Raw genomic sequence first — 56,442 nt, 5'->3', positions numbered from 1 at the left:
ACCCACAGCCCGTGATCGACGGTGTCGCCGCCGATGATCGACGCGCCCACCACGCTGATCGGGGTTTCGGGGTCGCGTTCCCCGTGCGGGTTGCCGATGGCGTGCATCAGCGCGCCGACCTTGGACGGGATGTTGGCCAGTGACTTGCCCAACAGCACCGACAGGTCCCCGCTGAAGGCGAAGGTGGCCGGCACCGCGGTGAGCGGGTTGTACTGGGTCGGGCCGAATTGGGCGGCGCCCACCCCGATCGCGCCGACGGTGCTGGGCACGGCCTCGCGGCCGGGGCCGTCGGCGATCCAGCGCTGGGTGGGTGTCACGTCGACGTACTTGGTGAGCGTGGTGCCCTCGCGTTCGACGACGATGGGTGTCGTGCCGTGCTGCTTGCGCACGGCCGTGGCCATCTCCTCGAAGGTCGACACCGGGGTGTCGCCGACCTTGACGACGACGTCGCCGGACTCGATGCCGGCCAGTGCCGCCGGGCCGGGCCCCGAGCAGGTACCCAGCTCACCCTTGACGACTTCGGGTGCCACACAGGCTGTTTCGCCGATGACGGCAGTGGTGGGAGCGTGCAGGTTCGGCAGGCCCCAGATCACCGCGATGGCGTAGACCAGCACCAGGCCGATGACGAAGTTCATGGCGGGGCCGGCGAACAACACGGCCACTCGCTTCCACGTCTTCTGCTTGTACATGGCGCGGTCGACCTCGTCGGGCGCCAATTCCTCCACCGCGGTCATACCCGCGATGTCGCAGAAGCCGCCGGCCGGGACGGCTTTGAGGCCGTATTCGGTCTCGCCGCGGCGCGTCGACCACAACGTGGTTCCGAAGCCGACGAAGTAGCGGCGCACCTTCATGCCGGTGGCCCGCGCCACCCACATGTGGCCGCATTCATGCAGCGCCACCGAAACCAGGATGGCCAGCGCGAACAACGCGATGCCGACCGCAAACATCATCGAGTGCTTCCGACCTTTCTTGTAGCTATCGCCTCGACGGCGCGAGCCGCTCGTTCTTTGGCCCAGCGCTGCGCATCGAGTACCTCATCCACGGTAGCGGGTTGCGCGGCCCACTGGTCGGCAGCGCTCAGGACCTCGGCGATCGTGGCCACGATATCGGGGAAACCGATCCGGCCGGAAAGGAAGGCTTCCGCGGACTCCTCATTGGCGGCGTTGTAGACCGCGGTCATGCAGCCGCCGATCTGACCGGCGTGGCGGGCCAGCTGCACCGCCGGGAAGACGGCGTCGTCGAGGGGTTCGAATTCCCAGGTGGAGGCCGTGGAGAAGTCGCAGGCCGCGGCCGCCCCGGGCACCCGCGCCGGCCAGCCCAGGGCCAGCGCGATCGGTAGCCGCATGTCCGGCGGGCTGGCCTGGGCGATGGTCGAGCCGTCGGTGAAGGTGACCATGGAGTGCACGATGGACTGCGGGTGCACGACGACGTCGATGCGGTCGTAGGGGACGCCGAACAGCAGGTGGGTTTCGATGAGTTCGAGTCCCTTGTTCACCAGGGAGGCCGAATTCAGCGTGTTCATCGGGCCCATCGACCAGGTGGGATGCGCTCCGGCCTGCTCGGGTGTGACGTGCTGAAGATCCGCTGCGCTCCAGCCGCGGAACGGCCCCCCGGACGCGGTGAGCACCAATCTGGCGACCTCGTCGGGAGTGCCGCCCCGAAGGCACTGCGCCAGCGCGGAGTGCTCGGAGTCCACCGGCACGATCTGCCCCGGCTCGGCAGCCGCCAAGACCAGCGGGCCGCCGGCGATCAGTGATTCCTTGTTGGCCAGGGCCAGCCTCGCCCCGGTTTCCAGCGCGGCCAGCGTGGGCCGCAGCCCGAGCGCGCCGACCAGTGCGTTGAGAACCACATCTGCCTCGGTCTCGTACACCAGGCGGGTGACGGCGTCGGGCCCCCGGTAGGGGGCCTCCAGCGACTCGCCCACCTGCGCGTCGGCGACGGCGATGTTGGCGACCCCGGTCTCGGCGCGCTGGGCGGCCAGCAGTTGCGGGTTACCGCCTCCGGCGGCCAGCCCGACGATCTCGAAGCGGTCCGGGTTCGCCGCGACGACCTGCAACGCCTGGGTTCCGATGGAGCCGGTGGAGCCCAACAGCAGAACTTTGATCCGGCGGCCCGTGCTCACCCACCTATTGTGCTCCCGCGTAGTTGCCGAAGCTCCACAGGTTGCCTTCCGGGTCGCGCACGGCGAACTCCCGGGCGCCGTAGTCGGTGTCGGCGAGCGGTCGGATCACTTCTGCCTGGCGATCCAGCACCCGCTGGTAGAGGCCGTCCGGGTCGCTGGTGACGACGTAGCCGCCGGCGGTGCCGGGTGCTCGGCACCAGTCATTACCCGGCTTGTGGCTGCCGAGCATGATGCCGCCGACGCCCTCGGGCCAGCGCAGTTCGGCATGGGCGACGGTGTCGCCGTCATCCCCGTGGCGGGCTGTGACGACAAAACCGAAGGTGTCCACGTAGTAGTCGATGAGGCTGCGCGCGTCATGCGCCTGCAGGGTCAACCAGACGGTCGGATTCGTTGCTGTCATGTCCCCACTGTGAGCGTTGGGCGTGGCCGCCGTCTTGAATGTTTTGGAACTCCTCGGCCAGCCAGGCGGCCGGCGAAACTCCGGCGTACCGAACGAATTCACGGGTCAGGTGGGCCTGATCGGCGTATCCGGCGGCGGCCGCAATGCTTGCCAAGTCGGCCTGTCCGCGCCGGCGAACGTCGTCGGCGATCCGGGCTGTCGCGTATTCGAATCGCATCAGCATGGCCACCGCTTTCGGCGTGTGGCCCACCTCGCGGCGAAACAGCGTGGTCAGATGACGCTGGCTCACCCCGACCTGCTCGGCGATGCCTGCGATCGGCGCCCTCCCCCGGCTGGCCGCCAACAGCTCCCAGGCGTAGGCCACCTCAGGCCGCACGGCGGTGTCTCGTCGACGTTGCTCGGCCACCAGGTAGGCCGACATCACCGCGAACACCTCCGGCCAGGATCGTGCGGTGGCCAACCGTTCGTGCAGACGCACCGCACGGCGGCCCAACACCGGTGCGGCGTCGTACTCGGTGACGCTCAGCTCGGCAGCGGGCACACCGAAGAGTGCTCGTGAAGCCAGTGGATGCACCGCCAGCTGAACCCCGGCCTGATCGCGGCGCTGTCGCACATGGCTGGCCTGCACGTGCAGTCCACCCAGGATGACCGGGGTCGGCCGGGCCGTCGTCAGCGCCTCGGCCCGATCAGCCGCCTCCACCCCCTCGTCGAGGCTGACGATGAATGTCAGGCTCGACGACGGCATACCCCGGTGGACGCGCTCAGGCACGTCGAGCGCGCGGTAGCCCACCATGGAGCTCACGCCCGGTGCGATGCGGGCCGGCGCCACCGCGAATTCCCAGATCGGCGGCGCTTCTGTGGCGTGCTGGGCCATGGCCTCCACGGTAGGTGGCCAGGTGGCGATATGTCAGAATGTCGCGCAGGAGTAGTTGCGCGAACGTAAGGAGTCGAAGTGGCCGGTACCGAGGTGGAGCGCCACAACGGGGTTGACCCTGTCGAGGTGCCGTCTGCGGCGTGGGGTTGGAGCAAGATCAACTACCGCACCTGGCACATCGTCGGCTTCGGCATCGTCGGCTTCCTGCTGCTCATGCTGCGCGGCAACCACATCGGCCACGTCGAGGACTACTTCCTGCTGGGCTTCGCCGCGCTGGTGCTGATCGTCGTGGTGCGCGACATCATCGGCCGCAACCGCGGCTGGCTGCGCTAGTTCCGACTGGGTTTCTCCGCGAGATCGGACTGACGCAGGGGTCTACTCGGCCTTTTCCTGCGTGGTTGCGATCTCGCGATCAGCTCACTGGTTTTCGGCCGCCAACTGCCCACATGCGGCGGCGATTTCGCGGCCGCGGGTGTCGCGGACGGTGCATTCCACGCCTTGGGCCCGCACGCGCCGCACGAACTCCCGCTCCACCGGCTTGGGACTGGCGTCCCATTCGCTGCCCGGCGTGGGGTTGAGCGGAATCAGGTTGACGTGCACCAGCGGCCCCAGCGCCTTGTGCAGCTTGCGGCCCAGCAGGTCCGCCCGCCACGGCTGGTCGTTGACGTCGCGGATCAACGCGTATTCCACCGACACCCGCCGGCCGGTGACGTCCGCGTAGTAGCGGGCGGCATCGAGGGCCTCGGAGACCTTCCACCGATTGTTGACCGGCACCAGGGTGTCGCGGAGCTCGTCGTCAGGGGTGTGCAGCGACAGGGCGAGCGTCACGCCGAGGCGCTCGTCGGCAAGCTTGCGGATGGCCGGGGCCAGTCCCACCGTGGACACCGTCACCGACCGCGCCGAGATGCCGAAGCCGTTCGGAGCCGGCGCGATGATGCGCCGCACCGCGGCCACCACCCGGGCGTAGTTGGCCAGCGGCTCCCCCATCCCCATGAACACGATGTTGGAGAGCCGGCCGTGGTCTCTGTCGCGGAGTTGCACCGAGGCCGCCCGCACCTGCTCGAGAATCTCCGCGGTGGACAGATTTCGGGTGAGGCCCGCCTGCCCGGTGGCACAGAACGGGCACGCCATGCCGCAGCCGGCCTGCGAGGAGATGCACACGGTGTTGCGGCGCGGATAGCGCATCAGCACCGATTCGAATTTGGTGTTGTCGTGGGCACGCCACAGCGTCTTGCGGGTCTCCCCGGCGTCGCATTCGATCTCGCTGGCCGCGGTCAACAGCGTGGGGAACAACGCCTCGCCCACCGAGGAGCGCACCGCGGCGGGCAGGTCGGTCATCTGCTGCGGGTCGGCGATCAGCCGGCCGTAGTACTGGTTCGCCAGTTGTTTGGCCCGAAAAGCCGGCAGCCCCAGCTCGGCGACCGCGGAGACCACACCCTCGGCGTCGAGGTCTGCCAAGTGCCGCGGCGGCAGTGCCCGCCGCGGTGCGGTGAACACCAGCTGTTGCGTCATGATCGGCTTCCAGTATGCCGCTGACTCAGCGCAGCACGGTCAGCACGACCCAGGTCACCACGGCCGACGGCAGCAGCGCGTCGAGCCGGTCCATGATCCCGCCGTGGCCGGGCAGCAGCCGGCCCATGTCCTTGATACCCAGATCGCGTTTCACCTGCGATTCGATGAGGTCGCCGAAGACCCCGGTGACCACCAGCAGCAGCCCCAGCGGCAGGCCCACCCACCACGGCCGGCCGAGGAACACCGTCACCGCGAACACCGCCGCGGCAACCCCGAACACCAGCGATCCGGCGAGGCCCTCCCAGGACTTCTTCGGGCTGATCGCCGGCGCCATCGGATGCTTGCCGAACAGCACCCCGACGGCATAGCCGCCGATGTCGGAGAACACCACCGGGAACAGCAGGCACAGCACCCGGCCGGGGCCGTCATCGCGATAGACCAGCAGCGCCGCGAAACTCATGCACAGCGGCACCCAGACCGCGATGAGGATCATCGCCGACATGTCCCGCAGATAGTTGACCGGGGTATGGTCCAGCCCCTGGCCCACCAGCCGCCAGATCATGGCGATCACCACCGTGGCACCGAACGCACCGAGCACTCCCCGGGCACCGAACGGCAGCGAGAGCCACAGCATCGCCTGGCCACCGAGGGCCAGCGGGATGAACGGCAGGTCGTAGCCGACTTCACGCAGCCGCCTGGTGATCTCATGGGTGGCAACCGGAGCGGCCACCGCCAGGATCAGCACCCAGAATCGCGGGGCGAACAACAGTGTGTAGACCAGCAGCCCGGCCAGCACTACGCCCACGGCGATGGCCGCGGGAAGGTTGCGTCCGGCTCGCGACTGCTTCGGCTGCGATTCCGCGGCGTCTACGCCGGCGTCTTGGTCTGCCACGGGTATGCCTGCTGAACGGCCGCTAGACCTCCAGCAACTCGCCTTCTTTGTGCTTCACCAACTCGTCGATCTGAGTCACGTACTGCTGGGTGGACTTGTCCAGGTCCTTCTCGGCCCGGCCGACCTCGTCCTCGCCCGCTTCGCCGTCTTTGCGGATGCGGTGCAGCTCTTCCATCGCCTTGCGGCGGATGTTGCGCACCGAGACCTTGGCGTCCTCTCCCTTGGCCTTGGCCTGCTTCACCAGCTCTCTGCGCCGCTCCTCGGTGAGCTGCGGCACCGACACCCGGATCAGCGAACCGTCGTTGCTGGGGTTCAGTCCGAGGTCGGAGTTGCGGATCGCGTTCTCGATGGCGCCCAACTGCGACGCCTCGTAGGGCTTGATCACGACCAGCCGTGCCTCCGGCACGTTGATGCTGGCCAGCTGGGTGATCGGGGTGATCGACCCGTAGTAGTCGATGACGATCCGCGAGAACATCCCCGGGTTGGCTCGGCCGGTGCGGATGGTCGAAAGATCGTCACGGGCCACCGACACGGCCTTTTCCATTTTCTCTTCGGCATCGAAGAGAGCCTCGTCGATCATCTGCCCCGCTCCTCGCTATCGCTTCGCTGTAACGCCGTCGCCGCCCGGCGCACTTCAGCTGGTGGTGACCAGTGTCCCGATCTTCTCACCCGCGACCGCCCGGGCGATATTTCCATCGGTCAGCAGGTTGAACACCAGGATCGGCATGCCATTGTCCATGCACAGACTGAACGCCGTGGCATCGGCCACCTTCAGCCCTCGGTCGATGACCTCGCGATGGGTGATCGAGGCCAGCAGTTGGGCATCGGGGTCGGTGCGGGGGTCGGCGGTGTAGACCCCGTCGACGGCTTTGGCCATCAGCACCACCTGGGCGCCGATCTCCAGCGCCCGCTGGGCCGCCGTGGTGTCGGTGGAGAAATACGGCAGCCCCATGCCGGCGCCGAAGATCACCACCCGCCCCTTCTCCAGGTGCCGCTGCGCCCGCAGCGGGATGTAGGGCTCGGCGACCTGGCCCATGGTGATCGCGGTCTGCACCCGCGTGTCGATGCCTTCCTTTTCCAGGAAATCTTGCAGTGCAAGGCTGTTCATCACGGTGCCGAGCATGCCCATGTAGTCCGAGCGCATCCGCTCCATGCCGCGCTGCTGCAACTGCGCGCCGCGGAAGAAGTTGCCGCCGCCGATCACCACTGCCACCTGCACGCCGTCGCGTACCACTTCGGCGATCTGGCGGGCCACCTGGGCGACCACATCAGGATCAAGCCCGACCTGCCCGCCGCCGAACATCTCGCCACCGAGCTTGAGCAACACCCGGGAGTAAGGGGGGCGACCGGCCGGCCGGTCTCCGTCGGTACTCGTCGGCTCCGTCATCAGGCTCCTCCGGGCTGTGCGCATATGACAGCGCCATCGCGGGAATCCTCCGCGACGGCATTCTCATCCTGCCCTACCGGAACGGTCAAACAGAGTCCGGGGTCGTGGCATTGCACTCAACTATCACAACATATGAAGAATTTTTCAATTGATAAGTTCGTTGCTATAGTCTGCGCTGTGCCGAACTCGCTGCATCAGGTGAAAGCGGAGTTCTTCAAGACCCTCGCGCATCCCGCCCGGATCCGGATCCTGGAGTTACTCGCCGAACGCGACCACACCGTCAGTGAGCTGCTCCCCGAGATCGGGCTGGAGGCATCGAATCTGTCCCAGCAGTTGGGCGTACTGCGCCGAGCCGGAATGGTGACAGCGACCAAGGACGGTAATGCGGTGATCTACTCCACCGCCTCGCCGGTGATCACCGAACTGCTCGCGGTGGCGCGCAAGGCGCTGACCGGAATGCTCAACGAGCAGGTCGCCATCCTCGATGACCTGCGGACCGGGCAATGAGCTGGCTCGGCAGAATCCGTGCACTGGGCCGGGTCACCGAGCCGGCCGGCGCCCGCCCACCGGCCGCAACCGACCCGCCGGGCGGCGTGGCCGGATCGTTGCAGATCCGCCACGTCGACGCCGGCTCGTGCAACGGCTGCGAGATCGAGATCGCCGGCGCCTTCAGCCCGGTGTACGACGCCGAGCGATTCGGCGCACGGCTCGTCGCCTCGCCCCGTCATGCCGACGCCCTGCTGGTCACCGGGGTGGTCACCCGCAATATGGCCGAGCCCCTGCGCAACACCCTGGAGGCCACCCCGCAACCACGCAAGGTCATCGCGTGCGGGGACTGCGCCCTCAACCGCGGGGTGTTCGCGCAGTCCTACGCGACCGTGGGGTCGGTCGGCGAAGTGGTTCCGGTCGACGTCGAAATCCCCGGATGTCCGCCGACGCCCGAGCAGATCCTCGCCGCACTGCGGTCGGTGACCGGCCGGTGAGCACGCCGACGGCTTCATCCGCCGACACACAAGCGCTGCCCGCGGTCCTCAGCGGCACCGCCACGGCCGGCATCGGTGCGGCCGGAATCGGCATCGGCCTGACCGGCATGTTCGGCAGTCTGCCCCCGATTCGCCTGGACTGGCTGGTCCCGCTGCTGGGTGTGCAGCTGCGCGTCGATGCGCTCGGCGGCTTCTTCATGGCGCTGACCGGTGCGGTGGCCGTGGCCGCCGGCCTGTACTGGATCGGCTATGCACGCCACGAGCGCTACGGCGCTGTGCCGCTGCTGACGTTGCCCCTGTTCGTCGCCAGTCTGCTGACCGTTCCGGCGGCCGGCTCGGTGACGACGTTCCTGCTCGCCTGGGAACTGATGGCGCTGACGTCGCTGGTGTTGGTGCTCACCGATCAGCAGCGCAGCGAAGTGCGTTCGGCCGCGCTGATCTACGCCGTGATGACCCAGTTGGGCTTCGTCTCACTGCTGTTGGGAATGGTCGTGCTGGCGGCCCACGCCGGCGACGACTTCGGCGGGATGGGCACGCTGCCCGATCGCGTGCGCCACACCGTATTCGTGTTGACCCTGATCGGGTTCGGCTCCAAAGCCGGACTGCTCCCCCTGCACGCGTGGCTGCCCCGGGCGCACCCGGAGGCGCCCAGCCCGGTGTCGGCGCTGCTCAGTGCCGCCATGGTCAACCTCGGCGTCTACGGGATCATCCGCGTCGACCTGCAACTGCTCGGGCCCGGACCGCGGTGGTGGGGCCTGACGCTGCTGATCGCCGGTGGCGCATCGGCGCTCTACGGCGTGCTGCAGGCGTCGGTGGCAACCGACCTCAAACGGCTGCTTGCGTATTCGACGACGGAGAACATCGGGCTGATCACCCTGGCCCTGGGTGCGGCGGCCCTAATGTCCGGTGCGGGATCGCGCGGTGCCGCGGCCGTTGCCGCGGCCGCGGCGCTGCTGCACCTGCTCGCCCACAGTGCGTTCAAGAGCCTCGGCTTCTTGTCCGCCGGCTCGGTGCTGGCCGCCACCGGCTTGCGCGACCTGGACCGGCTCGGCGGACTGGCGCGCCGAATGCCGGGCACCACAGCACTGTTCGGGGTGGCCGCGCTCGGCGCCGCCGGCCTGCCGTTGGGAGCGGGTTTCGTCAGCGAGTGGCTGCTGATCCAGTCGCTGATGCATGCCGGGGCCGACCACGACGTCACGATCACCCTGGTGACTCCACTGGCGGTGGGTGCTGTCGCACTGACCGCCGGCCTGGGAGTGGCCGCCATGGTCAAGGCGTTCGGAATCGGGTTTTTGGCCCGCCCCCGTTCGGGGGCCGCTGCGGCAGCCCGGGAAGCCCCCACCACGATGCTCGCCGGGATGACGCTGGCCGCCCTCGCCTGCCTGGTGCTGGCCGTCGCGCCGGGCACCGTCGGCCCGCTGTTGCACCGGGTGCTCGACACCCTGCCGGTGTCGGGACCGGCCCCGGAGCTCGGAACCTACCTGCGCCTTCCCGGGCTGGACGCGTCCATGTCCCCCGCCCTGCTGGCCGCGAGTCTGGCCGCCGCCGTGGTGGTGGTGCTGGTCGGTTCCCGCTGGCGGGCACGGCAGCGCCCGAGCACCGCCACCGTGCCGCTGTGGGCCTGCGGCGCCGACGAACTGAGCCCCCGCATGCAATACACCGCAACGTCGTTCGCCCAGCCGCTACAACAGGTCTTCGACGATGTGCTGCACACCGACACCGCGGTAGAAGTGACCCGCCAGGCCCCGTCGAGCTACTACGTGGAACGCATCGCCTACCGGGCGCGGGTGGCCGACGTGGTCGAAGACCGCTGGTATGCCCCGCTGCTGACGGGCGTCGCCGCGGCAGCGCAACTGGTGCGCCGCGCCCACACCGGCAGCGTGCACCTCTACCTGGCCTACGGCGCGGTGGGAGTGCTGATCGCCATGTTGGTGGCGCGATGAACGCACTGACCTACCTGGCCGGCTTCGTGCAGGTCGCCGGCGTCATCATCGGCGCCCCACTGGTGATCGGCCTGATGCGCCAGGTCCGGGCCCGCGCCGAGGGCCGCACCGGAGCCGGGATCTGGCAACCGTGGCGTGACATCCGCAAGCTGCTGGGCAAGCAGAACCTCAAGCCGCTCGGCACCACCTGGGTGTTCGCCGCGGCGCCGGCTGCGCTGGCCGCCACCACGCTGGTGATCGCCGCCACCGCGCCCCTGGTGGCGACCGGCTCGCCGCTGGACCCGATCGCCGACCTGATTACCGTTGTGGGCCTGCTGTTTTTGGGAACCGTGGCGTTGACCTTGGCCGGCATCGACACCGCAACGGCCTTTGGCGGAATGGGCGCCAGCCGCGAGATCACCATTGCGGCGCTGGTGGAACCCACCATTCTGGTCGCGGTGTTCGCATGCTCGATCCCGGCGAATTCAGCCAACCTGGGCGCCATCGTCGACTACACCAATGCGCATCCGGGCCAGGTGATCTCCTTGGCCAGCGCGTTGGCGTTCGTCGCGCTGGTGATCGTGATCGTCGCCGAGACCGGCCGGCTGCCGGTGGACAACCCGTCCACCCACCTCGAATTGACCATGGTGCACGAGGCCATGGTGCTCGAATACGCCGGCCCCAAACTGGCCTTGGTCGAATGGGCCAGTGGCATGCGGCTGACCGTGCTGCTGGCGCTGCTGGCAAACCTGTTCTTCCCGTGGGGCATTGCGGGCACGAACCCCGGTGCGCTCGATGTGGTCGTCGGTGCCGGCGCGATCGCGCTCAAAGTGGCCGTGCTGGCCGCGGTGATGGCCGCCGTGGAGGTTTTCCTCGCCAAACTCCGACTGTTCCGGGTGCCTGAACTGCTCGCCGGGTCCTTCGTCTTGGCGTTGCTGGCCGTCACGGCGGCGAACTTCTTCACGGGAGCGGCCGGATGAACGAGGCGTTGATCGACTTCGTCAACATGCTGGACTTGGCCGCCGGCGGTGTACTGCTGGCGGCGGTGCTGGCGGTCTGGCACCGGGACCTGTCGGTGGTGGTACGCCGACTGCTCGTCGCCCAAGGCGTGGCGCTGGCCGCCATCCCACTGATTCGCGGTGTGCACGAACATGATCGAGCACTGCTCTTGGTGGGCCTCGGCGTGCTGGCGGTACGGGCGGTGTTGCTGCCGTGGCTGCTGCACCGGGCGTTGGGCGCCGAACGCCAAGAACGGCGTGAGTCCGCTCCCCTGGTCAGCACGACCGCTTCCCTGCTGATGGCCACCGCGCTGGTGGTCGCGGCATTCACCATCACCCAACCGGTGATCGCGCTGGCGCCCAGTACCTCGACGAACGCCGCCCCGGCCGCCGTCGCGACCGTGTTGATCGCGCTGTTCATCATGGCGACCCGACGCCACGCCATCTCGCAGACCGTCGGGCTGCTGATGCTGGACAACGGAATCGCCGCGACCGCGTTCCTGCTGACCGCCGGTGTCCCCCTGATCGTCGAGCTCGGCGCATCGCTCGATGTCCTGTTCGTGCTGATCGTTCTCGGTGTGCTGACCGGACAGCTGCGCAAGGCCTTTGGCGGGGTGGACCTGGACCTGCTGCGGGAGTTGCGCGACTGATGACCTGGATGATTGGGCTTCCGCTGCTGGCACCGGTGTTGGCCGCGCTGTGCTCGGTGGCGCTGGGCTGGCGCCGGTTGAGCGCCGCGCTCACGGTGATGTCGGCGTTGACGATCCTCGGATGCGGTGTGGCCCTGGCCGTCAGGGTCGACGACGGGGCGCACCTGGTGCTGAACGGCCTGCTGCGGGCCGATGCGCTGTCGGCGACGATGCTGATCGTCATCGGGGTGGTCGGCAGCCTGGCCACCTGGGCGAGCATCGGCTACATCGACGCCGAATTGGCCGGTAGGCACACCGATGAACGCGGCGCGCGGTTGTACGCCGTCCTGACACCGGCGTTCTTGGCGGCGATGGCTCTGGCGGTGTCGGCCAACAACATCGGCGTGGTGTGGATCGCCGTCGAGGCCACCACGGTGGTCACCGCCTTTCTGGTCGGGCATCGCCGCAGCCGGGCCGCCCTGGAGGCCACCTGGAAGTACGTCATGGTGTGTTCGGTGGGGATCACCATCGCGTTTTTGGGCACTGTGCTGCTGCATTTCGCCGCGCTGCATGCCGGGGCGAGCGCCGAGGACGCGCTGGACCTCGACGTGCTTCTCGCCCATGCCGGTGGGCTCGACCCGGCGGTGACCCGATTGGCGGGCGCACTGCTGCTGATCGGCTACGGCGCCAAGATGGGTCTGGCGCCGTTTCACACCTGGCTCGCCGATGCGCACAGCCAGGCCCCCGCTCCGGTTTCGGCGTTGATGAGCGGGGTGCTGCTGTCCGTGGCGTTCTCGGTGCTGATCCGGATCAAGCCGATCATCGATACCGCGGTGGGCCCGGCGTTCCTGCGCACCGCACTGCTGGCCGCCGGTCTGGTGACGTTGCTGATCGCCGCATTGCTGCTCACCGTCACGAGCGATCTCAAACGGATGCTGGCCTATTCGTCGATGGAGACGATGGGCCTGATCGCGGTCGCCGCCGCAGCGGGCACCCAGCTGGCGATCACCGCGCTGCTGCTGCACGTGCTGGCGCACGGCGTGGGCAAGACGGTGCTGTTCTTAGCCGGCGGGCAGTTACAGGCCGCCCACGGCACCACGGCGATCGGTGATATCACCGCGGTGTTCGGTAGGTCGCGGTTGGTCGGCGGCGCGTTCGCGGCCGGGATGGTGGTCCTGCTCGGTCTGCCGCCGTTCGCGATGTTCGCCAGCGAGGTGTCGATCGCGATCGCACTGGCCGACGCTCGTCTCGCCTGGGCTCTCGGCCTGGCGCTGGTGGCGCTGGTGGTGGCTTTTGCCGCCCTGCTGCGCAATTCCGGCCGGATGCTGCTGGGCACTCCAGAAGCCGGCAGTCCGGTGATCCGGGTGCCGGTGACCGTTGCCGGCGCGTTGGTGGCCGGGGTGCTGCTCTCGCTTGCCCTCGGGGTGACCGCGGGCCCTCTGACCGACTTGTTCGCCGGCGCCGCAAGCCAACTCGGAGTCCGCTGATGAACACGATCACCCGTCGGGTCACCGGCGATGAGCTGATTCCCACAGCCACGGCCCTGTTCGACGAGGGCTTCCGGCTCGCCCTGGTGGCCGCTCACGATGACGACGACACCCTGCGGGTGGTGTATCTGTTTCTCGCCGGTCGCCCGGACCGCCGTACCGAGTTGACTCTGACGATTCCGGCGGACCAGCCGGCGATCCCGTCGTTGGCCCGGTTGTCCTTTCAGGCCGGCCGATTCGAGCGGGAGATGCTCGATCTGTACGGAATCACCCCGGTCGATCATCCGCAGCCGCGCCGCCTGGTGCGGCATGCGCATTGGCCACAGGATTGGCACCCGATGCGCAACGATGCCGGGTCGCCCGGCGACTTCACCGCGGCGGACCACTTTCCCTTCCTGACCGTGGACGGCGCCGGGGTCTACGAGATCCCGGTCGGCCCGGTACACGCCGGGCTGATCGAACCGGGCCACTTCCGGTTCTCGGTCGTCGGTGAATCGGTGTTGCGCCTCAAGGCGCGACTGTGGTTCGTGCACCGTGGGATCGAGCGACTCTTTCAGGGCCGGGACGCCTGTGCGGCAGTGGATCTGGCCGAACGGATCAGTGGCGACACCTCCGCCGGTCACGCGCTCGCACACAGTCTGGCCGTCGAGGACGCTCTCGGTGTCGAACTGTCCGATTCGGCACACCGGCTGCGAGCCTTGCTCGTCGAGCTCGAGCGCCTCTACAACCACGCCGCCGATCTGGGCGCCCTGGCCAACGATGTCGGCTTCGGCCTGGCCAACGCACACGCTCAGCGCGTCCGCGAGCTTGTGTTGCGTATCAACGCGCAGGTGACCGGACACCGGCTGTTGCGTGGGGCGATCAGCCCCGGAGGCGTCGTGCTGCAAGAACTTCCGGACCCGGACCGGCTGCAGGAGCTGGCTGACGACATCGCCGAGATCGCCGAGCTGACGTTGGGCAATTCGGTGATCTATGACCGGTTCGCCGGCACCTCGGTGTTGCACCGCGACGACGCCGTGGCGATGGGCACGCTGGGCTACGTGGCTCGGGCCAGCGGTATCCGTACCGACGCCCGCGTCGACCACCCGACCACCGAGCTTGCGGTGACCGAGGTGGCGGCGAGCGCCGGCGACGTATTGGCCCGCTACACCGTTCGCCGCGACGAGTTCGCCGCATCGGTGGCGTTGTGCCGCAACCTGATCGACAATCACCACGGCCCGATAGCCATTCAGGAGACCGTTCCGGTGGCGACTGGCCGGTGCAGCGGGGTCGGCATAGTCGAGGGGTGGCGCGGCAGCATTGTGCACCGGGTGGAGCTTCGCGCCGACGGCACCATCGGCCGCGCGAAGATCGTGGATCCGTCCTGGTTCAACTGGCCCGCACTGCCGGTGTCGATGGCCGACACCATCGTCCCGGACTTCCCGTTGACGAATAAGAGCTTCAACCTGTCCTACGCGGGAAACGATCTGTAGCGGTTTCAGCAGCAGAGATCTTGTATGTCAGGATATTTGATATGGATGACGTGGACGTTGCTCCGCTGGGCTATCTGCTGTACCGGGTCAGCTCGGCGCTGCGCCCGCAGGTGGCCGCGGTACTCGGGCCGCTGGGGCTGACGTTGCCCGAATTCGTCTGCATGCGGGTGCTTTCGCTGCGTCCCGGGCTGTCCAGTGCCGAACTGGCTCGCCACACCGGCGTCACGCCGCAGGCCATGAACACCGTGCTGCACCGGCTGGAGAATCGCGGCGCGGTCAGCCGTCCGGATTCGGTACCGTCCGGGCGTGCCCTGCCGGCGAACCTGACTGACGCCGGTCGGGATCTGCTGAAGCAGGCCGAAGATGCGGTGCGCATCGCCGACGGTCGGGTGCTGGCTGCGCTGAGCGCGGCCGAGCAGCACCGGCTTCGGCAGATGTTGGAACGGATCGGCGCGGAGTGACCCGCGCGCTCGCCGCTCGCGATCTAGGTTGATGGCGGCGACCCGCTTCGCCCGACTCCGCCGCGCTCGCGATCGCCGCTAGGTTCATGGCGGCGACCCGCTTCGCCCGGCTCCGCCGCGCTCGCGATCGCCGCTAGGCCCGAGCCGCGATCGTGGGCCAGGGCTTGGCGGCCTCCAGTTCGTAGGCCAACTCCAGCAGCCGGGCGTCCTGGCCGATGGGGGCGGTGAACATCATGCCCACCGGCAGCCCGGCGGCCGACTCGGCCAGCGGCAGTGAGATCGCCGGTTCCCCGGTGACATTCTGCAGCGGAGTGAACGTCACCCAGTCCATCAGCCGGTCGATGACCTGCTCGTAGCTGGCCGTGGGGGTCAGGTGACCGACCTTGGGCGTCTCGTGGGCCAGCGTCGGGGTGAGCACGACGTCGTAGTCGCTGTACAGCGGTGCGGTGTGCCGTCGGCGCACGGACGCCAGCCGGGCGATCGCGAGCGGCAGGCGGTAGAGGTGGCGGGTGGCATGACGGTCCAGCCCGATGGTCAGGTTGTCCAGCCGGGAGCGATCGAAGGTGGGGCCGAACATCCGCCGTCCTCCCTTGACCAAAGCCGTCGCCAAAAACGCCCAGTAGAGCAGGAAGTCGTCGGCGAATTGCGCCGGTACCGGTGGCCGGTCGAGATATTCGACGTGATGCCCCAACTCCTCGAGCAGCGCCGCCGTTTTCAGCGTCAGCTCACGCACTTCCGCGGACGTTTCGCGGGAGATCGACTGGGCGGTCACCGCGACCCGCAGGCGCTGGGCGCCCGGTGCCCGGATGTCGCCGATCGGCGGCAGCTTGCTATTGCGCCAGATCCGTTCGGCCTCTGCGTAGAAGGCGGCGGTGTCGCGCACCGAGCGGGTGACCACGCCGTTGTAGACGATCCGTACCGGCATGGCACCCATGTCCCTGTCCAGCGGCAACCGGCCCCGGGACGGCTTGAGCCCGACCAGTCCGTTGCAGGCCGCGGGGATGCGGATGGACCCGCCGCCGTCATTGGCGTGCGCGATCGGTACCGCCCCGGCAGCCACGAATGCCGCCGACCCCGACGACGAGGCGGCCGCGGTGTAGTCGGTGTTCCACGGGTTGCGCACCGCACCGATGCGCGGATGCTCGGCCGAAGCGCTGAATCCGAACTCGCTCAGCTGGCTCTTGCCCAGCGGAATCAGCCCGGTGTTCAGGTACAGCTTGGCGAAGGCTCCGTCGGCCGCGGCCGGATGTGGCTGCCAGGCGTCGGTGCCCTGCATCGTCGGCATCCCGGCGACATCGACGTTGTCCTTGACGAACGTCGGGACACCCTGGAAATACCCCGATTGGCCGGCGCCGGCACCGCGCCGGGCGTTCTCCCGCGCGCGGTCGAACGCCCGGTAGGCCAGGGCGTTCAGCTGTGGGTTGACCGCTTCGGCGCGGGCGATCGCGGCGTCGACCAGCTCGATGGGCGACACCTCGCCCGCTCGAAGCCGCTCCACCAGGCCCACCGCGTCGGAGTCACCGAGGGCATCGTCGCCGAAGGCGTGCACATGTTGCATTCCGGTGACCTTAGCCCACGAACCTGCCGGGGCTGCCGGGCCCAAACGAAAATCACCGCCAGGCCCACGTGCGGGGCGCTGGCGGTGAGTTTCGTGTGAAGGAGATCAGGCCTGTCCGACCTCGAACCGCACGAAGCGGGTCACGGTCACGCCGGCCTCGTCGAGCAGCGCCTTAACGCTCTTCTTCGAGTCGGAGACCGACGCCTGGTCCAGCAGCACCACGTCCTTGAAGAAGCCGGTCACCCGGCCTTCGACGATCTTGGGCAGGGCAGCCTCGGGCTTGCCCTCCTCCTTGGCCGTCTCTTCGGCGATGCGGCGCTCGTTGGCCACCAGGTCGGCGGGTACGTCGTCGCGGCTCAGGTACTTGGCCTTGAGCGCGGCGATCTGCAGCGCCACCGCGTGGGCGGCGTCGGTGTTAGAACCCGTGTACTCGACCAGCACGCCCACGGCCGGCGGCAGGTCGGAGGCCCGCTTGTGCAGGTAGGTCTCCACGGTGCCGTCGAAGTAGGCGACCCGGCGCAGTTCGAGCTTCTCGCCGATCTTGGCCGACAGCGCTTCGATGGCCTCACCGACGGTGCGGTCACCGATCTTGGCGCTCTTGAGCTCCTCGACATCGGAGGTCTTGGCCGCCGCGGCGGCGGTGACGACCTCGTCGGCGAGAGCCTTGAACTCGTCGTTCTTGGCGACGAAGTCGGTCTCGGAGTTCAGCTCGATCAGCGCGCCGTCCTTGGCCGCGACCAGACCTTCGGCGGTCGCACGCTCAGCGCGCTTGCCGACGTCCTTGGCGCCCTTGATACGCAGCACCTCGACGGCCTTGTCGAAGTCGCCGTCGCTCTCGGCCAGCGCGTTCTTGCAGTCCATCATGCCTGAGCCGGTGAGCTCCCGAAGCCGCTTAACGTCGGCAGCGGTGTAGTTCGCCACTGTGTGTGCCTTTCCTACGATGCGTCGGTGGTGGTTTCGGCGCCGGCTTCGGCGTCGGGTGCAGAGGTGGTGGCGCCCGCCAGCAGCTCCTGCTCCCACTCGGCCAGCGGCTCAACCGCTTCGGCCGCAGCCTTGCCCTCGCCGTTGCCCTGACCTGCCCGGGCCTGCAGCCCCTCAGCCACCGCGGAGGCGATGACCTTGGTCAGCAGCGCCGCCGAGCGGATCGCGTCGTCATTGCCCGGGATCGGGTAGTCGACCAGGTCGGGGTCGCAGTTGGTGTCCAGGATCGCGATGACCGGGATGCCCAGCTTGCGGGCCTCGCCGACGGCGATGTGCTCCTTGTTGGTGTCGACGACCCAGACAGCCGACGGCACCTTGGCCATGTCGCGGATACCGCCGAGGCTGCGCTCCAGCTTGTTCTTCTCGCGGGTCAGCATCAAGATTTCCTTCTTGGTGCGCCCCTCGAAACCGCCGGTCTGCTCCATGGCCTCGAGTTCCTTGAGGCGCTGCAGACGCTTGTGCACGGTGGAGAAGTTGGTGAGCATGCCGCCCAGCCAGCGCTGGTTGACATACGGCATACCGACCCGGGTGGCCTCGGCCGCGACCGACTCCTGCGCCTGCTTCTTGGTGCCGACGAACATGATGGATCCGCCGTGGGCGACGGTTTCCTTGACGAATTCGTACGCCTTGTCGATGAAGGTCAGCGTCTGCTGCAGGTCGATGATGTAGATGCCGTTGCGGTCGGTGAAGATGAACCGCTTCATCTTGGGATTCCAACGACGGGTCTGATGCCCGAAGTGAGCGCCGCTGTCCAGCAGCTGCTTCATGGTTACGACAGCCATGAGTGCATGGTTCCTTTTTTGTCGGTTGTCGCCCGGCGACGGGTGAGGCCGGGCCCTGGTGTCTGCTGAGATGTCGGACCCCTGTTGGGGACCACCCGGCATCCGGTTGTATTGCAGACACGCGAAGTCAGCCCGCATGTGCGAACTGCGCAAATGAGTTTACACGGTCCGAGCAGGTGCTTTGTCCACAGCGGTGACTGGCCCGATTCGGGCCCGGCGGGGTGAACTGGGCGTGTGCGATGGGTGGCGTTGGTGCTGGTCGGAGGCGTATTGCTGGCGGCACCGGCGTATGGCGACTCGGTTCGGCTGGATTGGCCGCTGCGGCCGCGCCCGGCGGTGATGCGGCGGTTCGACGCCCCTCGCCCGGATTGGCAGCGCGGTCACCGCGGGGTGGACCTGGCCGGGGACCCGGGCCAGCCGGTGTATGCCGCAGGTGCAGGCACGGTGGTGTTCGCCGGACGTTCCGGCGGGCAACCGGTGGTGTCACTGGCTCATCGCGGCGGGTTGCGCACCAGCTACCAGCCGGTGTCGGCGACGGTGCGGGCCGGTCAGCTGGTGACCGCGGGGGCGGTGATCGGCGTGCTGGAGCCCGGTCATCCGGGCTGTTCGGCCTGCCTGCACTGGGGCGCGATGTGGGGACCGGCCGCGCACGCCGACTATGTCGATCCGTTGGGATTGCTGGCCTCGACGCCCATCCGGCTCAAACCGGTGTTCGCGCGCTACTGGCGTGGCAGTCGCCGCAGGAAATCCAGCATGGCGGCGATGACGACGTCAGGCTGGTCACGCTGGACCCAGTGCCCGGCACCGGCAACGACTTTCAACTCGGCGTGCGGAAACAGCGCGGCAGCCGCACGGGCACGGGCAACGGGCACGCCGGCGTCCCGGTCGCCGTGGATGATCAGCGCCGGCCGTGGGAAGGACGCCAGCCGCGGCGTGTAGTCGGTTCTCAGCCCGTTCCAGAGCAGCTCGTCGCGCTGCCATTGCTCGAAGGCGGCGAACCCGGGATGTTTTGCGGCGGAAAGAATCCCCGCGATCAGCTCGGGGGTGCGTTGCGCCGGATCGCGGATCAACGAGGTGAGGCTCCAGGTCAGCGCGGCGCGGTTCTGGGTCATCCAGCGGGTGGCGAGGTCCAGGACGCCGGTGCGTTGCATCGCCCACGCCGGCAGATGCCTGCCGCCTGCCAGCCGCGGCATCAGCCCGTAGCTGTCCAACAGTATTGCCGCACAGACACGTTCAGGCCGGTCCAGCACGTGCCCGATCGCCAGTGCGCCGCCCAGCGACAGTCCCCCGATGGCGTAGCGATCCAGTCCGAGCGCGTTGACCAACTCCCCCACGTAGGCAACCAGACGCTGTTGGGTGACCCGCCAGGCGGGCATCGGGCTCTGACCGCAGCCGGGATGGTCGGGAGCGACGACCCGAAAGCCGCCGTCTGCCAAGCGTGGTCCGACCTCTCCCCAGGACAACTCGGCATTGTCGATGCCGCCGCCGTGCAGCAGGACCACGGTGCCGACCGCATTGTCGGGACGAAAGTCGAGGTAGGAGACCGGTCCGGACGGCAGCTCGAGAGTCGATCGCACCGTCATGCCCGTGGGTGGGCCTGGTCGTGCACGGCGCGAAGCCGGGCGACGGTGACGTGGGTGTAGAGCTGAGTGGTGGCCAGGCTGGAGTGACCGAGCAACTCCTGCACTATCCGCAGGTCAGCCCCGCCCTCCAACAGGTGCGTGGCCGCGGTGTGACGCAGCCCGTGCGGCCCCATGTCCGGTGCTCCCCCGACCGCGGCGACGGTCTGGTGCACCACGGTGCGGGCCTGACGCGGGTCGAGTCGCCCGCCGCGGGCGCCGAGCAGCAGCGCGGGGCCGGACTCCAGCGTCGCCAGCGACGGCCTGCCCCGGCTGAGCCATGCCTGCAGCGCCTCGGCGGCGGGCTCCCCGAAGGGCACCGTGCGCTGCTTGTTGCCCTTGCCCACCACGCGCAGCACCCGCCGAGAACCGTCGACGTCGTCGATGTCGAGCCCACACAGTTCGCTGACCCGCACCGCAGTGGCATAGAGCAGCTCGGCGATCAGTCTGTCGCGCAAGGCCAGCGGATCATCTTGCTGGGCACCGGATTTCGCCGCATCCATCGCTTCTTGCGCCTGGTCGCGGCGCAGCACCGCCGGCAGCGTCCGGCGCGCCTTGGGCAGCTGCAGGCGCGCCCCGGGATCCGATGCCAACAGGCCCCGCCGCGCCGCCCAGGCGGTGAAGGTCTTGACCGTCGATGTGCGGCGAGCCAGGGTGCTGCGCGCGGCGCCGGCGTTGGCCTGCGCGGCCAGCCAGCTGCGCAGCAGCGGAAGGCTCAGCCCTTCGATACCGGTATGCCCCTGCTCGGCGAGGAAGCCGAACAACGATCGCAGGTCGCCGAGGTAGGCGCGCCGGGTGTGGTCGGAACGGCCCCGCTCCAAAGCGAGGTACTCGTCGAACTCGTCGAGAATCGCTTCCACACCGTCCACGGTCTCAGATGTTGCCCGATATCGCTCAGGTGACCCGCCGCAGCGTTTCCGGGGTGAGATCAAGCCGTGACGGATAGCCGTCGACGGCCATGATCAGGTCGGCTTCGGCCAGCAGCGAGCGCAGCACGTGCACGATTCCGGCGGTGCCGCCCAGGGCCAGGCCGTAGGCATAGGGCCGTCCGATACCCACCGCGGTGGCCCCCAGCGCCAGGGCCTTGATGATGTCGGCGCCGGTGCGGATGCCCGAGTCGAACAGCACCGGCATGCCGTCGGCGGCTGCCACCACGTCCGGCAGGCAGTCCAGCGCCGGCAGTCCGCCGTTGGCCTGACGACCGCCGTGCGTGGAGCAGTAGATGCCGTCGACACCGCCGTCGCGGGCACGCCGCACGTCGTCGGGGTGGCAGATACCTTTCACGATCAACGGCAGGTCGGTCAGCGACCGCAGCCACGGAAGATCGTCCCAGGTCAGCGGGTTACCGAAGGTCTGGATCCAGGCCAGTATGGCGGCCTGCGGATTCTCCTCGGGCGGTTGAGCCAGCCCGGCCCGGAACACCGGGTCGGACCAATAGTTGGACAGGCAGTGCCCGCGCAGTTGCGGGAAGTTCGAGGTGGCCAGGTCGCGGGGACGCCAGCCCGGAACCCAGGTGTCAAGGGTGACCACGATCGCCTTGTAGCCGGCCGCCTCCGCGCGGCTCACCAGGCTCGCGGCCAGCTCCCGGTCTTTGGGGGTGTAGAGCTGGAAAAATCCTGGCGTGTCACCGAATTCGGCAGCGACATCTTCGAGCGGGTCGGCGGTGAGGGTGGAGACCATCATCGGAACTCCGGTGGCCGCCGCCGCCCGCGCACTGGCCAAGTCGCCGTGTCCGTCCTGGGCGCAGATCCCGATGACCCCGATGGGCGCCATGAACACCGGCGACGCCAGCCGCATCCCGAACATCTCGATCGACAGGTCCCGCTCGGCGGCTCCGACGAACATCCGCGGGATCAGGCCCCAGCCGTCGAATGCGGTGACGTTGGCGCGTTGGGTGCGCTCGTCACCGGCGCCGCCGGCCACATAGGACCACACCGACGGGGAAAGCGCCGCGGCGGCTTTGGCCTCCAACTCCGCATACGTCATCGGGAACGCGGGCAGCACCCCGGCCAGGCCCTGCAGGTAGATCTCGAACTGGTAATCCCCGAATGCCATGGCTTCAGCCCGTTTTCTCGTCAGCCGCCGCGGCGTTCTCCGTCGCTTCTCTGGCGGCGAGTTCCTTCTTCCACTGCCGGAAGGTCTCTTCGGTGCGCCCGCGCCGCCAGTATCCCGAGATCGACGCCCACTTGGCGTCGACACCACGTTCCTTGCGGATGTAGGGCCGCAGATTGTGCATGACCGCCTGGGCTTCGCCGTGGATGAAGACCTGAACCTGGCCCGACAGCCACGCGGCGGTGGTGACCGCCTCGATCAGTGGTGCGTTGTCCCCGGCCCGCTCCTGGCCCACCAGGTCCGCACGTCCCCCGCGGTGCAGCCAGTTCAGTTCGATCCCGTCGGGGGCTTGGAGTGGGATCTCGTCGTCGGGCCCGGCGACTTCGATGAACGCCTTGCCCACGGCCCCGGCCGGCAGGGCCTCCAGGGCGGCCGAGATCGCCGGCAGCGCGCTCTCGTCGCCGGCCAGCAGATGCCAGTCGGCGTCGGGATGGGGGGCGTAGGCACCCGAGGGCCCCATCAGGTAAACCGGATCGCCGGGCTTCGCGCCGGCCGCCCACGGGCCGACGACGCCGTGCTCACCGTGTACGGAGACGTCGATGGCGATCTCCCGGGCCTGCGGATCGGCGCGCCGCACCGTCAGGGTGCGGATCACCGGCCGCTGCTCGTCGGGAAGGGATGTGAAGCTGTCCTGGGTCAAGGGCTGCGGCAGCGACGCGACATCGACGTCATAGCGCACAAAGATCACCTTGACGTATGAATCGGTGAAATCGATGGGCTTGAAAGTGTCGAAACCCTTGCCGCCCAATACCACTCGAATCATGTGCGCCGAGGGCTGCTCGGTGCGGACAACCTCGAAGGTGTGAACCGGTCGTCCCGCCACGCTGTCTCCCCTCTTCGCCTTGCCCCAGCCGACTATACGAGCTACCGCTTGAGCCGAACTATTCCCCAGCATCCATCCCGCCGCACCACCAGGCCGGCGACCTCCAGCATGGCCAGTGGCCCGAGCACCTGCGCCGGCGCCAGCCCGGAGGCCACCGCGATCTGATCGACACTGACCACACCGCGCCCAGGCAGCGCTTCGTAGACCTGCCGTTCAGCGACGCTGAGCTCGTCCAGCACAGTGACCGGCCGCGGCGGATCGTCGGCCAGTTCCCCGACTCGACCCACCAGCTCGATCACTTCGTCGACCCGGGTGACCAACTCGGCGCCGCCGCGCAGCAGCACATGGCAGCCCACCGATGCCGAGCTGGTGACCGGACCGGGGACCGCGGCCACCGGCCGGCCCAAAAGCCGGGCCCACGCGGCGGTGTTTGCCGCACCGCTGCGCAGTCCCGCCTCCACCACCACCGTCACCCCTGCCAGCGCCGCCACCAGCCGGTTGCGGGTGAGGAACCGATGGCGGGCGGGCCGTTCCCCGGGCGGGTACTCGGTGACCAGCAGTCCGCTGGAGCTGATGCGATGCAGCAGCACGGAATGGCCTGCCGGGTAGGGGATGTCGATGCCCCCGGCCAATACCGCCAGGGTGATGCCGTCAGCGGCCAGTGCTGCACGGTGCGCCGTGCCGTCGATTCCGTAGGCGCCGCCGGAGACCACCGCCACGTCGCGTTCGGTCAGTCCGGCGGCCAGATCCGCGGCCACCAACTCGCCGTAGGAGGTCGCGGCTCGGGTTCCGACGATGGCGGTGGCCCGCTCGGCGACTTCGTCGAGGCGTGCCGGGCCCACCGCCCAGAGCGCGAGCGGTGGCCGGAAATCCGGTTTGTCCACCGCGCCGGCGCCGGAGAAACCGGCGAAGGCCAGCACCGGCCACTCGTCGTCGTCGGGAGTGACCAGGCGCCCGCCGTGACGGTCGAGGAGCGCCAGATCGTCAGCGGCCACGTCGATCTCACGCCGAGCCTCGGTGTGGCGAGCCAACTGCGGGTCGACCGCACCACACCGAATCCGCTCTGCCGCTTCCACCGGGCCGACCCGGTCGACCAGCGCGGCCAGCGCCGCGCGCGGCGGCTCGGCAACCCGCGACAGGTAGGCCCACGCCTGCTTCGTGGTGGCGTCTGCCGCACTCATCGGCCCGCACCCCCCTGGCGGAAGCTCAGGGCCGCGGAGACCTCGTCTCGTCCCGGTGACGTCCGCCCGGCCAGATCGCTGAGTGTCCAGGCGACCCGCAGTGCGCGGTTGGCACCCCGGATCGACAGCAGGCCGCGGTCGAGGGCAGTGCGCAACGGAGCCATTGCCGTGGCGCTGAGCCGAAACCTGCGGCGCAGCAACGCCCCGCTGACCTCGGCATTGGTGTGGAAACCATGCGGTGACCACCGTTGGGCCGCAGCGGCGCGGGCCTGCGCCACCCGACTGCGCACCGCAGCGGTCGACTCCCCGTCCGCCGCCGAGAACGCACCAGCACGCACCGGATGCATCTGGACCCTCAAGTCCACTCGGTCCAGCAGCGGACCGGACAGCCGGCCGAGGTAGCGGCGCTTCTCCAAGGATCTGCAGGTGCAGTCCCTGGGGTCAGCCGGCGCGCACGGGCAGGGGTTGGCGGCCATGACCAGCTGGAAACGGGCCGGATAGCAGGCCACCCCGTCGCGCCGCGCCAGCCTGATCTCGCCGTCTTCCAGCGGTGTGCGCAGCGCCTCCAGCGCGCTGACCCGGATCTCGGCGCACTCATCGAGGAACAGCACGCCCCGGTGGGCGCGGCTCACCGCACCGGGCCGGGCCATGCCGGAGCCGCCGCCGACCAGCGCCGCGACGCTCGAGCTGTGATGGGGCGCGATGAAGGGCGGCCGGGTGATCAGCGGTGCGCTGCCCGACAGCAGACCCGCCACCGAATGGATTGCGGTGACCTCCAGGGATTCGCTTTCGGTGAGCGCCGGCAGCAGTCCGGGAAGGCGTTGGGCCAGCATGGTTTTGCCGATTCCGGGCGGCCCGGTCAGCATCAGGTGATGGGATCCGGCGGCAGCCACCTCGACGGCGAAGCGGGCCTGGGCCTGACCGACCACCTCGGCCAGATCCGCGATGGGCTCGGCCGTCGGAGCCGCCGTGGTCACCCGGCCCGCAAGCCGTGCCGCCCCCTCCAGCCAACCGTGGAACTGGCCCAGTGTGGCCACGCCGTAGACGTCGATGCCGTCCACCAGGCTGGCTTCGGCAAGGTTGTCCACGGGGACCACCGCGGCGGCCCACCCGCCCTTCTTGGCGGCCAACACCGCGGGCAGCACCCCGTGGACCGGCCGCACCCGCCCGTCGAGTGCGAGCTCCCCGAGCAGCACGGTCTTCTCCAGCCGGAACCACGGTGCCTGCTGGTCCGCACAGAGCACCGCGGCGGCCAGCGCCAGGTCGTAGACCGAACCCATCTTCGGCAGCGTCGCCGGCGACAGCGCCAGGGTCAGCCGGGCCGCGGGCCAACGCTGCCCACTGTTGGTGATCGCCGCGCGCACACGATCCCGCGACTCCTGAAGTGCGGCATCCGGCAACCCCACCAGATGCACCCCGGGCAGGCCCGAGGTGATGTCGGCTTCGATCTCCACGATCAAGCCGTCGAGGCCGCGCACCGCGACCGAGAACGCCCGGCCCAGTGTCATTTCTCAGCCCACCCCCTGCAGATGGGTGATCTCCGGGGTGCTGTGGCGCCCGATCCGCACCCTGATCACGTCGAGACGGACCTCATCCCAGTGCGATCGCTGGCCGACCAGCCACGCACCGGCCAGCCGGCGCAGGCGGCGCACCTTCTGCGGTCCCACCGCGTACTCCAGCCCGCCGAAACCGTCACCGCTGCGGGTCTTCACCTCGACGAACACCACGGCGCCCGTGCCCGGGTCTACGGCGATCACGTCCAGTTCGCCGTGGCGGCAGCGCCAGTTGCGGGCCAGGATGGCCCACCCGTGACCGATCAGATGGTCGACGGCCAGTTGTTCCCCGAGCGCACCCAACTCGGTGCGAGACCTGGTTGTCATACCGGTCAGGGTCGGCCGGGGCCCCGACAGCGTCGAGTCAAGAGAGCGCGAAACCGGCTGCCGGGCAAGCAGTTATCCCCAGTTGGGATTTCATCCACACCGGCTGGTGCGGGAGCGCCTGCGGTTTAGCCGGTGTGCGCGCCCGGTGCGCGGACGACCAGCGGCACACCGGGAAAATAGGCCGCCATCTCGGAGCGGGCACGGCGCAATGCCGCGGTGCCGTAGCCCTTCTTGCGGTGTTCGGGATGGATCCAGATCCGCACGTTGACCTCACCGTGGTAGAGGTCGCCGAAGACCATGCCCACCTTTTGCCCGCCGTCGACCGCGACGAACAGCGCCGCGTCTTCGTCGTCGACACGGGCCAGCGCCGAGCGGATCTCGTCGGCGAGATCGTCGGCCGGCCGGCCGGACCCGTCGGCGCTCGCACCGACATCCGTGGTCCGATCCGCCAGAATGTCTCGGTCCTCTTCACCGGAGAACACCCGAAGTGCCAGGGTCTCGCCGGAGCTGGCGGGCCGGTCGCCGAGGGTGAACGTCAGCTCGTTGTTCAAGTCGTTGAGCTCATCGGCGATCGTGTCGCGCGAGTCCTTGGTGAGCTGATCCAGCGACATTCCGATCACGGCTTCGCAGCCCAGCGGAGAAACGCCCAGCAGGTTCGCGATCGCCTGCACGGCCGACGCGCGGTCGTTGGAGTCGACGATCACGTCAAGTACCTCATGGCGGCGTTCCATGGCCTTGAGCAGGGCATCTGCGATTTCACGGCGGGAGACGGCACGGTCGACAGCAGTCATGGTGTCAGCCTAGACCCAAGCGAGAGCCCGTGCGGGGATGTTCATTCCGGCAGCTGGGCCGCTACTCGGGAAGCCGCAGCTCGGGCTTTTCGACCTCTTCGATGTTGACGTCTTTGAAGGTCACCACCCGCACCTGTTTGACGAACCGGGCCGGGCGGTACATGTCCCACACCCAGGCATCGGCCAGCCGAAGCTCGAAGTACACCTCGCCGTCGGCGTTGCGGGGCACCATCTCCACGCTGTTGGCCAGGTAGAAGCGCCGTTCGGTCTCCACCACGTAACTGAACTGCCCCACGATGTCCTTGTATTCGCGGTACAGCGAGAGTTCCATCTCGGTTTCGTACTTCTCGAGATCTTCGGCACTCATCTGCTCAGCCGTCCTTCTGTTCGGTTCGTCCCCATTGTCCCAGTCGCCGTCGCCGCGGACATCGCCACGTTGCGCACGTTGATGAACGAGAAGCGATGCTGACTGCACGGTCCCAACGCAGACAGTGCCGCGGTGTGCGCCGCGGTGGAGTAGCCCTTGTGTACCGCGAAGCCGTAGCCGGGGTGGTCGGCGTCCAGGGCAACCATGTATCGGTCCCGACTGACTTTGGCCAGCACGCTCGCCGCGGCGATACATGCCGCCGCCCCGTCGCCGCCGATCACCGGAAGCGAGGGCATCGGCAGCCCCGGCACCCGGAATCCGTCGGACAGCACATATCCCGGTCGCGTCGACAGGCCTGCCACGGCACGCCGCATGCCTTCGATGTTGGCCACGTGCACCCCACGGGCGTCCACGTCGGCAGGTTCGATGAACACCACATGGTAGGCCAGCGCATACCGGCAGATCAGCGGATACAGCTGCTCGCGGACCTTCTCGGTGAGCTTCTTGGAGTCGTCGAGCGCGGCCAGCGCCGCCGGCTTGCCCGGCCCGAGCACACAGGCGGCGACCACCAGCGGCCCGGCGCAGGCGCCGCGACCAACCTCGTCGACACCGGCGACCGGACCCAGTCCACTGCGGTACAACGCCGACTCCAGAGTGCGCAGCCCGGGTGAACGACGGATCACCGTGCGCGGTGGCCAGGCCGGAGCCATCGCTACGGGCCCTGCTGCGGGTTTATCGACGGCACCAGTCCCCAGCGCGACGGCGGCCAGGCGATGAACCTGGTCTTGCCGATCACGTTGGCCACCGGCACCGTACCGGCGTCGAGATCCTCTCCGGTGCACAGGATCCGGCGTCGCACATCGGGCTGGGCCTGCACGGAGTCGCAATGCGCCCGCGAGTCCGACGAGTGGGTGCGGTTGTCGCCCATCACCCACAACCGGCCCTCCGGTACCGTCACCGGACCGAACTCGTTACCGAGGCAGGGATAGACCATCGGGTCGACCATCAACGTGGCCGGGTTCAGGTAGCGCTCGTGAAGCAGCTTGCCGTCAACGGTCAGACCGGTGTCGTTACGGCACTGCACCGTCTGACCGCCTACCGCGATGACCCGCTTGACCAGGTCATTCTCGTCAGGCGGGACGAATCCGATGAACGACAGGACGTTCTGCACCCAGCGCACCGGCGTGTTGGTCGAGCGGATCGACTTGTAGCCGACGTTCCACGACGGGGGGCCGCGGAAGACGACCACATCGCCGGGCTGCGGCGTGGTGAACCGGTAGGTGACCTTGTCCACCATGATCCGGTCCCCCACGCAGCCGTGACAGCCGTGCAGGGTCGGTTCCATCGACTCCGACGGAATGAGGTACGGGCGCGCCACGAACGTCAGCATCAGGTAGTACAACACCAGCGCGATCGCGACCAGCACGACCGACTCGCGCAGCGTGCTGTGCTTGCCGTCCTCGGGCGCGTCGGCAACCTCGGCGTCCTCGGGGGAACTTTCGGGTGATGAGCCCGTGGTTTCGGTCACGAGATCAGGGTAATGACCGCGTCAGCGGCACCGATGACCGACCGGAGGCCGTAACCCCACTGGAGAGGGGCGCGGGCAAGATCAGCGCTTTTCCTTGATCTTGGCCTTCTTGCCGCGCAGCTCACGCAGGTAGTACAGCTTGGCGCGCCGAACGTCACCGCGGACCAGGACGTCGATGTGGTCGACGTTGGGCGAGTGCACCGGGAAGGTCCGCTCCACGCCGACGCCGTAGCTCTCCTTGCGGACGGTGAAGGTCTCGCGAACGCCGCCACCCTGCCGGCGGATGACCACACCCTTGAACACCTGGATGCGCTCCTTGGAGCCCTCGATCACCTTCACGTGCACGTTGACCGTGTCGCCGGGGGCGAAGGCCGGGATGTCGTCGCGCAGCGACGCCTTGTCGACGATGTCCAGCGTGTTCATTGCGGAAACACTTCCTCGCAGGTCGCGGCTTCGGACCGGCCGACACGCGTGTGAGCATGCAGACGGTCACCGAGCCGATGGGTTCGGGCATGTTGTCGCGCAGTGCGGTGACCGGGACGCCAGGACTCCGCTGCAGAATCAACCGCAGGCGACAACTGCTCAATTGTGCCAGACGCAGCCCAACCAGTGAAATCGCGCAAATCGCCGCTGGTCGTTCCACACCGAACCACGACATCGTGATAATTCTGACGCGACCGAACTGGGCGATCCCCAGGCCCACGCGGTAATCTATGCGGCGGGCCGATGGCAGCAGCGTGGCGAGCCCGTAAACCCGATGTCGGCGCAGATTACGCGACTGATACCTGTTGAGGAGGCCACCCGCCGTGCGGCCATCGATGCTTCTGCTGACCGTTGTCATGGTGATTTCCACGGTGGTGTTCGGCTGCGACGAGAAGGTCTATGGCGCTGACGCCAAACGGCCGACGCCGTACCGCGCCCCCGAGGTGGCGCCGGTGGCCACGGCGATCGAGGTTCCCCGGGCGCCTGCGATTCAGCCGGCCGCAGTGATCGACGGCCTCGCGGCGCGCATGCAGGAAGCCACCGACGATGCCGCCAAGGTCGGCGCCAACATCTCGGTGGCGGTGCTGGACCGCATCACGCACCAGCTGGTCACCAACGGCAACACCCGGCCGATCGCCACCGCGTCGGTCGCCAAGCTGTTCATCGCTGACGACCTGCTGCTCCGGGAAGAGGGCGGCTTGTCGCCCGACGAGCAGGCTGCTCTGGATTCCATGCTGCGTGCCTCCGACGACGGGGCGGCCGAGACGTTCTGGAACCAGAACGGCGGCAACGCGATCATCACCCGGGTGGCTGGCCGCTACGGCCTGACCGACACCTCCCCGCCGTCGAACGGCGCCTGGTGGAACACCATCAGCAGCGCCCCGGATCTGGCCCGTTACTACGACATGCTGCTCAACGGTTCCGGCGGTCTGCCGCCGGCCAAGGCCAGCATGATCATGAGCGACCTGGCGCTGTCCACCCCGAGCGGCCTCGACGGCTACCCGCAGCGATTCGGGATCCCGGAGGGCCTCTACGCCGAGCCGGTGGCGGTGAAGCAGGGCTGGATGTGCTGCATCGGCAACAACTGGATGCACCTGTCGACCGGTGTGGTCGGGGCGGATCATCGCTACATCGTGGTGATCGAATCACTGCAGCCCAGCGACGACGCCACCGCGCGCACCACCATCACCGAGGCCGTGAAGACCATCTTCCCGGGTGGCCGAATCTAGGCGGTATCTAGGCGGTTTGCCTCGCCCCGCGGCGCCCCACCTCGCCGAGTCGGAATCTGGCGACGCCGCGACGGCGTGTCGTGTCGTGAGATTCCGGCTCGAGCACGGTGAATGGGTCCCAGTGGCGTCGAGTGTCGGAAGACCGGCCGTGGCTACTCGTCCAACAGGTCCGGACGGCGTTCACGGGTTCGCTCAAGGGCGGCCTGGTGACGCCAGGCGTTGATCCGGGCGTGGTCGCCGGAGAGCAGCACATCAGGCACATCCAGGCCGCGCCAGCTCGGTGGGCGGGTGTAGCTGGGCCCCTCCAGCAGCCCATCGCGCTCGGGGGAATGCGAATCGTCCCGCTGCGATGCCGGATTGCCGAGCACACCGGGCATGAGCCGTAGCACCGCCTCCAGCATCACCAGGACCGCGGGCTCCCCGCCGGCCAGCACATAGTCACCGATCGACACCTCTTCGACGCGCATCCGCCGCGCGGCGTCCTCAGCCACCCGCTGATCGATGCCCTCGTAGCGACCGCAGGCGAACACCAAGTGCTCTTCTGTGCTCCAACGCTGCGCGGTGTTCTGGTCGAACAGCCTTCCCGCCGGGGTCGGGACGACGAGAAGGGTCCGCTCCGAACAGATTTCGTCGAGCGCATCACCCCAGACCGGAGCCTTCATCACCATTCCGGGGCCGCCGCCGTAGGGCGAGTCGTCCACCGAGCGGTGCACATCGTGGGTCCAGCGCCGCAGGTCGTGGACCTCGAACTCGACCATCCCGGACTCAATTGCCTTGCCGGGCAATGATTGACGGATCGGGGCCAGGTAGTCGGGGAAGATCGTGACGACATCGATTCTCATGCCGCGTCTTACCCGTCCAGCTCCAGCAGCCCGTCGGGCGGTTCGATCACCACGGCGTTGTCGGCTAGCGACACCGACGGCACGAAGGCGGCGATGAACGGGACCAACAGTTCCCGGCCGTCGGTCCGCTTGATCGCGAGCAGCTCCCCGGCGGCGGTGTGCAGCACCTCGGTCACGGTGCCCATCGCCTCCCCCGCCACCGTGCGCACCTGTAGACCCTCGAGTTGGTGGTCGTAGTAGGTGTCCGGTTCGGTGATCGGCGGAAGGTCGGCGGAGTCGACGACGAAAATGCTGCCGCGTAACCCGTCGGCACTGTTGCGGTCGCCGATCCCGGCCAGCCGCACCAGCAGGCGCGCCCCATGGGGGCGAACCGACTCGACGACGTAGTCGCGTTGGGGCGCACCGGATTTGCGGGCGTGCAGCGTCGCACCGGGCGCGAACCGGAGTTCGGGATCGTCGGTGCGGACCTCGACGACGAGTTCGCCGCCGATGCCATGGGCTTTGACCACCCGCCCGACCGTCAGCTCCATGAGCCGGTCGACTTACCGGTCGGTGTCCACCACGTCCACGCGGATGCCGCGCCCACCGATACCGGCGACGAGGGTGCGCAACGCAGTGGCGGTGCGACCGCCGCGACCGATTACCTTGCCCAGGTCGTCGGGGTGCACATGCACCTCAACGGTGCGGCCACGGCGGTTGGTCACCATGTCGACCCGTACGTCATCGGGGTTGTCGACGATGCCGCGCACCAGGTGCTCGACGGCGTCTGCCACCACGGCACTCATAGCCGCGGTCAGCTCTCGCCGGCCGACTCGGCGGCCTCAGCTGCGGGAGCCTCGGCGGCGGCGTCCTCGGCGGGAGCCTCAGCCTTGTCGGCCGACTTCTTGGCCGGCGCCTTCTTCTTCTTGGCGGTGGTGGCCTCGGTGGTCGGTCCGCCCTCGGCCTCGGCCAGCGCGGCGTTGAACAGCTCCAGCTTGCTCGGCTTGGCCGGCTTGACCTTCAGACGGCCCTCGGCGCCGGGAAGGCCCTTGAACTTCTGCCAGTCACCGGTGATCTTCAGCAGCTTGAGAACCGGCTCGGTGGGCTGGGCACCGACCGACAGCCAGTACTGGGCGCGCTCCGAGTCGATCTCGATCAGGCTCGGCTCTTCCTTCGGGTGGTAGCGACCGATGACCTCGATGGCGCGGCCGTCGCGGCGAGTGCGCGCGTCGGCAACCGCGATGCGGTACTGCGGATTGCGGATCTTGCCGAGACGGGTGAGCTTGATCTTGACAGCCATGAATAACTCCTGCGGTAACACGCTGCAATTCAGCGATGCGGGCGGGTTTGCCCACATCCGGTTTTGCCTCGCGTGGTGGTGTCACGCCCGCGCGGAACCGATGACAGGTCGCGTCGCACGGCGGACAGCGCCCCATTGTGCCAGAAGCAGGCCCGTCAGCAGAAATCGGCTCAGGGCATCTTCTGGAAGCACTTTGTCTCCGACCGCCTGCTCATCCGCCAGCCGTCGGCGGTACGGACAAACTCGTCGTCGTACCACAGCCCCACCAGCATCATCGGGTCGTTCTCTGCGCTGAACACCATCGGGTTGAAGCAGAAGGTGCGCGCGGTGGCACTGTCGCCGTCCACGCGGATCGCCGGCAGGCCGAGCATGTGGGAGTAGGTGGCGAAATTGGGCAGGACCTCGGCCAGCCAAGCCTTCACCTCGGGGAAGCGGCCGTCGATACCACCCAGGGCGCGGTAGTCGATGTAGGCGTCGGGGGTGAAGACCGCGTCCAGCCCGTCGAAGTTGCGGGTGTCGATCGCGGTCGAGTAGTCGACCAGCAGCTGCTGGATCTCCCAACGGTCCGAGATTTCCTGTTGGCTCAGCACTCCTCGATTCAACACCACGGCGGTAAGGTAAGCCGCCATGCGGAAAATCTTGGCCGCAATCGCGGCCCTCGCAACCGTGTTCGCCTCCCCCGCCCTGACTGCGCACGCCGACATCGCGCAGCCCCTGGGCTCGGCGGCGGTGCCCGTCGGCCCGGCACCGAACTGGCTCATCGCCGACATGGATTCCGGGCAGGTGCTCGCCGAGCAGAACGGCTACGCCGCGACGCCCCCGGCCAGCACGATCAAAGTCCTGCTGGCATTGGTGGTGCTCGACGAGCTGAATCTCGACGACACCATGGTCGCCACCCCGGCCGACACCCAGGTGGAGTGCAACTGTGTCGGGGTCAAGGCCGACCACAGCTACACGGCGCGACAGCTGCTGGAAGGTCTGCTGCTGGTGTCGGGCAACGACGCCGCCAACGCCCTGGCCGACATGCTCGGTGGGCCCGAGGCGGCGGTGGCGAAGATGAACGCCAAGGCCGCTGCGGTCGGCGCGACCGACACCCACGCCACCACGCCCTCCGGGCTGGACGGCCCCGGCGGCCCGGGTGCGAGCACCCCGCACGACCTGGCGGTCATCTTCCGGGCTGCGATGGCCCACCCGGTGTTCGCCGAGATCACCGCGCAGCCGGCGGCGACGTTCCCCACCGACTCCGGCGAGCGTCCGATCGTGAACATGAACGAGCTGTTGTCCCGCTATCCCGGAGCGTTCGGCGGCAAGACGGGCTTCACCGACGCTGCCCGCAAGACCTATGTCGGCGGGGCGAGCCGCGACGGCCGACGATTGGTGGTCGCGATGATGTACGGACTCATCCGTGAAGGCGGACCGACCTATTGGGACCAGGCGACTGCCCTCCTGGACTGGGGTTTCGCGCAGAGCCCGATGTCGAGCATCGGCAGCTTGTAGGAACCTGACCGGTGAAGGCGCTCAGCGCACCTGGCCGCGCAGCATCACCAGATCGGGTTGCCGCAGTACCTCGGGGCCGCTGCGCGGATCGTCGGCAAAACACACCAGGTCGGCAGGAGCGCCCTGCTCGAGCCCCGGTGCCCCCAGCCAGCGCCGGGCAGCCCAGCAGGCCGCTCCCAGCGCCTCGGTCGCACTGAGGCCCACCCCGGACAGGGCGTCGACCTCGTCGGCGATCCGGCCGTGGGCCACCATGCCGCCCGCATCGGTGCCGGCGTAGATCGGCACGCCCGCCTCCCGGGCGGCGCCGATCCGGGTTCGACAGGTGGCGTGCAGCGCGCGCATGTGGGCGGCATAGGTGGGGTACTTGGCCGCCGAGTCGGCGATCCCCGGGAAGTTGTCGATATTGATCAGCGTCGGCACCAGGGCCGTGCCGTTGGCCAGCATCAGCTCGATGATGTCGTCGGTGATACCGGTGCCGTGCTCGATGCAGTCGATGCCGGCGTTGATCAGGCCTGGCAGCGCGTCCTCGCCGAACACGTGCGCGGTGACCCGCGCCCCGTTGGCGTGCGCGGCATCGATGGCCCTGCGCAACACGTCATCAGACCACAGCGGGGCCAGGTCCCCCACCCCGCGGTCGATCCAGTCCCCCACCAGCTTCACCCAACCGTCACCGCGAACTGCTTGGGCAGCAACGACTTCCGGAAGCTGATCCTCGTCGTCGACGTTGATCGGCAGCCCGGGGATGTAGCGCTTGGTGCGGGCCAGGTGCTGGCCGGCGCGAATGATGCGCGGCAGGTCGGCACGGTCGTCGAATGCGCGGGTGTCGACCGGCGAGCCTGCGTCACGGATCAGCAGGACACCGGCGCGCCGTTCGGTCTCGGCCTGGCGCAGCGCCTCGTCGATGTCGACGGGACCGCCGGGGCCGATCCCGACGTGGCAGTGCGCGTCGACCAGACCCGGGATGATCCAGCCGTCGGCGAAGACGGTCTCGGCTCCGGCGACCGGCTCGAGGCTGATCGTGCCGTCGACGATCCAGTACTCGACAGGCTGTTCATCGGGCAGCCCGCGCCCACAGACGTGCAGCGCCAAATTACTTCTGCCCCGGGAAGTTCAGCTTGGACAGGTCGAAGTCGGCCAGCCCGGGCGGCAGCTCGTTGAGCCCTTCGGGCATCTGTGACAGGTCTGGGAAACCGGCGGGCATCCCCGGGCCGCCAGGGCCGAACAGTCCCCGGACCTTCGGCGGGGTCGGGCCGCGGTTCTTGCCCTTCTTGCCGCCCTTGCCCTTGGCTTTGCGAGTCGCGCTCTTGCGGCCCAGCCCGGGCATGCCCAGGCCACCCATCATCGATGACATCATCTTGCGGGCTTCGAAGAACCGGTCGACGAGCTGATTGACCTCCGAGACGGTGACGCCCGAGCCGTTGGCGATGCGCAGCCGCCGGGAGGCGTTGATGATCTTCGGGTCAGCCCGCTCGGCCGGGGTCATACCCCGGATGATGGCCTGCAGCCGGTCCAGTTGGCTGTCGTCGACGGCGGCCAGCGCGTCCTTCATCTGGCCGGCGCCGGGCAACATACCCAGCAGGTTGCCGATCGGGCCCATCTTGCGGATCGCCAGCATCTGCTCGAGGAAATCCTCCAAAGTCAGCTCGCCGGAGCCGATCTTGGCCGCCGCTTCCTCGGCCTTGCGGGCGTCGAAGACCTGCTCGGCCTGTTCGATCAGGCTGAGCACGTCACCCATGCCCAGGATGCGGCTGGCCATCCGGTCGGGGTGGAAGACGTCGAAGTCTTCCAACTTCTCACCGGTGGATGCGAACAGGATGGGCGCGCCGGTGACCTCCCGCACCGACAGTGCCGCACCGCCGCGGGCGTCGCCGTCGAGCTTGGTGAGCACGACCCCGGTGAAGCCCACACCTTCTCGGAAGGCATCGGCGGTGGTGACCGCATCCTGGCCGATCATGGCGTCCAGGACGAACAGCACCTCATCGGGCTGCACCGCATCGCGGATGGCGGCGGCCTGGGCCATCATCTCCTCGTCGATACCCAGACGCCCGGCGGTGTCGACGATGACGACGTCGAAGTGCTTGGCCTTGGCCTCGGCCAGACCGGCGGCGGCCACGGCGACCGGGTCGCCGGGCGTGCCGGCATCACCGGCGACCGAGGTCCCCGGGTGTGGGGCGAACACCGTGACGCCGGCGCGCTCCCCGACGACCTGCAGCTGGTTGACCGCGCCGGGGCGTTGCAGGTCGCAGGCCACCAGCAGCGGAGTGTGCCCCTGGCCGCGCAGCCAGGTGGCCAGTTTTCCGGCGAGCGTGGTCTTTCCCGCACCCTGCAGACCGGCGAGCATGATCACCGTCGGCGGGGTCTTGGCGAATGCCAGCTGCCGGGTCTGCCCACCGAGGATGCCGATGAGCTCCTCGTTGACGATCTTGACGACCTGCTGAGCAGGATTGAGCGCGCCGGACACCTCGGCGCCTTTGGCACGGTCCTTGATCCGGCCGATGAAGGCGCGCACCACCGGTAGCGAGACGTCGGCTTCCAGAAGAGCCAGCCGGATCTCGCGGGCGGTGGCGTCGATGTCGGCGTCAGTGAGACGGCCCTTGCTGCGCAGCCCCTGCAGGGCCCCGGTCAACCGATCGGAGAGGGATTCAAACACGCCGCCAGCCTATATCTGCTCGTGTGGCGGGCGGGCGGGCCGAGGCGACATCGACGGCAGCGTCTTGGTGCCAGGCGATCCCCAGGAACGCCTTCGCGGAACCCTCCGCAGCGAATTAATTGTTACGACGGTGTTAGAAACTTCGCACCGTTAAGGCAGCAATACCCATTCGTTAATCCCCTGTTTCATGGGATTCACGGTGAATACGCATCCGTTAAGGATTCACACCCAACCGCTAAGTAATTGTTACCAATCGCGATGGTGGCTCATATCTCTGCGAAGCTTTGCGCATCACAAGCCAGCACGCCGGATAACCAAGACGAGACCGGCCATTTGCGAGGAGGACGCATGTCGTTCGTTAAAGCTCTCCCCGAAGCCATGACCTACGCGGCCGGGCAATTGGCGGGGATCGGTGAAGCGCTGGCCACTGAGAACGGTGCCGCGGCGATCCCGACCACCGTCATCGCCCCCGCCGGTTCCGACCCGGTGTCGTTGCTGCAGGCCGGGGTGTTCTCGACCTACGGGACTCTTTACCAGACGATCAGCGAGCAGGCCCAAGCGGTCCACCAGCAATTGGTGCAGGTCCTGGGCCTCAACGCCACTGCGTACAACACCGCCGAGGCCACCAACCAGGCCACCGCGCAGGCCGACTCGATCATGGACTGGATCCTGTACACCCTGCTCGGCGTTCCGACCGAGGGCAGCAGTTCCTACCTGTCGAGCAACCTGGCCAACATCGAGAACATCGGTGTGGGCAACTGGGCCTCGGCGGGTTCGGCCCTGCTGGGTCTGGCCGGTGGTGGTCTGCTCGACTTCCCCGAGGAGATCGCCGCCGAGGGGGCTGCCGGCCTCATGGGCTACGAAGCGCCCGTGGTGACGCCGGTCGGCGCACTGCCCGTGGCGGCCGGTATGGCACAGGCCACCAGCGTCGGAGCCCTGTCTGCGCCGCCCGCCTGGGCCGCTGAGACCGCGGCCGCTCAGGCTGCCTCCGCCGCTGCGGCCCCGGGCCGCTTGGCTGCGGCGGCCGCGGCGAGCGCCGTCGCTGCCCCGCACGGCATGGCCGGCATGCCCGCCATGGGGGCCGTCCCGGCCGCTATGGCCGCCGCCGGAGCCGGCCGCGGCGTCGGGAAGTTCGGCGCCCCGCGCTATGGAGTCAAGCACACCGTCATGCCAAAGCCGGCAAACGTTTAGGAAACCTGCCCCACCGACGAGAACGGGATACGCATATGGATTTCGGAGCACTACCCCCTGAGGTCATTTCCACCTGGCTGTACACCGGAGCAGGTTCCGCACCGCTGATGTCGGCCGCCGCTGCGTGGAGCAGCCTGGCCGCTCAGCTGGAGGAAGCGGCCGCATCGGCCCAGTTGGTGATCGCCGAGCTGGCCGGCGAAGACTGGAACGGTCCGGCGTCAGCGGCGATGGTCACCGCCGTCGAGCCCTACCTGACCTGGCTGCAGACCACTGCGACGGCCGCCTTCCAGGCCAGCTCGCAGGCGTTGGCCTCGGCCGGAGCGTTCGAAGCCGCTCGCGCGGCCGTCGTTCCTCCGCCGGTGATCGCCGCGAACCGGGCACAGCTGGCCGCCCTGGTCGCGACGAACTTCCTGGGCATCAACACCCCGGCGATCCTGGCAACCGAGGCGCAGTACCTGGAGATGTGGGCCCAGGACACCTTGGCGATGTTCGGCTACACCACCGCATCGTCGAGCGCCTCGACGCTGACCCCGGTGGCTCCGGCACCCCAGACCACCAACCTGGTCGGCGCGGCGCTGTCGACTGCCGGCTCCGCCACGGGTGGGGTCGAGCAGGAGCTGAACCACACTCTCGGCACGCTGACGGGCGCACTGAATGGACTCGCTGCCCCCGGATCCGCCGAAGCGATCACCGACCTGGGGAATGCGGTCGACCTGTTCCTCGGCACTCCGTTCTTCGCCAACATCATCAACAGCGGCGTGAACACCGCAGCCTGGTTCGTGACCACCACCATCCCGACGGCGGTGTCACTGGGCCACACGCTCGCCCTTGCCCCTGCGGCTGCCCTGGCGTCCGACGTCACCGGCACCGACGGCCTTGCGGCCGGCCTGGGCTCCGGCGTGCTGGCCGGCATGACCCAGCCGGTAGGTGCCCTGGGCGGAGCACCGGTGGCCGCCGGACTGGGCCAGGCCTCCACGATGGGCGGCATGTCGGTACCGGCAGGCTGGTCGTCCGCAGCGGGCAGCCAGGTCGCGGCATCGACCGGATCGGGCTGGACGGTTGCTGCCGACGAGGCCGCCGAGATGCACGCCGCCCCGGCGGCCGGCATGGCCCCGGTGGGTGCGGGTGGACGTGGCGGCGCCGGTACCGGTGGCCCCCGCTACGGCTTCCGGCCCACGGTGATGCCCAAGCAGGTCATGGTCTAACAGACCTCGGTGCGCCCTCCTGAGGGTCGCCGGCGATGACGGGAGCCCCGTCGAGCCGGACCTCAGGGGGGCGTACTGCATTTCTGCGCCGGTCACCCGGGCAGGTACGGCCCCGGATGCAGCCACAGTTGAGGCCGATGATGCAGGCATTCGGGTCGGCTGGGGATGCGCCCGGAACGGGCGCAAAGACGCTATTGGGGACTGGAGCTGCCACCGCGGCGCCGACCATGTCGGCACCCGCGAGCTGAACCATCAGAGCGACGCCGGCGGTTCCCAGCAGCGCTGCGGTCATCCTGCGGAAGTGTCTCATCGCCATCCTCAATGTTTCGTCCGTGTTTTCGATGTTTCGTTCGTGTTTCCACCCCCTCACACAAGGTACGTTCCATTTCTGATAGAACTCTGAGACGGCTCGCCTTCCCGCGCCATTTTCCGCAGGTCAGAGGCCATTTGTGCATTGAAGGACATTTCGATCAAATGGCAGGAATTACGCGCTCTGGTCGTCTCTGAGCGCAGCCCTATCGCGATTGCGGGGGCGGACCGATCTCAATCGCGACCTCACCGCCGCGGGGGACGAATCAATTTGGGGAATTAGTCCCACCGAATGCCGGCGGGAACCCTATGGCCAGGGAGCGCCAGGGCGGTGGTTTCTCGGCCCTGGTCCTCTCCGGGTTTTGGAGTTTGTGTCGACACCTGGGGGCCGGGCGCCGGAGCTAGTGCCCGGCGGTTCATGACCGGACACGGAGGGGGACATGCGGGACGGGCCCGGGCAGCCGGCGGTCCGTGTCGGCTGGGTGTCCAAGGACCGCTCACGCCGCCCACAAGGAGCCCAACCGCAACGGGGTCGTGGCCGGCTTCGTCGAGCCACTGGATCGTTTGGACGCCCCGAAAAAGCCCTGCCAGGCCCGCCAGGCTCCCCGCGAGCCGGAATTCCACGACGCGACACGCCCGTATCACGTCGTCAGATTCCGGCTCGGCGGTCCTCACGGGTCTGACTCGATTCGAACAAGCCAAAGGTCAAGTCGTCGACGCGAAACCACCTTGGCATTTGACTCAAATACGCCGATTGGCGGGACCTGTTCAGGTCCCGCCAATCGCCGCCAGCAAAAACACTGCTAATGCACGAAGATCACGCCCGAAGCGCCACCATGCCGCGACGCGGCAACAAGCTGGCCGTGGCCCACAGTTCGGCGTCGACGCGTTGGCTGATCGTGCGGGCCGCACCCGAGAGCCTTGTTGCCAAGTCGGCCTTGTCTCCGAGCCCCAGTGCGGCGCTCACCTGCTCGGTGTAACGGGCCGAGAGGAGATCATGTCCGCGGCCGCAGACCCGGTGGACCTCGGTGCGGACATCGAGCAGCGTCCGATAGGCGCTGCGCAACGGGCCCCCGGGCCGACGCACAGTCGAGCGACCGGGAACCTGCGCGAGGGCCAGCGCATCGAGTAGCTGAACATCGCGCAACCCCCCGCGGCCACATTTCAGATCCGGTTCCGCGTTGCCGGCGATGTCCCCGCTGCGCTGCCACCGAGAATGTGCCAGGTCGACGAGTTCCCCGTAGCGCGTGCCGATTCCGGCGCGCCATTGCGCTCGGACCCCGGAGATGAGGCGAGCCGACACCTGCTTGTCCCCGGCGATATGGCGTGCGTCCAGCATGGCCAGGGCGGCCAGGAGGTCGGAATCTGCGACCTCCAGAGCCTGCGGAACCGTCCGGACGCTGTGATCGAGACGAACATTGGCGTCCCACAGCGGATACCAGAGGAGATCCGCCGTGCGCCCGACGGCACCGCCCGGCATGCCGTCGTGCACCAGCAACAGGTCCAAGTCGGAGTGCGGAAGCAACTCGCGACGACCCAACGAGCCGGTTGCGACCAAGGCGAAACCGCTGCCGGCCACGACACCGATCTCGGTGGCCTTGGCGACCAACCACGATTCGTGCACCTGCCGGTATACCCGGCGCAGTGCGGTCGAATCCCACTGTGCGGACGTCGCAGCCCGCAATCCCGCTCGAATCGCGGCCAGGTCGGCTGCCGAGCAACTCCGTGGACGTTGCTTCGGGCTGGTGGTTGGTCCCCCGCGGCTCATGGTGTCTACACCGCCTCGGATCGGGCTACCGAAGACCGGACTACCGACTCAGACCGCGTCGGCGCCGCGCTCGCCGGTGCGCACCCGGACCACCGACTCCACCGGGCTGACCCAGACCTTGCCGTCGCCGATCTTGCCGGTGTGCGCAGCTCGCACGATGACGTCCACAATCTTGTCTGCGGCGAAGTCATCGACGAGTACCTCGACCCGAACCTTGGGAACGAAGTCGATGGAGTACTCAGCGCCACGGTAGACCTCCGTGTGGCCCTTCTGCCGGCCGTAACCCTGGACATCACTGACCGTCATCCCCAGCACTCCGGCTTCTTCCAGACCAGTCTTGATGTCCTCCAGCGTGAACGGCTTGACGATCGCGGTGATCAACTTCATGTTCTCTCCTCTCTTCACCCGAGTAAGCAACAACCGCACTGCCAGCGCCCACGAGGTCGTAGCCGCTTTGGATGTGTTCGGCCTCATCGATGCCCGAAGCCTCATCCTCGGCGTCCACTCGCAGGCCGATGGTGTACTTGACGATCAAGGCTACGATCGTCGTTCCGACGGCCGAGTACGCCAAGACACTCAACGCGCCGATGGACTGGCGCCACAGCTGGTCGAAACCACCGCCGTAGAACAGGCCGGCCGACACGTCGTCTTCACCGAAGATGGCAGCCGTGGTGGGAGCCGCGACCAGTCCGATCAGCAGGGTTCCGACAAGACCACCGACCAGGTGCACGCCCACGACATCGAGCGAGTCATCAAAGCCGAAGCGGTATTTCAGTCCCACTGCCAGGGCGCAGACGATGCCCGCCACGACGCCGATGACCAAGCTGCCGACGACGTCGACCGCCGCACAAGACGGGGTGATCGCAACCAATCCGGCCACAATTCCCGAAGCGGCACCCAACAGCGTGGCGTGACCGTCGCGGATTCGCTCCACCAGCAGCCAGCCCAGCATCGCAGCAGCCGTCGCGACCGTGGTGGTGACGAACGTCGAGCCGGCGACTCCGTTGGCACTACCCGCCGACCCGGCGTTGAATCCGTACCAGCCGAACCACAGCAGGCCGGCGCCGAGCATCACCAGGGGCAGATTGTGCGGCCGTATCGGAAGTGTCGGCCATCCCTGGCGCTTGCCCAGGATGATTGCCAGCACCAGTGCCGCGACACCCGCATTGATGTGCACCGCGGTGCCGCCCGCGAAGTCGATCGCATGGATCTTGTTGGCGATCCAACCGCCGTACTCAGCGGTGCCTTCGTCGAAGGCGAAGACCCAGTGGGCGACGGGGAAATACACGATGGTGACCCACAGTGCGGAGAACAGCAGCCACGCGCCGAATTTCATTCGGTCGGCCACCGCTCCCGAGATCAACGCGACCGTGATGATCGCGAACATCATCTGGAAGCCCACAAAGACTGTTGCGGGGACTGTGCCGACCAGCGGTATCTCAAACGCAGCGGTACCGCTGGCGGGATCGGCAGCGACTCCGTCGATGCCGATGAGACCTTTGAGTCCCCAGTAGTCCGTCGGGTTTCCGACGACGTTGCCCACATCGTTGCCAAAGGCGAGGGAGTAACCGTAAAGAACCCACAGTACGGTCACCACGCCCATGGCGCTGATACTCATCATGATCATGTTCAGGACACTCTTGACCCGGACCATGCCGCCATAGAAAAACGCCAGACCTGGCGTCATTAAGAGCACTAGGGCGGCGCTTGTCAGTATCCAGGCTGTGTCACCGGTGTCGGGCACCCCCATCGTTGGGAACTGATCCATGCACCAAACCTCCTCTGCAGCGACCGGTTGCCATGTGAACCAGGCTTGGCATAACGATGCTCAACAGTTGTTTCAGCTCTAGCTCCGCTCCGTTGCAGATATGTGACCAGCTGCTCACAACCGTGAACGAGATAAGAACAATTAGGAAGAGCGCAGGGAAGGTTCCGGCACGCGCCGGGCGCGCAAATAAGCGCGCAAATAGAAGAGTCGGGCCGGGCTGTGCGGCCCCGTCAGGTGCTAGGGACGCACGCCGGGCGCACCCCCGGCGCCCCCGGCGCCACCGGCGCCATCGACGTTGGGCTCGCCAGGTTCACCCGGTTGACCAGGGATTCCTCCGGTAGACCCACCGTCACCGCCGTCTCCACCGTGACCACCGTCGCCGACCAAACCGTTACCGCCGGCGCCGCCCTTGCCGCCGCGACCACCGGAGCTGCCGGTCTGGTCCGCCGCTGGACCGCCGTTGCCGCCGTTCCCGCCGTTTGCGCCGATCCGCCCGCTACCGCCGGCACCGCCCGCTCCCCCGGCACCACCACTGCCACCGCTGGTTCCGGCGCCGCCGGCACCGCCCGCGCCGCCGTTGCCGCCCTGGCCCCCGGTGCCGAATGGGTTGGTCAGGCCTGCGCCGCCCGCACCACCGGCGCCGCCGTTACCGTCGAGACCGGCCTGCCCGGCCGCGCCGAGCCATCCGACGCCGACGCCGGCAGCACCGCCGCGCCCGCCGTTGCCGCCGTCGCCGCCGTTGCCACCGTTGGGCTGACTGGCGGTGCCGACGCCGCCGGCCGCGCCCGCTCCTCCGACGCCGCCGGCCCCGCCGTTACCGCTGAAGCCCAAGAGCCACCCGGCATTTCCGCCCACGCCGCCGTTGCCACCGGCGCCGCCGTTCAATGCGGTCACGTCGGGACCGTTGACGCCGGCCCAGCCGGACCCGCCGAGCCCACCGGTTCCACCGAATCCCCACCCGGCCACGGCGTTTCCACCTGCACCGCCGGTACCGCCGGGGTGCGACACCAATGATGTGCCGTCGAAGGTGTCGTGAAATCCGATGCCGCCCCTGCCACCCACACCACCGTCGCCGAACCACCATCCACCGTTACCGCCCTGGCCACCGGCGCCGGCCTCTATCACCACGCCGCCCGCGCCCAGATAGGCGGCGGCGCCCTGACCGCCCGCACCACCGTTGCCGAACAGTCCGGCGTCGCCGCCGTTACCGCCCACGCCCCCGTTGACCCCGGCGACGCCGGCAGCACCGTCGCCGCCGTCCCCGAACAGGAACCCGCCGTCGCCGAGGTCGCCGAAACCCAGCCAGCCGAACAACGAGATGTTGGGTCCGTTAAAGCCGTCGATGCCGTCACCGATCAGATACCGGCCGAACATCAGCACGTAGGGAGTGTTGATCAGGTCGATCAGGAGCTGGTTTCCGGCGGTGTGCAGGAATGTCTCCAGCGCGTCGTGAATCGGGAGGTAGAAGCTGTCCTGATAGAGCTGCGCCCAGTCGGCCGGTTCAAACGGGTCGAAAGCGGCAACGCCGATGTCGCTGGGGTCGAAGCTGGCAATGCCGATGTCGCTGGGGTCGTAGCCGGCAATGCCGATGTCAGCGAGATCGGGGTTGAGGTCAGGCGTGTCGAACCAGGTTCCGGGGTCGAAGAAGTCGAAATCCGCCAGGGCAGACGGCGGGGTCACCAGAGGTCCCAGAGCGAGAGTGAACGCCGCCGCGGCACCGCCCATCGCACGACTCATCCGACCGGTTGCGTTACCACCCGCACTACGGCGAAGACGACGATCCATGGCGACTGCCTTTCTACGACCAACCCGTGTGACGGGCCAAAGCTAACTTAGGCGGCGGTGAGCGAGTCGAGGCCGAACAGGTCGCCGATCCAGGACAAAACGGGGTTGTCGTCAAGGAAAGACGCGAGAGAGCTCAGGAGATCCGGCGCGTCGGTCGCGTCGGTCGCCACTGCCGAACCCCCGAACAGGCCGCCGAAGGCCGGGGTGGGGCTTTGGATGTCGAAGAAAACCCGCTGGGCCGCGTTCCACAGCGTGGAGAACGGCTCCTGCTCCAGAAACGAGCCCCACACGTAGTTCCCCGGGGTCCCCAGGTCACGAAATGCCGCCTGAACGCCTTGCGCCCAGGCGACGCTCAGCGCGGCATTGACCTCGTCCCAGCTGATGTGGCTGGGCAACAGCTCGAGGCTGAACGATGTGGGCATATTGGCCGGTCCCTGGTTCCAGCCTTCGGTGAGACTGCCGTAGCCCAGGTTCACCAGGATGCGCAGACTGGGTTCCAGGAGGTCGGCCAGCGGGTTGCCCCAGCCCGGGTTCAGCCGCAGCAGGTCCACCAGCGGAAGCGTTTCGCTGGGGATGATGTAGTAGTTGGTGAGACTGTCGCCGGTGGTTTCCAACTGAACCGCGTTGGCGATGTCTTCGGAAGTCAGGCCGAAATAGGCGATGTGGGTGGAGAACATGCCCACGATGGCGTTGAGATCTGCCACCAGGTTCAGCGGATACCGCGGGAAGTCGGCATACCCGTCGTATTCCAATGTGTAGACGTCGGTGGCGAAGTGGTCCGGCGTCGGATGCCCGAGGGTCATTCCGTTCCAGAATGTGAGGTCGCCGCCCCAGAAGTTCAGCAGTTGGAGCAGACCACCGTTCGGGTTCGCGGAATTACCGACAAGCACGAAATGAACGTCTTCTGCCGGCACCCCCTGGTGGTGCAGCTGTTCCATCGTCATCGACGACATCGCCGAACTCTGCGAGTAACCGAAGACATAGACCGGGTTGTCGGCATTCACTCCCCCGCCGGCGATCTGCCTCTGAATGGCGTCGGCCAGGATCTGGGCGCCTTGAACCATCGAGATGTTGCCGGGGAAGTACAGCTGGGGCGTGAACAATGACTTGGCGGTCCCGGTGAAACCGTGCGGCTCCAGGTACAGCAGATCGGCGGCGTTGACGTAACCCGGTGAGGGCAGTGGAATCCCGCTGCCGCCCATGACGAATGCCACGTCACCGCCGGTCAGCACCACCTCCGGCGACACCGCGGCCGATGCCCGGGCAGATGGTGGCGAAGCCGTGAAAATCCCTGCCATGGCGGCGAAGACGGCGACAACGCTCACGACAGCGAGAACTGCACGACCACGGGGAAGCGAACGCCCCCCCTGCGGACCGGCCATCGCGACGACACCAGCCATGGAAACCCCTTGAAAAGCCCTTCAACGCACCGCAGACCGCGGAAGCCCAACCGAAATTAGATCACCCGCAACAGTTCTAGTCAGTTGATCCGGAGAAAGCCAGCCAGATTGACATAACCGCGCTTATTCGACGTGATAAAGAATCGGCCTTTCACCTTCCCGAATCCGAGAGCGGACCGCCGTCCAAGTAAAGTGTCCATCGTGGATATTAATGGAGCAAGCGCGATCGTCACCGGTGGCGCATCAGGAATCGGCGCGGCCACCGCCCGCCAGTTGGCCGACAGGGGCGCACGGGTCGTCGTCGCCGACCTGCAGGCGGACAAGGGTGAGGCACTGGCCCACGAGATCGGCGGCGTGTTCGTGTCCGTCGACGTGACCAGCACCGAGCAGATCATCGACGCGGTCAACACCGCGACCGACCTGGGTCCGCTGCGGGCGCTGGTGAACTCGGCCGGTATCGGCTGGGCTCAGCGCACCATCGGCAAGGACGGCGAGTTCGAGTCGGCGCACAACCTCGACGCCTACAAGAAGGTTCTCGCCATCAACCTGGTCGGCACCTTCGACTGCATCCGGATCGCGGCCACCGCGATGAGCCGCAACGAGTTCACCGACACCGGCGAGCGGGGCGCAATCGTCAACATGACCAGTGTTGCGGCTTTTGACGGCCAGATCGGCCAGGCCGCTTACTCGTCGTCGAAGGGCGGCGTCGTGGGCCTGACCCTGCCGGTCGCCCGGGACCTGTCAGCGGCGGGCATCCGCGTCAACACTGTGGCCCCCGGTCTGATCGACACGCCGATTTACGGCGAGGGCGAGGCCTCGGAGGCCTTCAAAGCCAAACTCGGTGAGTCCGTGCTGTTCCCGCACCGGCTCGGCAAGCCCGAAGAGCTGGCGTCGATGGTGGTGGAGTTGCTCACCAACTCCTACATGAACGCCGAAGTCGTCCGCGTGGACGGCGGCATTCGGATGCCACCGAAGTAGTTCACTGGCGTTGAGATTGCGTCCAGGGCCGCGAATATCGCGACATGTACAGCCCTGGGCGCAATCTCAGCAATGACGGCCTGGCAGCTATTTCCAGGCGAATACCGGTTGCTCCAACTCGTCGACCCGGTCACCCCGGCCCTCCAGGCACAACCACCGCAGTTGCAGCAACACCGCCCCGGTCGGCGCGTGGATGAGGTCATTGCCCAGCGGGATCTGCACCACCGGGCGTGGGCTCTCCGGAATGCTGACGAAGCGCGGCGAATCATCGCGTTGCAGCTGATGTAGCCCCACGCGGTAGACCGCCACCACCTCATCCGGCGCGGGGCGCGGATCGAGCCGCCCACCGCCCCAGATCACCACCGGCGTGATGACGTATCCGGAGCGGGTCGGATAGTCGTCGAGTACGCCGAGCACAGCCGAGTCGGACAGTCGGACGCCGACCTCTTCGTCCAACTCGCGAAGAGCGGCGTCGATCGCCGTTTCGCCGGGATCCAGGCGGCCACCGGGCAACGTCCACTGTGCGGCGTGCGAGCTGAGGCGAGAGGCTCTGCGGCACAAGAGGAATGCCGCGCCCCCGGATACGTCGACCATGCGACCGTCCAGACCAGCCTCCGGCATGGGGCGACCGGCGATCCAGTCGTCCACCGGTGCGGGGTCGACCCGGTCTTCGGCGACTTCGGAGTCCACGATCACCACCGCGACGGCGGCGTGCCGCTTCGACGGATCGGTCACCGAGCGACGGTCGTGCCCGCCCAGATGTAGCCGGATCCGTTCCCGCAGCGCCTCGTCATAGCTGATCGTCACGGATTGACCATAGGCGGCGCGGCGGGAACGATCGCGCGGCCGGCTCGCGGGCCGGTCAGTCGGCGGTCCACCCCGCGTTGCGCGCCAGGTTGATCGCGTACTCGCTGACGAAGTGTCCCGCGGCGGGCTCGCCGGAGCCGCAGCTGCCGTCGGACTCCCCGACCCGCTTGACCCACAGGTAGGCGTCGGCGTGCTGCCCGGCGGTGTTGGCGGTCGGCGGCGTGCCCAGGGCCCGGCCGCTGGGATTGCACCAGCCGTAGGGGTCGCCTTCGGCGGGGCCGGCACCGTTGCGCGACGTGTCGATCACGTAGTGCGCGCCACCGGTCATGCCCGAGATCTCTTCGCCGTAGCCGATTTCCTCTTCGGTCGTGTAGTAGTTCGTGCTGTTGAGCGCGAAACCACGCGCGCGCGCCACACCGGCCTGGTTGAGCCGGTTGGCCATCTCGCCGGCGCTGACCCACCGCGAGTGCCCGGCGTCGACGTAGACGGCCGTGGCCGGGTTGCGGCCCAGCGTGTCCACGGCGTAGCTGATCAGGTCGAAACGCTCCTGACGCGCATCACCGGAGAGGCAATCCGCCATGGCCAGGGCGTCGGGCTCGAGAACGATCGCGGCCGGGTTGCCGCCGATACCGTCGGCGACGCTGTCGATCCACGCGCGGTAGGACGCCCCGGAGGAGAATCCGCCCGCGGCGTAGCTGCCGCAGTCGCGGTGCGGGATGGCGTAGAGCACCAGCACCGGCATGGCACCGGCCGCCGCGGCCGCGCCGGTGTGGCGGGCCACCGTCGAGGCGACAGCTCCCACGCCGAAGGCCTGGTCCAGCCAGTACGCCTGCGGCGTGTTGGCCACCCGAGCCAGCTCGACACTGTCCGGCTGGGCCTTGGAGGCATTCATCGCCTTCGAGATGGGATCGACGTAGAAGGGCATGCCGCCCAGCGGGTTGTCACCGTCGGCCTGGGCGGGGGCCGCGCCGGCCAGGGCCGCGACGACCATGAGGGGGGTGAGGCAGCGCGCGATCGCGCCAATTGCTGAGGGGATCACAGGCAAAAATTACCTTATGGCCTAGCCGAGGTCACAAGACGGTCACGGCCGCGGCCGGAGCGTTCAGCCCAGCAGCGCGTCGACGAAGGCCCCCGGCTCGAACGGAGCCAGATCGTCGGGCCCCTCGCCAAGCCCCACCAGCTTGACCGGCACCCCCAGCTCCTGCTGTACCCGGAACACGATTCCGCCCTTAGCCGTTCCGTCCAGCTTGGTCAGCACCACGCCGGTGATGTCGACGACGTCGGCGAACACCCTGGCCTGGGCCAGACCGTTCTGTCCGATGGTGGCGTCGAGGACCAACAGCACCTCGTCGACGGTGGCCCGCCGCTCCACCACCCGCTTGACCTTGCCGAGCTCGTCCATCAGACCGGTCTTGGTGTGCAGGCGTCCCGCGGTGTCGATGAGCACGACATCGGCGCCATCGGCGATGCCCCTGTCGACGGCGTCGAAGGCCACCGCGGCCGGATCGCCGCCCTCCGCGCCGCGCACCACCTCAGCGCCGACCCGCGCGGCCCAGGTCTGCAACTGGTCGGCCGCCGCGGCCCGGAACGTGTCGGCCGCCCCCAGCACCACGCGACGGCCATCGGCCACCAGCACCCGCGCCAGTTTGCCGACCGTGGTAGTCTTGCCGGTGCCGTTGACACCGACCACCAACAGCACCGACGGATGGTCGTCGTGCGGCAGGGCCCGGATGGAGCGCTCCAGACCCGGCTGCAGCTGCCCGATGAGCACATCGCGCAGCACCTTGCGAGCATCGGCTTCGGTGCGCACCTGACCGCCGGCCAACCGTTCACGCAGCTGGTTCACCACCGATTCGGTGACCACCGGGCCAAGATCGGCCACCAGCAGGGTGTCCTCGACGTCCTGCCACGAGTCGTCGTCGAGGTCTCCGCCGCCCAGCAGCCCGAGCATGCTGCGGCCCAACGCGTTCTGCGACTTGGCCAACCGACCACGCAGCCGGTCCAGCCGGCCCTCGACCGGCTCGATGTCGGGCTCGACGTCCGGCTCGGGGGCCTCAGGCGCCGGCGCTGCCTGGGGTTCGGGCACTGCGGGGGGCGCTTCGGGCAGATCGACGTCGGTGATGGTGCGCCGCGGCGCATCACGCGGCACGGTCGCGTCGTCGCCGATGACGGGTGCCGGCGACTCCGGCGTCTCGGTCCGAGTGAACGTGATACCCGAGGAGGCGGTGTATCCGCCGGAGCGATCCAGACTCTCGCGTTGCGGCGCGGACAGGCGGATACGGCCGCGCCGATGCCGCACCAGACCCCAGACGAGCACAGCGACCAGGGCTATCGCGACAACGACCGCCGCAGCGATCAGGAGAGTTTGAGTCGACACGACCGTCATTGTGGCAGCAGGGACTTAAGCGCCGTTGACGCGGCGGTCCATCACGCCTGGCTGGAAACGAGCTCTTCGCCCCGGATTCGCTGGGAGATCACCGCGGTGATCCCATCGCCCTGCATGGTCACCCCATAGAGCGCGTCGGCGACTTCCATCGTCGGCTTCTGGTGGGTGATGACGATCAGCTGGGAACGGGCCCGCAGCATCTCGAACAGCGCCAGCAGCCGGCGCAGGTTGGTGTCGTCCAGCGCGGCCTCGACCTCGTCCATGATGTAGAACGGCGACGGGCGGGCCCGGAAGATCGCGACCAGCATGGCAATGGCAGTCAGGGACTTCTCCCCGCCGGACAGCAGCGACAGCCGCTTGACCTTCTTGCCGGGCGGACGGGCTTCGACGTCGACGCCGGTGGTCAGCATGTCGTTGGGGTCGGTCAGCAGCAGGCGGCCCTCCCCGCCGGGGAACAGCGCTGCGAACACCTCGCTGAACTCACGCTCCACGTCGGCGTAGGCGTCGGTGAAGACCTGCAGGATGCGCGCGTCGACCTCGGACACCACGTCGAGGAGGTCTTTGCGGGCCGCCTTGACGTCCTCGAGCTGGGTCGACAAGAAGTTGTAGCGCTCCTCCAGCGCCGCGAACTCCTCGAGCGCCAAGGGGTTGACGCGGCCCAGTTCGGCCAGCTCGCGTTCGGCGCGTTTGGCCCGGCGCTCCTGGGTGGCGCGGTCGAAGGGCATCGGGGCAGGCGCGGTCACCAGCTCGCCGCGTTCGCGGGCCTGCTCGAATTCGGCGATCTCCAGTTCCGTCGGCGGCAGCGCGACGTCCGGGCCGTATTCGGCGATCAGGTCTGCCGAGCTCATCCCGAACTGTTCCAGCACGGTCTGCTCAAGTTGCTCGATGCGCATAGCCGCCTGCGCCTTGGCGACCTCATCGCGGTGCAGCGACTCAGTGAGCGCGGTGAGCCGGGCGCTCAGGGAGTTCACCTCGTCACGAACGGCGACCATCGCGGCCGCACGCTGCTGGCGTTCACCGGCCAGGCCGTCCCGGATCCGTGCCGCCGCGGTCACCACGTGCTGGAGGCGCTGCGCCAGTGCCCTGCCGGCGTCGGCCACTGCTGCTGCCGTGGTGGCCGCGCGTGCGCGTGCGGCACGGGCCTGCTCGGCACGTACCCGCGCTTCGCGTTCGGCCGCCGCCGCCCGGCGCAGGGAGTCCGCCTTGCCGCGCACCGCATTGGCACGTTCCTCGGCGGTGCGCACCGCCAGCCTGGCCTCCACCTCGACGCTGCGCGCCGCCTCCGCAGCTGCCGCGATCTGCTGGCGATCCACCGGTTCGACGGCGGCGGTCGGCTGATCCTCCTCGGCATTGCGCAGGCGGGTTTCCAGCTCGCTCAGCTCGGTGACAGCCTGCGCCCGGCTGGTCTCCAGCTCTTCGCGCTCCCGCAGCCGGCGGCGCCACTCGGCCTCGGCCGCGCGGGCCTCCTGACCCAGCCGGCCCAGCTGTTCGTGGGTGGCGGCGATCGCGGCGTCGGACTCGTTGAGGGCGGCCAGCGCCTGCTCGGCGGCGTCACGGCGCGCGGACTGCTCAGCCAGCGCTCCGGCGAGGGCGGCGCCCAGTTCGCCGGCTCGTGACTCGGCGGCGGCCAGTTCAGCGCGGGCCTTGTCGATCTCGCTGTTGATCTCCAGGGTGGACGGCTTGCGATCCGATCCGCCGCTGACCCAGCCGGCGCCCACCAGGTCCCCGTCCAACGTGACCGCCCGAACCCCGGGGCGGGCTGCCACCAGGTCGAGCGCCGCGGGCAGGTCCTCGACCACCGCCACCGCCGACAACATGGCCGTCATCGCGCCGCGCAACTTCTCCGGCGTCTCGATCAGGTCTACCGCCCACAGCGCTCCGTCGGGCAGTGCCGCGCGCGGTTCGGTTGCGGGCATCGGCCAGTCGCCCAGCACGATCGCGGCCCGGCCACCGTCGCCGTGCTTGAGCGCGTGCAGTGCCGAGCGCGCCGCGCCCGCGTTCTCCGCGGCCAGCGCGTCAGCTGCGGAGCCGAGCACCGCCGCCAGTGCCGTCTCATACCCCGCGCGCACTTTGACCAGCTGCGCGATCGACCCGAACAATCCGGGGTCGCTGTGGTTGGCCACCAGCCACGCGGCGCCGTCCCGGCGCTCCAGCCCCATCGACAGCGCTTCGATACGGGCGTGCAGTGACGCGACCTGCCGCTCGGCGGCGCGCTCGGCCGCCTGCAGTTCGGCGACTCGCTCATCTGCCGCCTGCAAGGTGGCCACGGTCCGCTCGTGGTGCTCGTCCAGACCGACCTCGCCCTGATCGAGCTCGGCGACGCGGCCCTGAACCGTCTCGAACTCCGCCTGTGCGGCCTGAGCTCGCCCGGCGGCCTCCTCGATGCGCGTCGAGAGCTGAGCGACGTGAGTGTCGATCGACTCGACCCGCGCCCGAATGGTCTCCACCTGACCGGTCAGCCGGGCCAGTCCCTCACGCCGGTCGGCTTCGGCACGGACCGCAGCCAGATGCGCCTTCTCCGCCTCGGCGCTGCGGCGCTCCCGCTCGGCCAGCTCGGCCCGCGCCGCCTCCAGCCGGGTGCCGGCCTCGGCCAGTTCGGCCAACAGTTGCTGCTCGGCCGCGGCCACCTGCTCGGCCTCGGCTTCCAGTGCATCCGGGTCGACGCCGGAGGTGGTGATCGGCTCGTCCTCGAGATGGTGTGCGCGTTCACTGGCGATGCGCACAGTGGCGCTGACCCGCTCGGCGAGCGCGGAGAGCGCGAACCAGGTCTGCTGGGCGCTCTCGGCGCGCTGGGTCAGGCTGGCGACCGCCGACTCGTGGGCGGTCAGCTCGTCGGCGGCCACCGAGAGGCGCTCGGTGATCTGATCGTGTTCGCGGCGCAGCGCCGCCTCGGCGTCGGCGGTCCCGGCGAACTCGGCCTGCCGCTTCACCAGGTCATCAGCGGTCAGCCGCAATTTGGCGTCGCGCAGGTCGGCTTGGATGGTGGCCGCTCGTCGTGCGACTTCGGCCTGGCGGCCCAACGGCTTGAGCTGACGGCGCAGCTCGGTGGTCAGGTCGGTCAGGCGGGCCAGGTTGGCCGCCATCGCGTCCAGCTTGCGAACCGCCTTCTCTTTGCGCTTGCGGTGCTTGAGCACCCCGGCGGCCTCTTCGATGAAGGCCCGGCGATCCTCGGGGCGCGACTCCAGGATCTGCGCCAGCCGGCCCTGCCCCACGATCACGTGCATCTCACGGCCGATTCCGGAGTCGCTGAGCAGCTCCTGGACGTCCATCAACCGGCAGCTCGCGCCGTTGATCTCGTACTCACTGGCTCCGTCGCGGAACATCCGCCGGGTGATCGAGACCTCGGCGTACTCGATCGGCAGCGCGTTGTCTGAGTTGTCGATGGTCACGGTGACCTCGGCACGACCGAGCGGGGCGCGCGAGGAGGTCCCGGCGAAGATGACGTCTTCCATCTTCCCGCCGCGCAGGGTCTTGGCGCTGTGCTCCCCCATCACCCAGGCCAGCGCGTCGACCACGTTCGACTTTCCCGAGCCGTTCGGTCCGACCACCGCGGTGATGCCCGGTTCGAAACGCAGAGTCGTCGGCGCGGCGAAGGACTTGAAGCCCTTCAGCGTCAAGCTCTTGAGATGCACGGGAGCTGAGACTACCGGTCTAGCGTTCGGCGAAGCCGTCGATCGGGTCCCCGGCGTCCGCCCAGTCGGCGACGACGGTGTCCACCCGTCCCGGCGTGGTGCCGCCCTGCAGCAGCTCCAGCAGGCGTTGACAGTTCGCGCGGGGGCCTTGGGCGACCACATGCACCCGACCGTCCGGCCGGTTGGCGGCGTAGCCGGTCAGGCCCAGTTCGAGTGCCCGAGACCGGGTCCACCACCGAAATCCGACGCCCTGGACGTGGCCGTGCACCCAGGCGGAGAGGCGGACGTCAGGACTGGTCACCGGAGTCGATCTCGAAGCGCACTTCGGTGCCGGATTTCAGGGTGCGGCCCACCGTGCAGACCTGGTCGACGGCGCGATACACGACAGTCAGCAGCCGTTCCCTGTCCGCGTCGTCCAGACCCGACAGGTCGAGCTTGAGCACCTCTTCCAGCAGTGGATAACGCTCCTGCTCCCGGTCGGCGGGCCCCGAGACCTCGATGGTGGCCTGGTAGTCGTCGCCGAGCCGGCGGGCCAGCGGCGCATCGCTGGACATTCCGCTGCATGCCGCCAGCGCGATCTTCAGCAGCTCCCCGGGGGTGAAGACGCCGTCGACGTCTTCACTGCCGACCAGTACCTGCGCGCCCCTAGAACTGCGTCCGGTGTAGCGGCGGGTTCCGGTGCGCTCCACCCATAATTCCGTCATGGGGATATCTTGGCAGCCCCGGTCCCATCAGCGCCGAACGTGTGCTCAGCGCGAACAATCGCGCGATTTCTCGTCGGCATGACACGCTCGGCGAGCCGCGGTGAGGCGCGTAGTCTCTTGTGGACATGCAGGTCGCGATTCCGCTGTTTCCGCGGTTCACCGCCTTGGACGCGGTCGGACCCTATGAGGTGCTGCAACGGGTTCCGGACGCCGAGGTGATCTTCGTCGGGCATCGCCGTGGTGAGGTCCGCAGCGACAACGGAATGCTGGGGATCCTCTGCGATGCTCGGTTCGACGAAGTGAGCGAACCCGACGTCCTCGTGGTCCCCGGCGGTATCGGGACACGAATGCTTCTCGACGACGCGGAGTTGCTCGACTGGGTGCGCAACGCCCACACCCACACCAGGTTCACCGCCTCGGTGTGCACCGGCTCGCTGCTGCTGGCCGCCGCGGGACTCTTGGACGGGCTGACCGCGTCCACCCACTGGAGCGCCGTGGACCTGCTGGAACACCTGGGTGCCCGCTACGTGCAGCAGCGGGTGGTCGAGCATCTGCCACAGCGGATCATCACCTCAGCGGGGGTCTCCAGCGGTATCGACATGGCACTGCGCCTGGTGGAGCTGCTGGCGGACGCCGAGACGGCCCGCGCCATTCAGCTGCTGATCGAGTACGACCCGCAGCCACCGTTTGACTCCGGGGCGCTGACCAAGGCCGGCGAGGACGTGCGTCGGCGTGCGGCCCAGTTGCGGCACTGACACGGGCATCTGGTCCTTCATGGCCACGGTCGTCGCCTTCCACGCCCACCCCGACGACGAGGCGATTCTGACCGGGGGAACTCTGGCGCGAGCGGCAGCCGAGGGGCATCGTGTCGTCGTGGTGGTGGCAACCGATGGACGCGTGAACAACGACGACAGTGATCGCCTGCGCGAATTACATACGAGTGCAAGGATTCTCGGTGCACACCGGGTCGAATGTCTGGGCTACGCCGACAGCGGTTTCGGGGCGTACTTCTATCCCGACCCGCCGGGGCGAGTCAGGTTCGCCCGCGCCGACATCGACGAGGCGGCGCATCGGCTGGCGGCCATCTTGCGTGAGGAGGCCGCGGATCTGCTGCTGAGCTACCAGCCCAACGGTGGCTACGGCCACCGTGATCACGTCCGCGTTCATCATGTCGGTAGGCGGGCCGCGCAGATCGCGGCGACGCCGCGCGTGCTCGAGGCAACAATGCCCCGCGAACTACTGGCCCGTGTTGCCGATGTCGCGCGACTACTGCGATTGCCGGCCCCCTATGAGCGTGAGGTGGTGCGCACGGCGTATGCACCCGGGTCAAGCATCACTCACCGTATCAACGTCTTTCGGTTTGCCCGGCAGAAGCGGGACGCCCTCGTTGCGCATCGCTCCCAGATCGGCGCCAGTGCCTCCGCGGCACGACTGTTGGCGATACTGAGGAGGCTTCCCCCGCAGGTGGCCGGTCTGATGCTCGGCCGGGAGTGGTTCGTCGACCCGGATCTGCCGCCGGGCAGAGTGCACCGCAACATCTTCGAGTGAACTGGGGCCACCGCGGCGCGGGGCCACCGCGGCGCGGGGCCACCGCGGCGCGGGACCACCGCGGCGCGGGACCACTGCGGTGCGGGGCCACTACGGCGCGAGCGTGCGCAGGATGCCAAGTTCTGCGGCGTGTTGGCGTGCAAACACTCAGTGTCAGGGTGACAGGTGCCGCTGTGCGGTGGTTGGGTTCTTCTCACCCGGTGTCTGACTCTTGCAAACA

General features: G+C 68.3%; 57 protein-coding genes and 1 pseudogene (1 of these 58 only partly in view). 17 read left to right on the top strand and 41 right to left on the bottom strand.

Annotation, left to right across the window (positions count from 1 at the left end; genetic code table 11):
• The 4 genes in view from AWC18_RS02195 to AWC18_RS02180 are tightly spaced (at most 4 nt apart) and all read right to left on the bottom strand, a layout consistent with a single transcriptional unit that may run on beyond the window.
• A protein-coding gene (locus tag AWC18_RS02195; protein WP_085137358.1) for a M50 family metallopeptidase crosses the window boundary here: on the bottom strand, window positions 1–950 show its 5' portion. It extends 268 nt beyond the left edge of the window; the window shows 950 of its 1,218 coding nt (coding positions 1–950); the start codon lies at window positions 948–950; the stop codon falls past the left edge of the window.
• Entirely contained in the window at window positions 947–2,122 is a 1,176-nt protein-coding gene (gene dxr, locus AWC18_RS02190) for a 1-deoxy-D-xylulose-5-phosphate reductoisomerase (RefSeq protein WP_064999001.1), read from the bottom strand. Before dxr ends, AWC18_RS02195 begins: the two co-directional genes overlap by 4 nt.
• 4 nt (window positions 2,123–2,126) lie before the next feature.
• A complete protein-coding gene (locus AWC18_RS02185; RefSeq protein WP_064999002.1) occupies window positions 2,127–2,522 on the bottom strand; it encodes a VOC family protein in 396 nt (131 codons plus the stop codon).
• Window positions 2,476–3,315 (bottom strand): helix-turn-helix domain-containing protein, encoded by an 840-nt coding sequence (locus AWC18_RS02180; protein ID WP_085137412.1) that lies wholly within the window; start codon window positions 3,313–3,315, stop codon window positions 2,476–2,478. The genes AWC18_RS02185 and AWC18_RS02180 overlap by 47 nt, the downstream gene beginning before the upstream one ends.
• Window positions 3,316–3,474: 159 nt before the next feature.
• On the opposite strand from AWC18_RS02180, the gene AWC18_RS02175 reads away from it, so the two are divergent.
• Window positions 3,475–3,729: a DUF2631 domain-containing protein gene (locus tag AWC18_RS02175; protein WP_064999003.1), complete on the top strand. Its 255-nt coding sequence runs from the start codon at window positions 3,475–3,477 to the stop codon at window positions 3,727–3,729.
• A gap of 84 nt (window positions 3,730–3,813) precedes the next feature.
• On the opposite strand, the gene rlmN is transcribed toward AWC18_RS02175, so the two are convergent.
• The 4 genes from rlmN to pyrH are packed head-to-tail and all read right to left on the bottom strand — an operon-like array spanning window position 3,814 to window position 7,187.
• Window positions 3,814–4,908, bottom strand: a complete 1,095-nt coding sequence (rlmN, locus tag AWC18_RS02170) for a dual-specificity RNA methyltransferase RlmN (protein WP_064999004.1) — start codon at window positions 4,906–4,908, stop codon at window positions 3,814–3,816.
• 25 nt (window positions 4,909–4,933) lie between these two features.
• Window positions 4,934–5,800 (bottom strand): phosphatidate cytidylyltransferase, encoded by an 867-nt coding sequence (locus AWC18_RS02165; protein WP_064999005.1) that lies wholly within the window; start codon window positions 5,798–5,800, stop codon window positions 4,934–4,936.
• Between the two features lie 22 nt (window positions 5,801–5,822).
• The gene (gene frr / locus AWC18_RS02160; protein ID WP_076048710.1) at window positions 5,823–6,380 is read right to left on the bottom strand and encodes a ribosome recycling factor; all 558 of its coding nucleotides are present in this window, start codon (window positions 6,378–6,380) and stop codon (window positions 5,823–5,825) included.
• 54 nt (window positions 6,381–6,434) lie between these two features.
• Entirely contained in the window at window positions 6,435–7,187 is a 753-nt protein-coding gene (gene pyrH, locus AWC18_RS02155; protein WP_076048711.1) for a UMP kinase, read from the bottom strand.
• Window positions 7,188–7,364: 177 nt separating this feature from the next.
• Here pyrH and AWC18_RS02150 point away from each other — a divergent pair, with 177 nt between their 5' ends.
• Genes AWC18_RS02150 through AWC18_RS02115 form a run of 8 tightly spaced genes read left to right on the top strand, consistent with a single transcriptional unit; the run spans window position 7,365 to window position 15,139 of the window.
• Window positions 7,365–7,694 (top strand): ArsR/SmtB family transcription factor, encoded by a 330-nt coding sequence (locus AWC18_RS02150; protein WP_109470440.1) that lies wholly within the window; start codon window positions 7,365–7,367, stop codon window positions 7,692–7,694.
• Entirely contained in the window at window positions 7,691–8,170 is a 480-nt protein-coding gene (locus AWC18_RS02145; protein WP_064999009.1) for an NADH-quinone oxidoreductase subunit B family protein, read from the top strand. Before AWC18_RS02150 ends, AWC18_RS02145 begins: the two co-directional genes overlap by 4 nt.
• Window positions 8,167–10,113: a proton-conducting transporter transmembrane domain-containing protein gene (locus tag AWC18_RS02140; RefSeq protein WP_420093295.1), complete on the top strand. Its 1,947-nt coding sequence runs from the start codon at window positions 8,167–8,169 to the stop codon at window positions 10,111–10,113. The genes AWC18_RS02145 and AWC18_RS02140 overlap by 4 nt, the downstream gene beginning before the upstream one ends.
• Before the next feature lie 5 nt (window positions 10,114–10,118).
• Window positions 10,119–11,072, top strand: a complete 954-nt coding sequence (locus AWC18_RS02135) for a respiratory chain complex I subunit 1 family protein (protein WP_109470443.1) — start codon at window positions 10,119–10,121, stop codon at window positions 11,070–11,072.
• Window positions 11,069–11,740 carry a hypothetical protein gene (locus AWC18_RS02130; RefSeq protein WP_085137356.1) on the top strand — a complete coding sequence of 224 codons (672 nt, stop codon included), beginning with the start codon at window positions 11,069–11,071 and terminating at the stop codon, window positions 11,738–11,740. Before AWC18_RS02135 ends, AWC18_RS02130 begins: the two co-directional genes overlap by 4 nt.
• On the top strand, window positions 11,740–13,206 hold the full coding sequence (locus tag AWC18_RS02125) for a proton-conducting transporter transmembrane domain-containing protein (protein WP_085137354.1): 1,467 nt from the start codon (window positions 11,740–11,742) through the stop codon (window positions 13,204–13,206). Before AWC18_RS02130 ends, AWC18_RS02125 begins: the two co-directional genes overlap by 1 nt.
• Window positions 13,206–14,678, top strand: coding sequence for a hydrogenase large subunit (locus AWC18_RS02120; RefSeq protein WP_064999013.1), 1,473 nt, complete (start codon window positions 13,206–13,208; stop codon window positions 14,676–14,678). The genes AWC18_RS02125 and AWC18_RS02120 overlap by 1 nt, the downstream gene beginning before the upstream one ends.
• Window positions 14,679–14,719: 41 nt before the next feature.
• Complete coding sequence (locus AWC18_RS02115) at window positions 14,720–15,139, top strand: MarR family winged helix-turn-helix transcriptional regulator (protein WP_085137352.1); 420 nt, start codon at window positions 14,720–14,722, stop codon at window positions 15,137–15,139.
• Between the two features lie 133 nt (window positions 15,140–15,272).
• On the opposite strand, the gene AWC18_RS02110 is transcribed toward AWC18_RS02115, so the two are convergent.
• The 3 genes from AWC18_RS02110 to rpsB form a co-directional block, all read right to left on the bottom strand.
• On the bottom strand, window positions 15,273–16,697 hold the full coding sequence (locus tag AWC18_RS02110) for an amidase (protein ID WP_076048714.1): 1,425 nt from the start codon (window positions 16,695–16,697) through the stop codon (window positions 15,273–15,275).
• A gap of 105 nt (window positions 16,698–16,802) precedes the next feature.
• Entirely contained in the window at window positions 16,803–17,618 is an 816-nt protein-coding gene (gene tsf / locus AWC18_RS02105) for a translation elongation factor Ts (protein ID WP_064999016.1), read from the bottom strand.
• 14 nt (window positions 17,619–17,632) lie between these two features.
• Entirely contained in the window at window positions 17,633–18,460 is an 828-nt protein-coding gene (gene rpsB / locus AWC18_RS02100; RefSeq protein ID WP_047318602.1) for a 30S ribosomal protein S2, read from the bottom strand.
• Window positions 18,461–18,694: 234 nt separating this feature from the next.
• Between rpsB and AWC18_RS02095 the strand changes: the two are divergent.
• Window positions 18,695–19,171: pseudogene (locus AWC18_RS02095) on the top strand (M23 family metallopeptidase); the annotation flags it as partial.
• Window positions 19,172–19,179: 8 nt separating this feature from the next.
• Here the strand turns inward: AWC18_RS02095 and AWC18_RS02090 are convergent.
• The 12 genes from AWC18_RS02090 to rplS all read right to left on the bottom strand — a co-directional run bounded on the left by AWC18_RS02090 (window position 19,180) and on the right by rplS (window position 29,184).
• Window positions 19,180–20,043, bottom strand: coding sequence for an alpha/beta fold hydrolase (locus AWC18_RS02090; protein ID WP_064999019.1), 864 nt, complete (start codon window positions 20,041–20,043; stop codon window positions 19,180–19,182).
• On the bottom strand, window positions 20,040–20,939 hold the full coding sequence (locus tag AWC18_RS02085) for a tyrosine recombinase XerC (protein ID WP_064999043.1): 900 nt from the start codon (window positions 20,937–20,939) through the stop codon (window positions 20,040–20,042). The genes AWC18_RS02090 and AWC18_RS02085 overlap by 4 nt, the downstream gene beginning before the upstream one ends.
• A 34-nt stretch (window positions 20,940–20,973) precedes the next feature.
• Window positions 20,974–22,134, bottom strand: coding sequence for an alpha-hydroxy-acid oxidizing protein (locus AWC18_RS02080; RefSeq protein ID WP_064999020.1), 1,161 nt, complete (start codon window positions 22,132–22,134; stop codon window positions 20,974–20,976).
• Window positions 22,135–22,138: 4 nt separating this feature from the next.
• Window positions 22,139–23,014: a siderophore-interacting protein gene (locus tag AWC18_RS02075; RefSeq protein WP_085137350.1), complete on the bottom strand. Its 876-nt coding sequence runs from the start codon at window positions 23,012–23,014 to the stop codon at window positions 22,139–22,141.
• A gap of 41 nt (window positions 23,015–23,055) precedes the next feature.
• Window positions 23,056–24,195: a DNA-processing protein DprA gene (gene dprA, locus AWC18_RS02070; protein ID WP_085137348.1), complete on the bottom strand. Its 1,140-nt coding sequence runs from the start codon at window positions 24,193–24,195 to the stop codon at window positions 23,056–23,058.
• Entirely contained in the window at window positions 24,192–25,703 is a 1,512-nt protein-coding gene (locus AWC18_RS02065) for a YifB family Mg chelatase-like AAA ATPase (RefSeq protein ID WP_085137346.1), read from the bottom strand. The genes dprA and AWC18_RS02065 overlap by 4 nt, the downstream gene beginning before the upstream one ends.
• A gap of 3 nt (window positions 25,704–25,706) precedes the next feature.
• Window positions 25,707–26,075, bottom strand: coding sequence for a YraN family protein (locus AWC18_RS02060; RefSeq protein ID WP_085137343.1), 369 nt, complete (start codon window positions 26,073–26,075; stop codon window positions 25,707–25,709).
• A gap of 125 nt (window positions 26,076–26,200) precedes the next feature.
• Entirely contained in the window at window positions 26,201–26,866 is a 666-nt protein-coding gene (locus AWC18_RS02055; RefSeq protein ID WP_085137340.1) for a GNAT family N-acetyltransferase, read from the bottom strand.
• Window positions 26,867–26,927: 61 nt separating this feature from the next.
• Window positions 26,928–27,233 (bottom strand): DUF2469 domain-containing protein, encoded by a 306-nt coding sequence (locus tag AWC18_RS02050; RefSeq protein ID WP_012393608.1) that lies wholly within the window; start codon window positions 27,231–27,233, stop codon window positions 26,928–26,930.
• Complete coding sequence (locus AWC18_RS02045) at window positions 27,230–27,943, bottom strand: ribonuclease HII (protein WP_064999027.1); 714 nt, start codon at window positions 27,941–27,943, stop codon at window positions 27,230–27,232. Before AWC18_RS02045 ends, AWC18_RS02050 begins: the two co-directional genes overlap by 4 nt.
• Window positions 27,944–27,945: 2 nt before the next feature.
• A complete protein-coding gene (lepB, locus tag AWC18_RS02040) occupies window positions 27,946–28,761 on the bottom strand; it encodes a signal peptidase I (protein WP_064999028.1) in 816 nt (271 codons plus the stop codon).
• 81 nt (window positions 28,762–28,842) lie between these two features.
• Window positions 28,843–29,184: a 50S ribosomal protein L19 gene (rplS, locus tag AWC18_RS02035; protein WP_046320174.1), complete on the bottom strand. Its 342-nt coding sequence runs from the start codon at window positions 29,182–29,184 to the stop codon at window positions 28,843–28,845.
• Window positions 29,185–29,579: 395 nt separating this feature from the next.
• Between rplS and AWC18_RS02030 the strand changes: the two genes are divergently transcribed.
• Entirely contained in the window at window positions 29,580–30,473 is an 894-nt protein-coding gene (locus AWC18_RS02030) for a serine hydrolase (protein WP_064999045.1), read from the top strand.
• A 152-nt stretch (window positions 30,474–30,625) separates the two neighbouring features.
• Here AWC18_RS02030 and trmD read toward each other — a convergent pair whose 3' ends face one another.
• The 5 genes from trmD to AWC18_RS02005 all read right to left on the bottom strand — a co-directional run bounded on the left by trmD (window position 30,626) and on the right by AWC18_RS02005 (window position 33,184).
• Window positions 30,626–31,315 carry a tRNA (guanosine(37)-N1)-methyltransferase TrmD gene (trmD, locus tag AWC18_RS02025; protein ID WP_085137337.1) on the bottom strand — a complete coding sequence of 230 codons (690 nt, stop codon included), beginning with the start codon at window positions 31,313–31,315 and terminating at the stop codon, window positions 30,626–30,628.
• Between the two features lie 8 nt (window positions 31,316–31,323).
• The gene (gene rimM, locus AWC18_RS02020; RefSeq protein WP_085137335.1) at window positions 31,324–31,845 is read right to left on the bottom strand and encodes a ribosome maturation factor RimM; all 522 of its coding nucleotides are present in this window, start codon (window positions 31,843–31,845) and stop codon (window positions 31,324–31,326) included.
• Window positions 31,846–31,857: 12 nt separating this feature from the next.
• On the bottom strand, window positions 31,858–32,100 hold the full coding sequence (locus tag AWC18_RS02015; protein ID WP_019736217.1) for an RNA-binding protein: 243 nt from the start codon (window positions 32,098–32,100) through the stop codon (window positions 31,858–31,860).
• Between the two features lie 8 nt (window positions 32,101–32,108).
• Window positions 32,109–32,594, bottom strand: coding sequence for a 30S ribosomal protein S16 (gene rpsP / locus AWC18_RS02010; protein ID WP_064999031.1), 486 nt, complete (start codon window positions 32,592–32,594; stop codon window positions 32,109–32,111).
• Window positions 32,595–32,764: 170 nt separating this feature from the next.
• Window positions 32,765–33,184, bottom strand: a complete 420-nt coding sequence (locus AWC18_RS02005) for a nuclear transport factor 2 family protein (RefSeq protein ID WP_064999032.1) — start codon at window positions 33,182–33,184, stop codon at window positions 32,765–32,767.
• 37 nt (window positions 33,185–33,221) lie between these two features.
• Here AWC18_RS02005 and AWC18_RS02000 point away from each other — a divergent pair, with 37 nt between their 5' ends.
• Complete coding sequence (locus AWC18_RS02000) at window positions 33,222–34,091, top strand: D-alanyl-D-alanine carboxypeptidase family protein (RefSeq protein ID WP_064999033.1); 870 nt, start codon at window positions 33,222–33,224, stop codon at window positions 34,089–34,091.
• Between the two features lie 21 nt (window positions 34,092–34,112).
• On the opposite strand, the gene AWC18_RS01995 is transcribed toward AWC18_RS02000, so the two are convergent.
• Together AWC18_RS01995 and ffh are read right to left on the bottom strand one after the other, a co-directional pair.
• Window positions 34,113–35,180 (bottom strand): amidohydrolase family protein, encoded by a 1,068-nt coding sequence (locus AWC18_RS01995; protein WP_085137333.1) that lies wholly within the window; start codon window positions 35,178–35,180, stop codon window positions 34,113–34,115.
• Window position 35,181: 1 nt separating this feature from the next.
• Window positions 35,182–36,741: a signal recognition particle protein gene (ffh, locus tag AWC18_RS01990; protein WP_085137331.1), complete on the bottom strand. Its 1,560-nt coding sequence runs from the start codon at window positions 36,739–36,741 to the stop codon at window positions 35,182–35,184.
• Between the two features lie 348 nt (window positions 36,742–37,089).
• On the opposite strand from ffh, the gene AWC18_RS01985 reads away from it, so the two are divergent.
• Window positions 37,090–37,932 carry a PE family protein gene (locus AWC18_RS01985; protein WP_064999036.1) on the top strand — a complete coding sequence of 281 codons (843 nt, stop codon included), beginning with the start codon at window positions 37,090–37,092 and terminating at the stop codon, window positions 37,930–37,932.
• 35 nt (window positions 37,933–37,967) lie between these two features.
• The gene (locus AWC18_RS01980; protein ID WP_085137328.1) at window positions 37,968–39,137 is read left to right on the top strand and encodes a PPE family protein; all 1,170 of its coding nucleotides are present in this window, start codon (window positions 37,968–37,970) and stop codon (window positions 39,135–39,137) included.
• Between the two features lie 1,126 nt (window positions 39,138–40,263).
• On the opposite strand, the gene AWC18_RS01975 is transcribed toward AWC18_RS01980, so the two are convergent.
• The 5 genes from AWC18_RS01975 to AWC18_RS01955 form a co-directional block, all read right to left on the bottom strand.
• Window positions 40,264–41,130, bottom strand: coding sequence for a [protein-PII] uridylyltransferase family protein (locus AWC18_RS01975; protein ID WP_420093294.1), 867 nt, complete (start codon window positions 41,128–41,130; stop codon window positions 40,264–40,266).
• A gap of 132 nt (window positions 41,131–41,262) precedes the next feature.
• Window positions 41,263–41,601: a P-II family nitrogen regulator gene (locus AWC18_RS01970; protein ID WP_064998510.1), complete on the bottom strand. Its 339-nt coding sequence runs from the start codon at window positions 41,599–41,601 to the stop codon at window positions 41,263–41,265.
• Complete coding sequence (locus tag AWC18_RS01965) at window positions 41,507–42,982, bottom strand: ammonium transporter (RefSeq protein WP_064998509.1); 1,476 nt, start codon at window positions 42,980–42,982, stop codon at window positions 41,507–41,509. Before AWC18_RS01965 ends, AWC18_RS01970 begins: the two co-directional genes overlap by 95 nt.
• A gap of 237 nt (window positions 42,983–43,219) precedes the next feature.
• On the bottom strand, window positions 43,220–44,767 hold the full coding sequence (locus AWC18_RS22165; RefSeq protein ID WP_165757966.1) for a hypothetical protein: 1,548 nt from the start codon (window positions 44,765–44,767) through the stop codon (window positions 43,220–43,222).
• A gap of 47 nt (window positions 44,768–44,814) precedes the next feature.
• Window positions 44,815–46,092, bottom strand: a complete 1,278-nt coding sequence (locus AWC18_RS01955) for a PE-PPE domain-containing protein (RefSeq protein WP_234806403.1) — start codon at window positions 46,090–46,092, stop codon at window positions 44,815–44,817.
• 276 nt (window positions 46,093–46,368) lie between these two features.
• Between AWC18_RS01955 and AWC18_RS01950 the strand changes: the two genes are divergently transcribed.
• Window positions 46,369–47,145: an SDR family NAD(P)-dependent oxidoreductase gene (locus AWC18_RS01950; RefSeq protein ID WP_024443240.1), complete on the top strand. Its 777-nt coding sequence runs from the start codon at window positions 46,369–46,371 to the stop codon at window positions 47,143–47,145.
• 87 nt (window positions 47,146–47,232) lie between these two features.
• Here the strand turns inward: AWC18_RS01950 and AWC18_RS01945 are convergent, their stop codons facing one another.
• From AWC18_RS01945 to AWC18_RS01920, 6 genes are all read right to left on the bottom strand, one after another.
• Window positions 47,233–47,952 (bottom strand): NUDIX hydrolase, encoded by a 720-nt coding sequence (locus AWC18_RS01945; protein ID WP_085137326.1) that lies wholly within the window; start codon window positions 47,950–47,952, stop codon window positions 47,233–47,235.
• 55 nt (window positions 47,953–48,007) lie between these two features.
• The gene (locus AWC18_RS01940) at window positions 48,008–48,991 is read right to left on the bottom strand and encodes a glycoside hydrolase family 6 protein (RefSeq protein ID WP_085137324.1); all 984 of its coding nucleotides are present in this window, start codon (window positions 48,989–48,991) and stop codon (window positions 48,008–48,010) included.
• A gap of 63 nt (window positions 48,992–49,054) precedes the next feature.
• Entirely contained in the window at window positions 49,055–50,329 is a 1,275-nt protein-coding gene (gene ftsY, locus AWC18_RS01935) for a signal recognition particle-docking protein FtsY (protein WP_234806402.1), read from the bottom strand.
• A gap of 50 nt (window positions 50,330–50,379) precedes the next feature.
• Window positions 50,380–53,970 (bottom strand): chromosome segregation protein SMC, encoded by a 3,591-nt coding sequence (smc, locus tag AWC18_RS01930; protein ID WP_085137320.1) that lies wholly within the window; start codon window positions 53,968–53,970, stop codon window positions 50,380–50,382.
• A 19-nt stretch (window positions 53,971–53,989) separates the two neighbouring features.
• Window positions 53,990–54,271, bottom strand: a complete 282-nt coding sequence (locus AWC18_RS01925; protein ID WP_085137318.1) for an acylphosphatase — start codon at window positions 54,269–54,271, stop codon at window positions 53,990–53,992.
• Window positions 54,258–54,674: an OsmC family protein gene (locus AWC18_RS01920; RefSeq protein ID WP_064998502.1), complete on the bottom strand. Its 417-nt coding sequence runs from the start codon at window positions 54,672–54,674 to the stop codon at window positions 54,258–54,260. The genes AWC18_RS01925 and AWC18_RS01920 overlap by 14 nt, the downstream gene beginning before the upstream one ends.
• A gap of 125 nt (window positions 54,675–54,799) precedes the next feature.
• Between AWC18_RS01920 and AWC18_RS01915 the strand changes: the two genes are divergently transcribed.
• Both AWC18_RS01915 and AWC18_RS01910 read left to right on the top strand, forming a co-directional pair.
• Entirely contained in the window at window positions 54,800–55,429 is a 630-nt protein-coding gene (locus AWC18_RS01915) for a DJ-1/PfpI family protein (protein WP_085137408.1), read from the top strand.
• A 19-nt stretch (window positions 55,430–55,448) separates the two neighbouring features.
• Window positions 55,449–56,222: a PIG-L deacetylase family protein gene (locus tag AWC18_RS01910; protein WP_085137316.1), complete on the top strand. Its 774-nt coding sequence runs from the start codon at window positions 55,449–55,451 to the stop codon at window positions 56,220–56,222.
• Window positions 56,223–56,442 lie beyond the last annotated feature (220 nt).

Source organism: Mycolicibacter nonchromogenicus, assembly GCF_002101775.1.
Taxonomy (GTDB): Bacteria; Actinomycetota; Actinomycetes; order Mycobacteriales; family Mycobacteriaceae; genus Mycobacterium; species Mycobacterium nonchromogenicum.
Note: the sequence above shows the minus strand (reverse complement) of the source record. Positions and strands in the feature narration are given on the sequence as shown.

Coding starts and splice junctions, on each gene's coding strand:
- AWC18_RS02185 (WP_064999002.1), bottom strand. CDS start 2,522: ATGACAGCAACGAATCCGACCGTCTGGTTGACCCTGCAGGCGCATGAC.
- AWC18_RS02180 (WP_085137412.1), bottom strand. CDS start 3,315: ATGGTGGGCTACCGCGCGCTCGACGTGCCTGAGCGCGTCCACCGGGGT.
- rlmN (WP_064999004.1), bottom strand. CDS start 4,908: ATGACGCAACAGCTGGTGTTCACCGCACCGCGGCGGGCACTGCCGCCG.
- frr (WP_076048710.1), bottom strand. CDS start 6,380: ATGATCGACGAGGCTCTCTTCGATGCCGAAGAGAAAATGGAAAAGGCC.
- pyrH (WP_076048711.1), bottom strand. CDS start 7,187: ATGACGGAGCCGACGAGTACCGACGGAGACCGGCCGGCCGGTCGCCCC.
- AWC18_RS02145 (WP_064999009.1), top strand. CDS start 7,691: ATGAGCTGGCTCGGCAGAATCCGTGCACTGGGCCGGGTCACCGAGCCG.
- AWC18_RS02130 (WP_085137356.1), top strand. CDS start 11,069: ATGAACGAGGCGTTGATCGACTTCGTCAACATGCTGGACTTGGCCGCC.
- AWC18_RS02125 (WP_085137354.1), top strand. CDS start 11,740: ATGACCTGGATGATTGGGCTTCCGCTGCTGGCACCGGTGTTGGCCGCG.
- AWC18_RS02120 (WP_064999013.1), top strand. CDS start 13,206: ATGAACACGATCACCCGTCGGGTCACCGGCGATGAGCTGATTCCCACA.
- AWC18_RS02115 (WP_085137352.1), top strand. CDS start 14,720: ATGGATGACGTGGACGTTGCTCCGCTGGGCTATCTGCTGTACCGGGTC.
- AWC18_RS02110 (WP_076048714.1), bottom strand. CDS start 16,697: ATGCAACATGTGCACGCCTTCGGCGACGATGCCCTCGGTGACTCCGAC.
- rpsB (WP_047318602.1), bottom strand. CDS start 18,460: ATGGCTGTCGTAACCATGAAGCAGCTGCTGGACAGCGGCGCTCACTTC.
- AWC18_RS02090 (WP_064999019.1), bottom strand. CDS start 20,043: ATGACGGTGCGATCGACTCTCGAGCTGCCGTCCGGACCGGTCTCCTAC.
- AWC18_RS02080 (WP_064999020.1), bottom strand. CDS start 22,134: ATGGCATTCGGGGATTACCAGTTCGAGATCTACCTGCAGGGCCTGGCC.
- dprA (WP_085137348.1), bottom strand. CDS start 24,195: ATGAGTGCGGCAGACGCCACCACGAAGCAGGCGTGGGCCTACCTGTCG.
- AWC18_RS02065 (WP_085137346.1), bottom strand. CDS start 25,703: ATGACACTGGGCCGGGCGTTCTCGGTCGCGGTGCGCGGCCTCGACGGC.
- AWC18_RS02060 (WP_085137343.1), bottom strand. CDS start 26,075: ATGACAACCAGGTCTCGCACCGAGTTGGGTGCGCTCGGGGAACAACTG.
- AWC18_RS02055 (WP_085137340.1), bottom strand. CDS start 26,866: ATGACTGCTGTCGACCGTGCCGTCTCCCGCCGTGAAATCGCAGATGCC.
- AWC18_RS02050 (WP_012393608.1), bottom strand. CDS start 27,233: ATGAGTGCCGAAGATCTCGAGAAGTACGAAACCGAGATGGAACTCTCG.
- AWC18_RS02045 (WP_064999027.1), bottom strand. CDS start 27,943: ATGGCTCCGGCCTGGCCACCGCGCACGGTGATCCGTCGTTCACCCGGG.
- rplS (WP_046320174.1), bottom strand. CDS start 29,184: ATGAACACGCTGGACATCGTCGACAAGGCGTCGCTGCGCGACGACATC.
- AWC18_RS02030 (WP_064999045.1), top strand. CDS start 29,580: ATGCTTCTGCTGACCGTTGTCATGGTGATTTCCACGGTGGTGTTCGGC.
- trmD (WP_085137337.1), bottom strand. CDS start 31,315: ATGAGAATCGATGTCGTCACGATCTTCCCCGACTACCTGGCCCCGATC.
- rimM (WP_085137335.1), bottom strand. CDS start 31,845: ATGGAGCTGACGGTCGGGCGGGTGGTCAAAGCCCATGGCATCGGCGGC.
- AWC18_RS02015 (WP_019736217.1), bottom strand. CDS start 32,100: ATGAGTGCCGTGGTGGCAGACGCCGTCGAGCACCTGGTGCGCGGCATC.
- rpsP (WP_064999031.1), bottom strand. CDS start 32,594: ATGGCTGTCAAGATCAAGCTCACCCGTCTCGGCAAGATCCGCAATCCG.
- AWC18_RS02000 (WP_064999033.1), top strand. CDS start 33,222: ATGCGGAAAATCTTGGCCGCAATCGCGGCCCTCGCAACCGTGTTCGCC.
- AWC18_RS01985 (WP_064999036.1), top strand. CDS start 37,090: ATGTCGTTCGTTAAAGCTCTCCCCGAAGCCATGACCTACGCGGCCGGG.
- AWC18_RS01980 (WP_085137328.1), top strand. CDS start 37,968: ATGGATTTCGGAGCACTACCCCCTGAGGTCATTTCCACCTGGCTGTAC.
- AWC18_RS01970 (WP_064998510.1), bottom strand. CDS start 41,601: ATGAAGTTGATCACCGCGATCGTCAAGCCGTTCACGCTGGAGGACATC.
- AWC18_RS01965 (WP_064998509.1), bottom strand. CDS start 42,982: ATGGATCAGTTCCCAACGATGGGGGTGCCCGACACCGGTGACACAGCC.
- AWC18_RS22165 (WP_165757966.1), bottom strand. CDS start 44,767: ATGGATCGTCGTCTTCGCCGTAGTGCGGGTGGTAACGCAACCGGTCGG.
- AWC18_RS01920 (WP_064998502.1), bottom strand. CDS start 54,674: ATGACGGAATTATGGGTGGAGCGCACCGGAACCCGCCGCTACACCGGA.
- AWC18_RS01915 (WP_085137408.1), top strand. CDS start 54,800: ATGCAGGTCGCGATTCCGCTGTTTCCGCGGTTCACCGCCTTGGACGCG.
- AWC18_RS01910 (WP_085137316.1), top strand. CDS start 55,449: ATGGCCACGGTCGTCGCCTTCCACGCCCACCCCGACGACGAGGCGATT.